54 protein-coding genes, 6 tRNA genes and 3 rRNA genes (2 of these 63 running past the window's edge) are annotated in these 57,021 nt (G+C 44.6%); 30 read left to right on the top strand and 33 right to left on the bottom strand.

Features of this window, described 5'->3' with window-relative positions:
- The 4 genes from ACRRSY_RS07385 to rrf form a co-directional block, all read left to right on the top strand.
- Window positions 1–1,160: ribosomal RNA gene (locus ACRRSY_RS07385) — 16S ribosomal RNA — on the top strand (it extends 383 nt beyond the left edge of the window).
- Between the two features lie 105 nt (window positions 1,161–1,265).
- Window positions 1,266–1,341: transfer RNA gene (locus ACRRSY_RS07390), tRNA-Glu, on the top strand.
- Window positions 1,342–1,583: 242 nt separating this feature from the next.
- Window positions 1,584–4,471 (top strand): 23S ribosomal RNA (locus ACRRSY_RS07395).
- Window positions 4,472–4,581: 110 nt separating this feature from the next.
- Window positions 4,582–4,697: ribosomal RNA gene (gene rrf, locus ACRRSY_RS07400) — 5S ribosomal RNA — on the top strand.
- The 16S, 23S and 5S rRNA genes sit together here with 1 tRNA gene alongside, the layout of an rRNA operon.
- 696 nt (window positions 4,698–5,393) lie before the next feature.
- On the opposite strand, the gene ACRRSY_RS07405 is transcribed toward rrf, so the two are convergent.
- From ACRRSY_RS07405 to ACRRSY_RS07455, 11 genes are all read right to left on the bottom strand, one after another.
- Window positions 5,394–5,636: a hypothetical protein gene (locus ACRRSY_RS07405; RefSeq protein ID WP_432453827.1), complete on the bottom strand. Its 243-nt coding sequence runs from the start codon at window positions 5,634–5,636 to the stop codon at window positions 5,394–5,396.
- 115 nt (window positions 5,637–5,751) lie between these two features.
- A complete protein-coding gene (gene galU / locus ACRRSY_RS07410) occupies window positions 5,752–6,648 on the bottom strand; it encodes a UTP--glucose-1-phosphate uridylyltransferase GalU (protein ID WP_432453826.1) in 897 nt (298 codons plus the stop codon).
- 211 nt (window positions 6,649–6,859) lie between these two features.
- Window positions 6,860–7,129, bottom strand: coding sequence for a ComEA family DNA-binding protein (locus ACRRSY_RS07415; RefSeq protein WP_432462869.1), 270 nt, complete (start codon window positions 7,127–7,129; stop codon window positions 6,860–6,862).
- A gap of 131 nt (window positions 7,130–7,260) precedes the next feature.
- Window positions 7,261–7,560 carry a YciI family protein gene (locus ACRRSY_RS07420; RefSeq protein ID WP_432453824.1) on the bottom strand — a complete coding sequence of 100 codons (300 nt, stop codon included), beginning with the start codon at window positions 7,558–7,560 and terminating at the stop codon, window positions 7,261–7,263.
- A 2-nt stretch (window positions 7,561–7,562) separates the two neighbouring features.
- Window positions 7,563–8,126, bottom strand: coding sequence for a septation protein A (locus ACRRSY_RS07425; protein ID WP_432453823.1), 564 nt, complete (start codon window positions 8,124–8,126; stop codon window positions 7,563–7,565).
- Between the two features lie 71 nt (window positions 8,127–8,197).
- Window positions 8,198–9,004: a tryptophan synthase subunit alpha gene (trpA, locus tag ACRRSY_RS07430; protein ID WP_432459018.1), complete on the bottom strand. Its 807-nt coding sequence runs from the start codon at window positions 9,002–9,004 to the stop codon at window positions 8,198–8,200.
- The gene (gene trpB / locus ACRRSY_RS07435) at window positions 9,004–10,194 is read right to left on the bottom strand and encodes a tryptophan synthase subunit beta (protein WP_432453821.1); all 1,191 of its coding nucleotides are present in this window, start codon (window positions 10,192–10,194) and stop codon (window positions 9,004–9,006) included. The genes trpA and trpB overlap by 1 nt, the downstream gene beginning before the upstream one ends.
- A gap of 52 nt (window positions 10,195–10,246) precedes the next feature.
- Window positions 10,247–11,626 carry a bifunctional indole-3-glycerol-phosphate synthase TrpC/phosphoribosylanthranilate isomerase TrpF gene (gene trpCF / locus ACRRSY_RS07440; RefSeq protein ID WP_432453820.1) on the bottom strand — a complete coding sequence of 460 codons (1,380 nt, stop codon included), beginning with the start codon at window positions 11,624–11,626 and terminating at the stop codon, window positions 10,247–10,249.
- A complete protein-coding gene (trpD, locus tag ACRRSY_RS07445) occupies window positions 11,623–12,627 on the bottom strand; it encodes an anthranilate phosphoribosyltransferase (protein ID WP_432453819.1) in 1,005 nt (334 codons plus the stop codon). The genes trpCF and trpD overlap by 4 nt, the downstream gene beginning before the upstream one ends.
- Window positions 12,627–13,226, bottom strand: a complete 600-nt coding sequence (locus ACRRSY_RS07450; RefSeq protein WP_432453818.1) for an aminodeoxychorismate/anthranilate synthase component II — start codon at window positions 13,224–13,226, stop codon at window positions 12,627–12,629. The genes trpD and ACRRSY_RS07450 overlap by 1 nt, the downstream gene beginning before the upstream one ends.
- Window positions 13,216–14,799: an anthranilate synthase component 1 gene (locus ACRRSY_RS07455; protein ID WP_432462870.1), complete on the bottom strand. Its 1,584-nt coding sequence runs from the start codon at window positions 14,797–14,799 to the stop codon at window positions 13,216–13,218. Before ACRRSY_RS07455 ends, ACRRSY_RS07450 begins: the two co-directional genes overlap by 11 nt.
- A gap of 239 nt (window positions 14,800–15,038) precedes the next feature.
- Between ACRRSY_RS07455 and rnm the strand changes: the two genes are divergently transcribed.
- The 5 genes from rnm to rluB all read left to right on the top strand — a co-directional run bounded on the left by rnm (window position 15,039) and on the right by rluB (window position 18,924).
- Window positions 15,039–15,863, top strand: a complete 825-nt coding sequence (gene rnm, locus ACRRSY_RS07460) for an RNase RNM (protein ID WP_432462871.1) — start codon at window positions 15,039–15,041, stop codon at window positions 15,861–15,863.
- 187 nt (window positions 15,864–16,050) lie between these two features.
- Window positions 16,051–16,671, top strand: a complete 621-nt coding sequence (locus tag ACRRSY_RS07465) for an L-threonylcarbamoyladenylate synthase (RefSeq protein ID WP_432453815.1) — start codon at window positions 16,051–16,053, stop codon at window positions 16,669–16,671.
- Window positions 16,671–17,480 carry a segregation and condensation protein A gene (locus ACRRSY_RS07470; RefSeq protein ID WP_432453814.1) on the top strand — a complete coding sequence of 270 codons (810 nt, stop codon included), beginning with the start codon at window positions 16,671–16,673 and terminating at the stop codon, window positions 17,478–17,480. The genes ACRRSY_RS07465 and ACRRSY_RS07470 overlap by 1 nt, the downstream gene beginning before the upstream one ends.
- Before the next feature lie 2 nt (window positions 17,481–17,482).
- Window positions 17,483–18,037, top strand: a complete 555-nt coding sequence (gene scpB, locus ACRRSY_RS07475) for an SMC-Scp complex subunit ScpB (protein ID WP_432453813.1) — start codon at window positions 17,483–17,485, stop codon at window positions 18,035–18,037.
- 26 nt (window positions 18,038–18,063) lie between these two features.
- Window positions 18,064–18,924, top strand: a complete 861-nt coding sequence (gene rluB, locus ACRRSY_RS07480; RefSeq protein ID WP_432453812.1) for a 23S rRNA pseudouridine(2605) synthase RluB — start codon at window positions 18,064–18,066, stop codon at window positions 18,922–18,924.
- A gap of 60 nt (window positions 18,925–18,984) precedes the next feature.
- Here the strand turns inward: rluB and ACRRSY_RS07485 are convergent, their stop codons facing one another.
- The 3 genes from ACRRSY_RS07485 to ACRRSY_RS07495 form a co-directional block, all read right to left on the bottom strand.
- Window positions 18,985–19,581, bottom strand: a complete 597-nt coding sequence (locus ACRRSY_RS07485) for a Yip1 family protein (RefSeq protein WP_432453811.1) — start codon at window positions 19,579–19,581, stop codon at window positions 18,985–18,987.
- 414 nt (window positions 19,582–19,995) lie between these two features.
- Window positions 19,996–20,742 (bottom strand): UDP-2,3-diacylglucosamine diphosphatase, encoded by a 747-nt coding sequence (gene lpxH / locus ACRRSY_RS07490; protein WP_432453810.1) that lies wholly within the window; start codon window positions 20,740–20,742, stop codon window positions 19,996–19,998.
- 7 nt (window positions 20,743–20,749) lie between these two features.
- A complete protein-coding gene (locus ACRRSY_RS07495; RefSeq protein ID WP_432453809.1) occupies window positions 20,750–21,247 on the bottom strand; it encodes a peptidylprolyl isomerase in 498 nt (165 codons plus the stop codon).
- Between the two features lie 152 nt (window positions 21,248–21,399).
- Here ACRRSY_RS07495 and cysS point away from each other — a divergent pair, with 152 nt between their 5' ends.
- Window positions 21,400–22,779, top strand: a complete 1,380-nt coding sequence (cysS, locus tag ACRRSY_RS07500) for a cysteine--tRNA ligase (protein ID WP_432453808.1) — start codon at window positions 21,400–21,402, stop codon at window positions 22,777–22,779.
- 51 nt (window positions 22,780–22,830) lie between these two features.
- Here cysS and ACRRSY_RS07505 read toward each other — a convergent pair whose 3' ends face one another.
- The 3 genes from ACRRSY_RS07505 to ACRRSY_RS07515 form a co-directional block, all read right to left on the bottom strand.
- On the bottom strand, window positions 22,831–23,559 hold the full coding sequence (locus ACRRSY_RS07505) for a substrate-binding periplasmic protein (protein ID WP_432453807.1): 729 nt from the start codon (window positions 23,557–23,559) through the stop codon (window positions 22,831–22,833).
- A gap of 98 nt (window positions 23,560–23,657) precedes the next feature.
- On the bottom strand, window positions 23,658–24,515 hold the full coding sequence (folD, locus tag ACRRSY_RS07510; protein WP_432453806.1) for a bifunctional methylenetetrahydrofolate dehydrogenase/methenyltetrahydrofolate cyclohydrolase FolD: 858 nt from the start codon (window positions 24,513–24,515) through the stop codon (window positions 23,658–23,660).
- A gap of 177 nt (window positions 24,516–24,692) precedes the next feature.
- The gene (locus ACRRSY_RS07515; RefSeq protein ID WP_432453805.1) at window positions 24,693–26,357 is read right to left on the bottom strand and encodes a putative transporter; all 1,665 of its coding nucleotides are present in this window, start codon (window positions 26,355–26,357) and stop codon (window positions 24,693–24,695) included.
- A gap of 430 nt (window positions 26,358–26,787) precedes the next feature.
- On the opposite strand from ACRRSY_RS07515, the gene ACRRSY_RS07520 reads away from it, so the two are divergent.
- From ACRRSY_RS07520 to clpX, 10 genes are all read left to right on the top strand, one after another.
- Window positions 26,788–26,864: transfer RNA gene (locus ACRRSY_RS07520), tRNA-Pro, on the top strand.
- A 46-nt stretch (window positions 26,865–26,910) separates the two neighbouring features.
- A tRNA-Arg gene (locus ACRRSY_RS07525) sits at window positions 26,911–26,987 on the top strand.
- 33 nt (window positions 26,988–27,020) lie between these two features.
- Window positions 27,021–27,096, top strand: a tRNA-His gene (locus tag ACRRSY_RS07530).
- Window positions 27,097–27,139: 43 nt separating this feature from the next.
- Window positions 27,140–27,224 (top strand) — tRNA-Leu (locus tag ACRRSY_RS07535).
- A gap of 44 nt (window positions 27,225–27,268) precedes the next feature.
- A tRNA-Pro gene (locus ACRRSY_RS07540) sits at window positions 27,269–27,345 on the top strand.
- Window positions 27,346–27,752: 407 nt separating this feature from the next.
- Window positions 27,753–28,112, top strand: coding sequence for a hypothetical protein (locus ACRRSY_RS07545; protein ID WP_439033355.1), 360 nt, complete (start codon window positions 27,753–27,755; stop codon window positions 28,110–28,112).
- A gap of 42 nt (window positions 28,113–28,154) precedes the next feature.
- The gene (locus ACRRSY_RS07550; protein WP_432462873.1) at window positions 28,155–28,394 is read left to right on the top strand and encodes a hypothetical protein; all 240 of its coding nucleotides are present in this window, start codon (window positions 28,155–28,157) and stop codon (window positions 28,392–28,394) included.
- Window positions 28,395–28,780: 386 nt separating this feature from the next.
- A complete protein-coding gene (gene tig / locus ACRRSY_RS07555) occupies window positions 28,781–30,082 on the top strand; it encodes a trigger factor (RefSeq protein ID WP_432453803.1) in 1,302 nt (433 codons plus the stop codon).
- Between the two features lie 89 nt (window positions 30,083–30,171).
- Window positions 30,172–30,795, top strand: a complete 624-nt coding sequence (clpP, locus tag ACRRSY_RS07560; RefSeq protein WP_432453802.1) for an ATP-dependent Clp endopeptidase proteolytic subunit ClpP — start codon at window positions 30,172–30,174, stop codon at window positions 30,793–30,795.
- A 114-nt stretch (window positions 30,796–30,909) separates the two neighbouring features.
- Window positions 30,910–32,187 (top strand): ATP-dependent protease ATP-binding subunit ClpX, encoded by a 1,278-nt coding sequence (gene clpX, locus ACRRSY_RS07565; protein WP_432453801.1) that lies wholly within the window; start codon window positions 30,910–30,912, stop codon window positions 32,185–32,187.
- Between the two features lie 56 nt (window positions 32,188–32,243).
- On the opposite strand, the gene ACRRSY_RS07570 is transcribed toward clpX, so the two are convergent.
- From ACRRSY_RS07570 to ACRRSY_RS07600, 7 genes are read right to left on the bottom strand one after another with little or no spacing between them, the layout of a single operon-like run.
- Window positions 32,244–32,867: a DUF938 domain-containing protein gene (locus tag ACRRSY_RS07570; RefSeq protein WP_432462874.1), complete on the bottom strand. Its 624-nt coding sequence runs from the start codon at window positions 32,865–32,867 to the stop codon at window positions 32,244–32,246.
- Window positions 32,857–33,222: a Na+/H+ antiporter subunit G gene (locus ACRRSY_RS07575; protein ID WP_432462875.1), complete on the bottom strand. Its 366-nt coding sequence runs from the start codon at window positions 33,220–33,222 to the stop codon at window positions 32,857–32,859. The genes ACRRSY_RS07570 and ACRRSY_RS07575 overlap by 11 nt, the downstream gene beginning before the upstream one ends.
- Before the next feature lie 9 nt (window positions 33,223–33,231).
- Complete coding sequence (locus ACRRSY_RS07580; RefSeq protein ID WP_432453798.1) at window positions 33,232–33,501, bottom strand: K+/H+ antiporter subunit F; 270 nt, start codon at window positions 33,499–33,501, stop codon at window positions 33,232–33,234.
- Complete coding sequence (locus ACRRSY_RS07585; protein ID WP_432462876.1) at window positions 33,495–33,995, bottom strand: Na+/H+ antiporter subunit E; 501 nt, start codon at window positions 33,993–33,995, stop codon at window positions 33,495–33,497. Before ACRRSY_RS07585 ends, ACRRSY_RS07580 begins: the two co-directional genes overlap by 7 nt.
- Window positions 33,995–35,506, bottom strand: a complete 1,512-nt coding sequence (locus ACRRSY_RS07590; protein ID WP_432453796.1) for a monovalent cation/H+ antiporter subunit D — start codon at window positions 35,504–35,506, stop codon at window positions 33,995–33,997. The genes ACRRSY_RS07585 and ACRRSY_RS07590 overlap by 1 nt, the downstream gene beginning before the upstream one ends.
- Window positions 35,506–35,859 carry a Na+/H+ antiporter subunit C gene (locus tag ACRRSY_RS07595; protein WP_432453795.1) on the bottom strand — a complete coding sequence of 118 codons (354 nt, stop codon included), beginning with the start codon at window positions 35,857–35,859 and terminating at the stop codon, window positions 35,506–35,508. Before ACRRSY_RS07595 ends, ACRRSY_RS07590 begins: the two co-directional genes overlap by 1 nt.
- Entirely contained in the window at window positions 35,859–38,654 is a 2,796-nt protein-coding gene (locus tag ACRRSY_RS07600; RefSeq protein WP_432453794.1) for a monovalent cation/H+ antiporter subunit A, read from the bottom strand. The genes ACRRSY_RS07595 and ACRRSY_RS07600 overlap by 1 nt, the downstream gene beginning before the upstream one ends.
- A 200-nt stretch (window positions 38,655–38,854) precedes the next feature.
- Here ACRRSY_RS07600 and ACRRSY_RS07605 point away from each other — a divergent pair, with 200 nt between their 5' ends.
- A complete protein-coding gene (locus ACRRSY_RS07605) occupies window positions 38,855–39,268 on the top strand; it encodes a DUF5329 family protein (protein WP_432459022.1) in 414 nt (137 codons plus the stop codon).
- A 503-nt stretch (window positions 39,269–39,771) separates the two neighbouring features.
- On the top strand, window positions 39,772–40,602 hold the full coding sequence (locus tag ACRRSY_RS07610) for a substrate-binding periplasmic protein (protein WP_432453791.1): 831 nt from the start codon (window positions 39,772–39,774) through the stop codon (window positions 40,600–40,602).
- Window positions 40,603–40,663: 61 nt separating this feature from the next.
- On the opposite strand, the gene ACRRSY_RS07615 is transcribed toward ACRRSY_RS07610, so the two are convergent.
- On the bottom strand, window positions 40,664–41,014 hold the full coding sequence (locus ACRRSY_RS07615; protein ID WP_432453790.1) for a HopJ type III effector protein: 351 nt from the start codon (window positions 41,012–41,014) through the stop codon (window positions 40,664–40,666).
- A gap of 719 nt (window positions 41,015–41,733) precedes the next feature.
- Here ACRRSY_RS07615 and ACRRSY_RS07620 point away from each other — a divergent pair.
- The 8 genes from ACRRSY_RS07620 to ACRRSY_RS07655 all read left to right on the top strand — a co-directional run bounded on the left by ACRRSY_RS07620 (window position 41,734) and on the right by ACRRSY_RS07655 (window position 50,598).
- On the top strand, window positions 41,734–42,810 hold the full coding sequence (locus ACRRSY_RS07620; protein WP_432453789.1) for a zinc-binding dehydrogenase: 1,077 nt from the start codon (window positions 41,734–41,736) through the stop codon (window positions 42,808–42,810).
- Window positions 42,811–42,849: 39 nt separating this feature from the next.
- Entirely contained in the window at window positions 42,850–44,235 is a 1,386-nt protein-coding gene (locus tag ACRRSY_RS07625; RefSeq protein WP_432462877.1) for an MFS transporter, read from the top strand.
- Between the two features lie 18 nt (window positions 44,236–44,253).
- The gene (locus ACRRSY_RS07630) at window positions 44,254–45,297 is read left to right on the top strand and encodes an NAD(P)-dependent alcohol dehydrogenase (RefSeq protein WP_432462878.1); all 1,044 of its coding nucleotides are present in this window, start codon (window positions 44,254–44,256) and stop codon (window positions 45,295–45,297) included.
- A 54-nt stretch (window positions 45,298–45,351) separates the two neighbouring features.
- Window positions 45,352–46,197 carry a ketose-bisphosphate aldolase gene (locus ACRRSY_RS07635; protein WP_432453786.1) on the top strand — a complete coding sequence of 282 codons (846 nt, stop codon included), beginning with the start codon at window positions 45,352–45,354 and terminating at the stop codon, window positions 46,195–46,197.
- The gene (locus ACRRSY_RS07640; RefSeq protein WP_432453784.1) at window positions 46,194–47,147 is read left to right on the top strand and encodes a carbohydrate kinase family protein; all 954 of its coding nucleotides are present in this window, start codon (window positions 46,194–46,196) and stop codon (window positions 47,145–47,147) included. Before ACRRSY_RS07635 ends, ACRRSY_RS07640 begins: the two co-directional genes overlap by 4 nt.
- Complete coding sequence (ydjG, locus tag ACRRSY_RS07645; RefSeq protein WP_432453783.1) at window positions 47,147–48,136, top strand: NADH-dependent methylglyoxal reductase; 990 nt, start codon at window positions 47,147–47,149, stop codon at window positions 48,134–48,136. The genes ACRRSY_RS07640 and ydjG overlap by 1 nt, the downstream gene beginning before the upstream one ends.
- 138 nt (window positions 48,137–48,274) lie before the next feature.
- Complete coding sequence (locus ACRRSY_RS07650; RefSeq protein ID WP_432453782.1) at window positions 48,275–49,033, top strand: DeoR/GlpR family DNA-binding transcription regulator; 759 nt, start codon at window positions 48,275–48,277, stop codon at window positions 49,031–49,033.
- A gap of 209 nt (window positions 49,034–49,242) precedes the next feature.
- A complete protein-coding gene (locus ACRRSY_RS07655) occupies window positions 49,243–50,598 on the top strand; it encodes an MFS transporter (RefSeq protein WP_432462879.1) in 1,356 nt (451 codons plus the stop codon).
- Window positions 50,599–50,850: 252 nt separating this feature from the next.
- Here the strand turns inward: ACRRSY_RS07655 and ACRRSY_RS07660 are convergent, their stop codons facing one another.
- The 8 genes from ACRRSY_RS07660 to xdhB all read right to left on the bottom strand — a co-directional run.
- A complete protein-coding gene (locus tag ACRRSY_RS07660) occupies window positions 50,851–51,243 on the bottom strand; it encodes a ribosome recycling factor family protein (RefSeq protein ID WP_432453780.1) in 393 nt (130 codons plus the stop codon).
- Between the two features lie 154 nt (window positions 51,244–51,397).
- Window positions 51,398–52,294: a hypothetical protein gene (locus ACRRSY_RS07665; protein WP_432453779.1), complete on the bottom strand. Its 897-nt coding sequence runs from the start codon at window positions 52,292–52,294 to the stop codon at window positions 51,398–51,400.
- A gap of 239 nt (window positions 52,295–52,533) precedes the next feature.
- On the bottom strand, window positions 52,534–53,751 hold the full coding sequence (locus ACRRSY_RS07670; RefSeq protein WP_432462880.1) for a urate hydroxylase PuuD: 1,218 nt from the start codon (window positions 53,749–53,751) through the stop codon (window positions 52,534–52,536).
- 3 nt (window positions 53,752–53,754) lie between these two features.
- The gene (gene guaD / locus ACRRSY_RS07675) at window positions 53,755–55,047 is read right to left on the bottom strand and encodes a guanine deaminase (RefSeq protein ID WP_432453777.1); all 1,293 of its coding nucleotides are present in this window, start codon (window positions 55,045–55,047) and stop codon (window positions 53,755–53,757) included.
- A 1-nt stretch (window position 55,048) separates the two neighbouring features.
- Window positions 55,049–55,375 carry a hydroxyisourate hydrolase gene (uraH, locus tag ACRRSY_RS07680; protein WP_432462881.1) on the bottom strand — a complete coding sequence of 109 codons (327 nt, stop codon included), beginning with the start codon at window positions 55,373–55,375 and terminating at the stop codon, window positions 55,049–55,051.
- A complete protein-coding gene (uraD, locus tag ACRRSY_RS07685) occupies window positions 55,372–55,902 on the bottom strand; it encodes a 2-oxo-4-hydroxy-4-carboxy-5-ureidoimidazoline decarboxylase (protein ID WP_432453775.1) in 531 nt (176 codons plus the stop codon). Before uraD ends, uraH begins: the two co-directional genes overlap by 4 nt.
- Window positions 55,895–56,791, bottom strand: a complete 897-nt coding sequence (gene xdhC, locus ACRRSY_RS07690; RefSeq protein ID WP_432462882.1) for a xanthine dehydrogenase accessory protein XdhC — start codon at window positions 56,789–56,791, stop codon at window positions 55,895–55,897. Before xdhC ends, uraD begins: the two co-directional genes overlap by 8 nt.
- Window positions 56,772–57,021: the final stretch of a xanthine dehydrogenase molybdopterin binding subunit gene (xdhB, locus tag ACRRSY_RS07695; protein WP_432462883.1), read on the bottom strand. Its footprint extends 2,132 nt past the window's final position; the window shows 250 of its 2,382 coding nt (coding positions 2,133–2,382); its start codon lies off the right edge, out of view; its stop codon occupies window positions 56,772–56,774. The genes xdhC and xdhB overlap by 20 nt, the downstream gene beginning before the upstream one ends.

Here is a 57,021-nt window from a genome sequence, read left to right on the forward strand (position 1 = left end):
GCCTGATGCAGCCATGCCGCGTGTGTGAAGAAGGCCTTCGGGTTGTAAAGCACTTTCAGTTGTGAGGAAGGCAATATGCTTAATACGTATATTGTTTGACGTTAGCGACAGAAGAAGGACCGGCTAACTCCGTGCCAGCAGCCGCGGTAATACGGAGGGTCCGAGCGTTAATCGGAATTACTGGGCGTAAAGCGTACGCAGGCGGCTTTTTAAGCCAGATGTGAAATCCCCGGGCTCAACCTGGGAATGGCATTTGGAACTGGGAAGCTAGAGTTTTGTAGAGGGTGGTAGAATTTCAGGTGTAGCGGTGAAATGCGTAGAGATCTGAAGGAATACCAGTGGCGAAGGCGGCCACCTGGACAAAAACTGACGCTCATGTACGAAAGCGTGGGGAGCAAACAGGATTAGATACCCTGGTAGTCCACGCCGTAAACGATGTCTACTAGTTGTCTGTGGGTTTAACCCGTGGGTAACGCAGCTAACGCATTAAGTAGACCGCCTGGGGAGTACGGCCGCAAGGTTAAAACTCAAATGAATTGACGGGGGCCCGCACAAGCGGTGGAGCATGTGGTTTAATTCGATGCAACGCGAAGAACCTTACCTGCCCTTGACATACTAAGAACTTTCCAGAGATGGATTGGTGCCTTCGGGAACTTAGATACAGGTGCTGCATGGCTGTCGTCAGCTCGTGTCGTGAGATGTTGGGTTAAGTCCCGCAACGAGCGCAACCCTTATCCTTATTTGCCAGCACGTGATGGTGGGAACTCTAGGGAGACTGCCGGTGATAAACCGGAGGAAGGTGGGGACGACGTCAAGTCATCATGGCCCTTACGGGCAGGGCTACACACGTGCTACAATGGCATGTACAGAGGGATGCGAACTCGCGAGAGCAAGCGGACCCCAGAAAGCATGTCGTAGTCCGGATCGGAGTCTGCAACTCGACTCCGTGAAGTCGGAATCGCTAGTAATCGTGGATCAGAATGCCACGGTGAATACGTTCCCGGGCCTTGTACACACCGCCCGTCACACCATGGGAGTGGGCTGCAAAAGAAGTGGGTAGTTTAACCTTCGGGAGGACGCTCACCACTTTGTGGTTCATGACTGGGGTGAAGTCGTAACAAGGTAGCCCTAGGGGAACCTGGGGCTGGATCACCTCCTTATTATGAACGTTTATGTTTTGTGACGTGTTCACACAGATTGCTTGATAGAAGATAAAGAGAGAAGTTCTAGTGTGGTTTAGAACCAACGAGAACAGCTAACGCAGTGTCCCGTTCGTCTAGAGGCCTAGGACACCGCCCTTTCACGGCGGTAACACGAGTTCAAATCTCGTACGGGATACCATTTCTCTCTTGGTTTAAGAAAATAAAGCTAAGCATTATGTTGATACAGTGCTTAGCTTTGGTTTCTAAGAAGCCGAATGCTCTTTAACAATTTGGAAAAGCTGATAAAAAATATCTCAAAAATACGAGTTAAATAACAAGTGTTTTTGGTATTCAAAAAAATAAGGTGATCGTACTCGAGTGGCAGGATTTATACAGCCTGACCATTCAAGTGATTTAAGCGACAACATTTAGGTGTTGTATGGTTAAGTGACTAAGCGTATACGGTGGATGCCTTGGCAGTCAGAGGCGATGAAGGACGTGTTAATCTGCGATAAGCCATGTTGAGTCGATAAAAGACGTAATAGACATGGATTTCCGAATGGGGAAACCCACTGCATTTTATGCAGTATCGTAACGTGAATACATAGCGTTGCGAGGCGAACCCGGGGAACTGAAACATCTAAGTACCCGGAGGAAAAGAAATCAACCGAGATTCTGGTAGTAGCGGCGAGCGAACCCGGATTAGCCCTTAAGCTTCTTATAATTTAGTGGAACAAGCTGGAAAGTTTGGCCGTAGCGGGTGATAGCCCCGTACACGAAAGGTGATTTGAAGTGAAAACGAGTAGGACGGCACACGTGATATGTTGTCTGAATATGGGGGGACCATCCTCCAAGGCTAAATACTCCTGACTGACCGATAGTGAACCAGTACCGTGAGGGAAAGGCGAAAAGAACCCCTGTGAGGGGAGTGAAATAGAACCTGAAACCGTATACGTACAAGCAGTGGGAGCCTCTTTATGGGGTGACTGCGTACCTTTTGTATAATGGGTCAACGACTTAATTTCAGTAGCAAGGTTAAGCGAATAGCGGAGCCGTAGGGAAACCGAGTGTTAACTGCGCGCATAGTTGCTGGGATTAGACCCGAAACCCGGTGATCTAGCCATGGGCAGGTTGAAGATTGGGTAACACCAATTGGAGGACCGAACCGACTAATGTTGAAAAATTAGCGGATGACTTGTGGCTGGGGGTGAAAGGCCAATCAAACCGGGAGATAGCTGGTTCTCCTCGAAAGCTATTTAGGTAGCGCCTCGGACGAATACTAGTGGGGGTAGAGCACTGTTAAGGCTAGGGGGTCATCCCGACTTACCAACCCTTTGCAAACTCCGAATACCACTAAGTACTATCCGGGAGACACACGGCGGGTGCTAACGTCCGTCGTGAAAAGGGAAACAACCCAGACCGTCAGCTAAGGTCCCAAAGTCATAGCTAAGTGGGAAACGATGTGGGAAGGCTTAGACAGCCAGGATGTTGGCTTAGAAGCAGCCATCATTTAAAGAAAGCGTAATAGCTCACTGGTCGAGTCGGCCTGCGCGGAAGATGTAACGGGGCTAAGCTATGCACCGAAGCTACGGGTACTTGCTTTGCAAGTGCGGTAGAGGAGCGTTCTGTAAGCCGTTGAAGGTGATTCGTAAGGATTGCTGGAGGTATCAGAAGTGCGAATGTTGACATGAGTAACGATAAAGGGGGTGAAAAGCCCCCTCGCCGAAAGACCAAGGTTTCCTGTTCAATGTTAATCAGAGCAGGGTGAGTCGGCCCCTAAGGCGAGACTGAAAAGTGTAGTCGATGGGAAACAGGTTAATATTCCTGTACTTCGTATAATTGCGATGGGAGGACGGAGAAGGCTAGGCCAGCGCGGCGTTTGGTTGTCCGCGTTTAAGGTTGTAGGCTGGACACTTAGGAAAATCCGGGTGTCTAAGGCTGAGGATTGATGACGAGTCACTAAGGTGATGAAGTGGTTGATGCCCTGCTTCCAGGAAAAGTCTCTAAGCTTCAGATTATACGAAACCGTACCCCAAACCGACACAGGTGGTTGGGTAGAGAATACCAAGGCGCTTGAGAGAACTCGGGTGAAGGAACTAGGCAAAATGGTACCGTAACTTCGGGAGAAGGTACGCTGCTGTTGGTGATGGGACTTGCTCCCTGAGCTGACGGCAGTCGCAGATACCAGTTGGCTGCAACTGTTTATTAAAAACACAGCACTGTGCTAAATCGAAAGATGACGTATACGGTGTGACGCCTGCCCGGTGCCGGAAGGTTAATTGATGTGGTTAGCGCAAGCGAAGCTATTGATCGAAGCCCCGGTAAACGGCGGCCGTAACTATAACGGTCCTAAGGTAGCGAAATTCCTTGTCGGGTAAGTTCCGACCTGCACGAATGGCGTAATGATGGCCAAGCTGTCTCCACCCGAGACTCAGTGAAATTGAAATTGCCGTGAAGATGCGGTGTACCCGCGGCTAGACGGAAAGACCCCGTGAACCTTTACTACAGCTTGACACTGAACATTGACCCTACATGTGTAGGATAGGTGGGAGGCTTTGAAGCGTTGTCGCTAGATGATGTGGAGCCGACCTTGAAATACCACCCTTGTAGTGTTGATGTTCTAACGTTGTCCCGTTATCCGGGATGCGGACAGTGTCTGGTGGGTAGTTTGACTGGGGCGGTCTCCTCCCAAAGAGTAACGGAGGAGCACGAAGGTTGGCTAAGTACGGTCGGACATCGTACGGTTAGTGCAATGGCATAAGCCAGCTTAACTGCGAGACAGACACGTCGAGCAGGTACGAAAGTAGGTCATAGTGATCCGGTGGTTCTGTATGGAAGGGCCATCGCTCAACGGATAAAAGGTACTCCGGGGATAACAGGCTGATACCGCCCAAGAGTTCATATCGACGGCGGTGTTTGGCACCTCGATGTCGGCTCATCACATCCTGGGGCTGAAGTCGGTCCCAAGGGTATGGCTGTTCGCCATTTAAAGTGGTACGCGAGCTGGGTTTAGAACGTCGTGAGACAGTTCGGTCCCTATCTGCCGTGGGCGTTTGAGAATTGAAGGGAGCTGCTCCTAGTACGAGAGGACCGGAGTGGACGAACCGCTGGTGTTTGGGTTGTTATGCCAATAGCATTGCCCAGTAGCTACGTTCGGAACTGATAACCGCTGAAAGCATCTAAGCGGGAAGCAGGCCTTGAGATTAATTCTCACTAGGACTTTAAGTCCTCTGAAGGGCCGTTGGAGACTACAACGTTGATAGGCAAGGTGTGTAAGTGCTGTGAGGCATTGAGCTAACTTGTACTAATTACCCGTGAGGCTTAACCATACAACACCTAAAGGGTGTTGCTTATAGATACTTTATTTTAGAACCAAGAGTGCTTGTTATACTCGTGGGATATATCAGTTTTTTCGAATGTTAAAGACAACAAGTTTTTGCCTGGTGGCAATAGCGTTGTGGAACCACCTGAACCCATGCCGAACTCAGAAGTGAAACGCAACTGCGCCGATGATAGTGTGGGGTCTCCCCATGTGAAAGTAGGTCACTGCCAGGCACCTATTTTAAAAACCCAGCTATGTGCTGGGTTTTTTTATGTCTGAAATTGCCATGTGAAAGTAGGCTGGATATTGCCAGGCGCCTATTGAGAGAAAGCCTATCCTCACGGGATAGGCTTTTTTTATGTTTGAGATTTAGCAAGGGCTGTCAATTAGCAAGGGCAGCCAAGGCGAAGCAGTGTTCATGATGATGCGGGCTGCGAAAATTGAAGTCTGATCCTGCGATAAATCAGATAAATGCAGTTTTCACTATATGAAAAAGCCTTTCAGGATATGAAAGGCTTTTTTGCTTTCTAGACTTCGACTCTTGCGTAGGGAAGTTCGGGAAGAATTTGGACGCTCACATCATCTTTCCCAAGCACCTGTGTGCGCTTGTAGCCACGCTTAAAGGGGTAGATAGCCATGAAGCGAATTTTTAATCTAGGATCTGAGGTTTTTTAAAGAGTCGTTTCAGTTCATCAGGTGTATGCATGCGGATAAGTACTTGAATGAGCGATAAGCTATTAGATCAGATAGTTAGTGCAATTGTTATTAAATCAGCAGCCTCGAGTTCTTACATATGAGGGTGAATATCTAGAGTTTAGAATTTACATTAAAACCCTTAGAGATTATTCGGGTAATTGTTAACTGCTTATTGAGGCAACAGACATAAAAAAACGAGCTTAAAGCTCGTTCTTTATTTCACTGCTTAATAATTACTGAGCAGTTGAAGTGCTAGTAGAGGTAGAAGTACCACCAGTTACACTATCATTGCTTTGGTTTGATGCGATACCAACTACAGCGGTAGTAGCTACAACACCACCAACAACTGCGCCAGTTACACCAGCAGCACCGCCAGCAGCGCCACCGGCACCAGCTGCACCAGCTGCTGCTTCAGCAGCAAATACATTACCAGACATTGCCAAAGCGGCAGCTGCGACTAAAACTAATTTTTTCATGAAATTTCCCTGTATAAATTGTATAACTATCTCATTGTATGACTTAGTTAAGATGCTTTCCACATCTACTTACATATTTATCACTGATTACGATTATTTTCCAGTGAATCTGCGTTTATAATTTTAGTTCCTTTAGGTAGTTTTGAAAGCGATCTTTGAGTTCGGGGTGACGTAGCGCAAACTCTACGATGGCTTTTAAGTAACCAAACTTGCTACCGCAGTCGTGGCTTTTGCCCAGCATATAATAAGCTTGGGTTGTTTCTTTTTCCATCAAGCTTGCAATTGCATCGGTGAGTTGGATTTCATCTCCGGCGCCTGGTGGCGTTTTGGCCAACTCTTTCCATATCTGCGCAGATAAAACATAACGTCCAACGACAGCAAGGTTTGATGGCGCATCAGCGATGTTTGGTTTTTCAATGGTGGCTACCATATCAGCCGATTCACCGGGTTTGATATTATTGCCATTAATATCGACGATCCCAAATTTGCTGACATCTTCGTTAGCAACCGCTTCAACCATGATTTGACTAGAGCCCGTTTGGTTGTATTTGTTCACCATGTCAGCGAGGTTTTCAGTTTTTAAGTTCGATGTTGAGTCATCTAGAATTACGTCAGGTAACAATACCGCAAAAGGATTATCTCCAATCAGCGGATGTGCACACAGTATCGCGTGCCCGAGGCCCTTAGCAACACCTTGGCGGACATGCATGATGGTGACATCTTTTGGACAAATAGAGCGAACTTCTTCTAATAATTGTCGTTTCACCCTTTTTTCTAAGGTAGCTTCTAATTCAAAACTGGTATCAAAATGATTCTCAATAGAGTTTTTACTAGAATGAGTGACTAAAATTATTTCTTTAATGCCTGCCGCTATTGCTTCTTGGACTACATATTGGATCAATGGCTTATCGACGATGGGCAGCATTTCTTTGGGGATGGCTTTAGTGGCGGGCAACATTCTGGTGCCTAAACCGGCTACCGGTAGTACCGCTTTTTTGACTGATGTAGTCATACTCAGTTCCTTGAATAGGGAGGAATAATGCAGCGCACTTTAGCACGGAGAAATGACAATTAAAATTGAGTTTGTTAAGAAATGGGGAGGCTTTACACGAATTAATAAAATTTCTTTGAGAACATTAACTTAAAGATGAAGTTCGCCCTTGAATAGCTGTTTGATAGCGGGGTCAAGGGCGAGTGTTGTATCGAAAGGCTAAATCATTAATTTACTCGACATATAGCTTATCTTTATTATCCAAGTAAATTTTTTCTCCGATCCCTGGTACTAAGACAATTTGTTCAATGTTCTTAAAGTTGCCATGGGTTTGACGATATTCAATGATAGCTAATGATTTACTTTTACCTACGCCTTTGAGTGTCACTAGTTGTTCGGAGTTGGCGGTATTTAGGTTTAATACTTGGTTTGTTTCTTGGGCATAAACGTAGTTCATACTAGCAAGACAGAATATTAGAATTAGTCTTTGGATCAATCTCATGGTTTGCTCCTTTTGTGCTTAAACCATGGTTAACCTTAGAATAAATAGTTAAATAACAAATCACTCAATTGGGCTATTTAGATATGTACTACTAGTAGAAAGCTAGGCAGTAGACTTTGCCTAGGGATCTTTTAAGGAAGTGCTTTCTTGAAGGGTTTCACGATGACCTTAGCGTATACGCCGGCTTCGACATATGGGTCGGCATTTGCCCAAGCGACGGCTTGCTCCAAGTTTTGAAATTCGGCGATAACTGTTGAACCGGTGAATCCAGCTTCAGCAGGATCCTCTGCATCAATCGCTGGGTTTGGGCCTGCGACCAGCAGTCGTCCTTCATTTACCAGTGCTTGCAGTCGTGCTAAGTGGGCGGGTCTGGCTTGTTTGCGTTGTTCTAGGCTATTTTCTACGTCTTCAGCAAAAATTACATACCACATGCTTAATTATCCTCTTTTTCCGATAGCGATTGCTGCTGTTCTTTAGGGAGATGTTTATACAGATAAGCAACAGTTGCAACGGTGAATACCAAGGTTAGCCCAAGTAATCCAAATACTTTAAAGTTCACCCAGAAGTCTTCTGAAAAGTTAAAAGCGATGTAGAGGTTAAGCGTGCCACAGCTCATAAAAAAAAGAGCCCAAGCAACATTCACTTTACCCCATATGGATTCAGGAAGCGTCATCTCCTTACCAAGCATTTTTTTGATTAAGGGACTTTTGAAAACAAACTGACTGACTAATAAGACTAAACCGAATAGCCAATTGATCACTGTGGGTTTCCACTTAATAAAGTCATCATCGCGTAGAATTAGCGTGAGACCACCAAAAACCAAGATCAAGACAAAGGAGATTAAATGCATCTTCTCAATTTTTTTATTTTTTATGTAAGAGGCTGCTAAGAGAAGCGCTGTGGAAATGATTAACGCGAAGGTTGCTGCATAAATATCTTGCATTTTGTATACAGCGAAAAAAATGATCAATGGAATGAATTCGAAAAATTGTTTCATAATTCCTCAGGGCTAGCGGTAAATAAAAAGCCGCTAATTATAGCGGCTTTTGATAGTAGCAAGTTCTTCGCCTAAACGGTAGCGGCTTTCATTTGCGAGGCAAAGTCTTTGAGCGCGGTTAGCATTTGAGTCGGTTGCTCTAGATGATTCTCGATAAGTTTCACTACTGCCGATCCAGAAATTGCTCCAGCAGCGCCAGCTGCAATTGTTTCGGTTACTTGTTGAGGCGTTGAAATACCAAAACCAAGCAGTGCCGGTGGTGCCTGGTACTGTTTTAATTTGTCGAGTAGTTTACCCACAGGCGTACCGGCTTTGGTTTCGGTGCCAGTCACGCCTGCTCGACTAACCAGATAGGTGTAGCCTTGGCTATATTCGGCAACTTTTTTCAAGATCGTATCATCTGCGTTGGGCGGTGCGATAAAAATGCTTTGTAAGCCATGTTTATTGGCGGCTGCTCTAAAAGGCGCCGACTCGCGGATCGGTACATCGGCAACCAGTACCGAATCTACGCCTGCTTGGGCCAACTTTTGATAGAAATTATCAATCCCAGTTGAATAGACGAGGTTTGCATAGAGCAGTAAACCGATTGGTACCTCGGGATGTTTGGCCCTAATTCGGCAGAGCATAGCTAGGCAATCGGGGGGGGTTATGCCCGCTTGTAAAGCTCTTACGTTGGCACCTTGAATGGTTGGGCCATCGGCGACGGGATCGGAAAACGGGATCCCGAGTTCTAAGGCATCAGCACCTCCTTCGATTAAGGCGTCGATGATGGCGAGTGATTGCTCCATGGCAGGGTCACCTAAAGTTACAAATGGGACAAAGGCACCTTGCTTATCGGCTGCTAGGCGTTGAAATAGGTTTTGGTAACGTTGTGTCATTATAAGCCTCCTCTTTTAGCGAAGATATCTGCGACAGTATAGATATCTTTGTCACCACGACCCGACAGATTGACCACCAAGATTTGTTGTTTACTCTTATCTTGCTGCGCTAGCTTGAGAGCATATGCTAAAGCATGAGCCGACTCTAAGGCTGGGATGATGCCCTCGCTTTCAGCCAAGGTTTGGAAGGCTGCTAGGGCCTCTTCATCGGTGGCTGACTCATAGCTGGCTCGGCCGATTGAATTAAGGTGGGCATGCTGTGGCCCTACTGATGGGAAATCTAACCCCGCTGAAATGGAGTAAGACTCTTCAATCTGACCGTTAGGATCTTGCATTAGCAAAGAGTGCATGCCAAAGAACATACCTTTACGACCGTGCTTCAGTGGTGCGCCGTGTTGGTCGGTATCAATCCCTTTACCCGCAGGCTCTACGCCGATCAGCTGTACACCTTTTTCTTCGATGAAATCAGCAAAAATGCCAATGGCATTCGAGCCGCCTCCGACACAGGCGATGACTGCATCTGGCAAACGGCCTTCGGCTTTTAGAATTTGCTGTTTGGCTTCTTCGCCGATCATTTTCTGGAATTCCCGTACAATGGTAGGGAAAGGATGTGGGCCAGCAGCCGTGCCAAGTAAGTAGTGTGCGGTGTCATAGCTTGCTGCCCAGTCTCGTAATGCTTCATTGCAAGCATCTTTGAGGGTGGATGAGCCGCTATGTACCGGAATGACTTCTGCGCCCATTAATTTCATTCTGAATACATTGGGTTCTTGACGCTCACAGTCTTTTGCGCCCATATATACTCGACACTTGAGTCCCAGTAGGGCACAGGCTAGCGCAGTGGCGACACCATGCTGGCCAGCGCCCGTTTCGGCGATAATTTCATGTTTCCCCATACGTTTGGCAAGCAGTGCTTGGCCCAGTACCTGATTGGTCTTGTGGGCACCACCGTGCAATAAATCTTCACGTTTGAGGTAGATCTTGGTGTTGGTTCCCTTGGTCAGGTTACGACATAGGGTGAGTGGGGTCGGTCTACCCGCATATTCACTCAACAGGTGGTTAAACTCAGCGATAAACTCAGGATCTTGCTGAGCATCGATAAAGGCTTGCTCGAGTTGATCGAGCGCCGGTACTAGAATTTGTGGGACAAATTGCCCGCCAAATTCTCCAAAATAGGCATCTAATTTACTCATTGTTAGCTCTTATTCGTCATTAAAGGGTTGAATGATTACCTAAGGGGTTCCCTTAGTAGTCTCTAATTAGTTGAAACGCTCTGGCGATTTTGTGGGCATCTTTTATGCCAGGGCTTTGTTCTACCCCAGAATTTAGATCTAAGCCCGCAGCACCGAGTGTGAGCGCTTGCTGTATGTTGTCTGGCGATATACCTCCAGCTAACATCGCACCTTGACTGTGCTCACCTAATAGTTGCCAATCGAAGGTTTGCCCTGTGCCGCCAAATTGGTCGGCGATTTTGCTATCAAACAGGATCTTATCGGCATTTTTAGGGGCTTCGGGAAGTTGTGTCGCAACGGCGAGGGCTTTCCATACTAAGCTGTGATTCAATAGGGATTTTAGCTGGTGAATGTACTGTTCGTCCTCGCTGCCATGGAGTTGTACAGCATGCAGTTGTAGTTGGTTGGCAATGGCCGCAACGTCCTCGAGGGGATGATTGACAAACACACCCACAAAATTGAGTGGGGCGGCTTGAATTAATTGCCGAGCTTGGGCTAGGCTGATATGCCGCGGTGATTTTTCGGCGAAAATTAAACCACCGTAAACAGCACCAGCTTGATGTGCGGCGATCACGTCTTGTTCACGGCTTAAACCGCAAATCTTGTTTTCACCGAGGATCAGTTTACGGCAAGCCATATCGACATCGTCTTGGCTCATAAGTGAACTACCGACTAAAAAGCCGTTGGCGTATTTGGCTAGTTCTCTTACTTGCTGGTGTTTATAGATCCCTGATTCTGAAATGATGATCCGGTCTTCTGGAATTTGTTTGGCTAACTCAGGAGTCCGTTCTAAAGTGATCGATAGATCGCGCAAGTTACGGTTATTAATGCCGATGACTTTAGCATTTAAAGCAATTGCTCGTTCTAGTTCTTGTTGATTACTCACCTCGGTCAATACACCCAATTTAAGCTTATGCGCGACGTCTGCCAGTAAGCTGTATTCATTATCGTCAAGCACCGACAGCATCAGTAAAATGGCATCGGCTTGGTGATAGCGGGCTAAGTAAATTTGGTATTCATCTATAAAGAAGTCTTTGCATAATACTGGCTGTGAAACCTGTTCGCGCACTTGAGTGACGTATTCAAACTCACCTTGAAAGTACTTGCTATCGGTTAATACCGAGATAGCTGCCGCATAGTTTTTGTAAACACCAGCAATAAAATCTAAATCAAACTCAGGTCGGATCAATCCCTTCGAAGGGGATGCTTTTTTGCATTCCAGAATAAACTTGGCAGGCGTTCCTGATAGCGCCTGATAAAAGCTCCGGTCACTGGGCTCCACTTGGTTGATAAAGCTGTTTAAGGGTTGACGTTGCATACGCTCGGCTAACCAGATTTCTTTATCTGCCACAATTTCATCTAAGATGGTCGCTTGATTTTGATTATGACTCACTGACTCATCTCCGCTAATTTGTGGGCTAACGCTAAGGGGCGGCCTGAAGCCATTTCTTCAATGGCCATATTTACGCCCTGACCGACATTGTCGGCTTTGCCGGCGAGCTTTAATAACAGAGCTACATTTACGGCAACCGCTGCTTGCTGCGCCTCTGTGGCCTTACCTTGTAATAAAGCTAAGGTGATGGTTTTGTTTTGTTCTGGGGTTCCGCCTTCAAGGGCTTCTATCGCAGCTTGTTTTACTCCGAAGTCGCTGGGGTCGAGGGTATATTCTCGGATGCTTTCACCATTTACTTCGGCAATTTGAGTGGGACCATGAATGGCCACTTCATCTAGACCTGCGCCGTGTACTACCATGGCTTTTTTCATACCCAGTTGTTGTAAGGTATGAGCAATTGGCGAAATTAAGGCTGGATCATAAACCCCCATCACTTCCATGGTTGGGTGAGCCGGATTAATTAGGGGGCCGAGTACATTAAAAATGGTTCGGGTCTTCAGGGTTTGTCGTACTGGCATCGCATGGCGGACACCAGCATGGTATTGCGGTGCAAATAAGAAACACAGACCTAATTCGTCTAAGCAGCGTCGAGCGGTTGCTGGTGTCATTTGAATATTAATGCCTAAAGCAGCCAGTAAATCGGATGAGCCCGATTTACTGGAGACGCTGCGGTTGCCGTGTTTGGCAACTTTAACTCCAAGACTTGCCGCCACAAATGCCGAAGTAGTCGAGATATTAATGGTGTTGTAGCCATCGCCACCAGTACCAACAATGTCAGCAAAGGGGTAGTCGGGCGTTGGGAACGGCGCTGCGTTTGCCAATAGCGCGCGCGCCGCACCAGCAATTTCCTCTGGGGTCTCGCCTTTAATTTTTAAGGCCGTTAGCAGTGAAGACAACACAATCGGCTCGACTTCACCTTGAATCACTTGGCTAAATACCTGTTGCGCTTGCTCGCTGCTGAGGCTTTGCCCTTGATAAAGTTGCTCTAAGATTGCCTGCATTATGCTTGCTCCTTTGCTTGTGTGGCCCAATCAAGGCTACGAGCTAATAAACTTGCGCCTTCGCTGGTTAATATGGACTCTGGGTGAAATTGAAAACCAATGACTTTATCTTGTTGATTGATAATGGCCATCGGCATTTGTTGGTAGTGGGCGTTTACTGTCAAGCCTGTCGGCATTTTGGTGGCAACTAAGGAGTGATAACGCGCCACCGGAAGCGGATTGGTTAAACCTTCAAACATTAGCTGATTATCATGTTCAATCAATGATGATTTTCCATGCACAATTTCTTCTGCTTTACCGACCTCGCCGCCGTAACTTTCAACCAGCGCTTGATGACCTAAGCAGATCCCTATAATTGGCACTTGCCCTTTGCATAAGTCAATGAGCTCTAACATGCAGCCGGCTTGCTGTGGATTGCCCGGTCCCGGTGATAGTACTAACACAGGAAGATCTGGACAGGCATCAATGTGCTGTTTGATCTCGGAAGCGCTTAAATGATTACGATATATATGAACATCTAAGCCTTGACTGCGAAACTGGTCAACTAGGTTGTAAGTAAAAGAGTCAAAATTATCGAGTAAAAATACACTATGAGTCATGGCTGACATCCTTTAAGGTTGAGCCGTGGGCGCGGGCGATGGCGTTTAATACGGCAGCGGCTTTATTACGGGTTTCGTCAGCTTCCGCTTGAGGATCTGAATCATAGACAATACCAGCTCCCGCCTGCACATGAGCGACTTGGTTTTTGACAAAGGCCGATCGGATCACAATACAAGTATCCATATCGCCCTTCCCCGTGAGGTAGCCAACTGCACCGCCATAACTACCACGGCGCTGTTGCTCGATTTGTCTAATTAGCTCTGATGCGCGAATTTTAGGCGCTCCAACCAGAGTTCCCATATTCATGCACGCTTGGTAAGCATGTAGTGCGTCCAAATCTTTGCGCAAGGTGCCGATCACTCGCGAAACCAAGTGCATCACATGGCTATAGCGATCGACTTTGAGCAGGTCTGCAACGTGACGAGTACCCGGCTCACTAATGCGGGCGACATCATTGCGGGCTAAATCTACCAGCATGATATGTTCGGCGGTCTCTTTCTTATCTAAACGGAGTTCTAACTCCAAGCGTCCATCTAAATCTCGATTGATAGAACCGTCGGGGTTAAAGCCACGTTTGCGGGTCCCTGCTATCGGATAAATCTCGACATCCCGGCTATTGGAACAATACTTAATCGCGCTCTCTGGAGAAGCACCAAACAATACAAATTCACTATCTTGTAGATAGAACATATAAGGGCTGGGGTTGGTTAATTTTAATTCTCGGTAAGCGGCGAGACTATCGGGACAGGCCAGTTGAAAGCTGCGCGAGGGAACGACCTGAAAAATATCACCCTGACGAATATAGTCTTTTAAGGTTTCAACATGTTCGCAATAATGGGCGTCGCTAATGTCGGTGCTTATTTTAGCTTGATAATTAGTTGGTACCGCTGACTCTTGCTGGTGGTTCTCCGTTTCACATAATTCAGCCAAGTGGCTTAAACGCTGAGTGATTCGTGAGCTCTCGTGGTCATTGAATAGTGAACCGATGATATGGGTCACTTGCTGTTGATGGTCGATTAATAGCAAGCTTTCGGCGAGATAGAATTGAAAGTCAGGGCAGGCATTGGTGCTATCGGCAACTGTTGGCAGTTGTTCAAAGCTGGCAATGAAGTCGTAAGCAAATACTCCACCGATAAATAAGCCTTCATTGAAGTCTGTTTGCGAGCCATAAAGTGTGACTAATAAACGTAACGCATCAACTGGAGAGCTGGCTTTTAAGCGAGAGTCTTCGTCTAAATTGGCTGTCGGAAGGGGATAGTCTACGACGAGTTGTTTTGAGGTTTGCTGGGTAATTAGCGATGGTTCTAAATTTGCGGTAACGTCGGCTAAGACCGACTCGCCATTGGGTGATATAGCAACAAATGTCACTTCTCGTCCATGGCAGCTAATTTTAACTGCTGCATCGGCCAATATGAGACTTTTGAGGTTTTCCTTACTGTCTATTTCCGCCGATTCAAGCAATACATTTTGTTGGCTTTCTTTACACAATTCTTGATAAAGACTAAGTGGATCATGCACATAGCTGGCATCGATCTGGATATTCTTTAGTTGTACCCTAGGTGGGGTAGCCATAGTTCGTTACTCCTAGTGAAGCCGTAGCGCAAATATAAAAAAAGCCCGCTTTAAGCGGGCTTTGTTGTTCTGTTCAATGTATTGGAAATACAACAACTCACACCCGTCTAATTCGGAGTGCGCCACCACCAAGATTTGTTGGTTAGAAGAAAAGTTGTCATGTTTATCCTTAGTCATTCTGATAAGATTAGTTAACTTTAAATGACCTTACTAAGTCAAGAAAAAATTTAGGAAATTAAATGAGATTTGATTTGCATAGTCACACAACAGCTTCTGATGGCGGTTTAACGCCAGAGGAGTTGGTGATGCGCGCCGAGAACATGCAAGTCGAAATGCTAGCGATCACCGATCACGATACGACTGATGGCATTGCTGCTGCCCAAGCTCAGGCCAAACATTTAGAGCTGATCGCTGGAACCGAAATTTCCACTGCTTGGCATGCTTTCGATATTCATATTGTTGGCTTGAATATCGATATTACGAATCCTGTTCTACAACAGCAGTTGCTGGTGCAGCGGGAAAAGCGTGAAATTAGAGCAATTGAAATGGGGAAACGCCTCGCAAAGGCGGGGATTGAGCAAGTATATGAGCAAGCTAAAGTGCTGTCTGGTAAGGCACCAATTACTCGATCTCATTTTGCTCGAGTGTTAGTGGAGCGGGGACTGGCGAGTAATTTTAATAAGGTCTTCGACAAATATCTACGTCGTGGAAATACCGGTTATGTACCGAATAATTGGATGAGTATTGCAGAGGCGGTCCAACTTATCCATCAAGCCGGTGGCGTCGCGGTATTGGCGCATCCAACCCATTATGATTTGTCGAATAAGTGGATCCGAAAACTGATCGCTGAGTTTGCCGATGTGGAGGGGGACGGTATAGAAGTGGCGATGCCACAGATGTCGAAAGATCAAATGGCATGGTTGGCTGACTTAGCTGAACAACATCACTTAAGTTCTTCTCAAGGCTCTGATTTTCATCATCCTTCTACTTGGCGTGAGTTGGCTCGGGGGTTACACTTACCAGAGAAGTGTCAACCGATTTGGTTACGTTGGCAAACAAAGTAATTCCCACTCCGGCCATTCAGTAAAAGTAAAATGTGCGAAAACAATGACGTGAACGAAGTACTCACTGTAATCACTCGTTACTTAAAGCGTTTATTTTTAGTTGTTTACAGCTTTAGCCTGCACTCTGTGGCTGGAAGGAATATAATAGCGATGATTCTTCAAGACGCTCGAGAGCGCAGGAATAGTTATGAGTCAATTTTTCTATGTTCACCCGGATAACCCACAACAGCGTTTAATGAACCAAGCTGCAGGGTTGATCAAAAGTGGGGGGGTTGTGATTTACCCCACCGATTCAGGATATGCCATTGGTTGCCATATTGGTGATAAAGCGGCATTAGAACGAATATGTAGGATCCGTCAACTGGATAAAAATCATCATTTTACCTTGATGTGTCGTGACCTATCTGAATTATCTGAATATGCTCGTGTCGGGAATCTTGCCTATCGTTTATTACGCAATAATACACCGGGAGCCTACACCTTTATTTTTAAAGGAACCAAGGAGGTACCAAGGCGTTTGCTTAATCCTAAGCGCAAAACCATCGGTATTCGGGTTCCTAACGATAAGATCGCACTTGCAATGCTAGAAGCCTTAGGCGAACCCTTGATGTCCTGTAGTCTTATTTTACCTGGGAACGATTACACCGAATCCGATCCTGAACAAATTCGCGATACGCTTGAACACCATGTCGATCTTATTATTAATGGTGGATATTTGGGTGAGCAGCCGACCACAGTGATTGATTTGTCGGAAGATAGTATGGAAATCATCCGCAGAGGTTCGGGCGATACCGCCCCTTTTGAGTAATGTTAGATAAGGCCTCTCCAACTCAGCAATTAACTTTAGCAAGCGTGAACGGTGAGCCTTGGTTAAATATTCCCAATGATTTATTTATACCTCCAGATGCAATGGAGGTTATTTTAGAGAATTTCGAAGGACCCCTCGACTTACTATTATACCTGATCCGTAAGCAGAAATTAGATATCGAACGTCTTCCTGTGCTCGCGATTACGCAGCAATACATGGAATATATGGAAGCAATGCGACAGCTAAAACTTGAGCTTGCAGCGGAATACTTGGTGATGGCGGCCTTACTGACGGAAATTAAGTCTCGCTGCTTATTGCCAGTGCAAGAACATGAACAAGCTGAAGATGATCCGAGAGCTGAATTGATCCGGCGTTTACAAGAATATGAGTTGTATAAAAATGCGAGTGACAGGCTGGATGAGTTACCACGTGAGCAGCGCGATATTTTTTTAGCCTCGGTTGCTAAGCCCGCAGAGTTGCCTGTTAAGTTAATTTATCCTGAAGTGGCTATGGATGAGCTCATTGAAGCGATGCGTCGCATTGTACAGCGAGTTAGTAATTTTGAGCATCATGAAATTAAAAGAGAAAAACTATCTACTCGGCAGCGAATGAGTGATATTTTGGCGCGCTTGCAACAGCATCAATTTGTTGAATTTACCCAGCTATTTAGCCAGAGTGAAGGTCGTAGCGGCTTGGTCGTTAGCTTCTTAGCGATTTTAGAACTCATTAAGGAAGGCTACATCAAGTGTGTGCAGAGTCAGCCCTTAATGCCGATTCAAGTTATTTTGGTGAATGAGATGCGTGATTAACTATGTCTGCAAAACCAAATCTCGTCAAACTGGTGGAAGCGGCATTATTTGTTGCCGCTCGACCATTGAGTGTTAAAGAACTACAAGCCAGTGTGTTAGCTGATGTGGGACTTGCTCGTGCTCAAGTGAATATGATTTTGGAAGAATTGAGCTTGCGTTATCAAGATTCGGGAATTGAGCTGATAGAAACTGCTAGTGGTTACCAGTTTCGTGCGCGCCAAGAATTTGCTCCTCAATTAGCTAATTTATGGGCGGAGAAAGCGCCTAAATTTAGCCGAGCACTGTTAGAAACCTTGACGTTGATTGCTTATCGGCAGCCCTTGACTCGTGGTGAGATTGAGGCCATACGCGGGGTTGCGGTGAGTAGCCATATTATTAGCGTGCTCAAAGATAGAGGCTGGATCCGAGTGGTTGGTCACAAAGAAGTTCCGGGCAGACCTAGTCTACTGGCCACTACAACCGCCTTTCTTGATTATTTTGGTTTGAAAGATTTGACTGATTTGCCAGAATTAGATCAATCTTTACTTGAAAAACTGCCGCAAGACTTTCAGACTTAGCGCACTTTACCATCCGGATAAGAAATATGAGTGAAAAACTTCAAAAAGTCCTGGCTCGCAGCGGTCTGGGCTCACGTCGTGAGATGGAAGCTGTTATTGATGCAGGCAGAGTGAGTGTTAACGGGGTTAAGGCGAAGTTAGGCGATCGCATTGAAGAAGGCGCAGAGGTTCGAGTTGATGGCCACTCAGTGCAGATTCAAAAGGTTGAAGATACCATTTGTCGTGTGCTTGCCTACCACAAGTCGGAAGGCGAAATTTGTTCCAGAAATGATCCCGAGGGGCGTGAAACGGTGTTTGAACGTTTGCCGCGGCTACAAAATGGCCGTTGGATTGCGGTGGGACGTTTGGATATTAATACCTCTGGTTTGTTGTTGTTTACGACCGATGGAGAGTTGGCGAATCGTTTAATGCATCCGAGTTTCGAAGTTGAGCGAGAATATGCGGTACGGGTATTTGGCGATGTTGATGATGCGATGATCCATCGCTTGCGCAGTGGCGTTGAGCTGGAAGATGGTAAGGCGACTTTTACCACGGTAAGGCGCCAAGGCGGTGAGGGGATTAACCAATGGTACTCGGTCACCCTAAGCGAAGGTCGTAACCGTGAAGTGCGACGGATGTGGGAGTCTCAAGGTGTACAAGTGAGTCGCCTGATCCGAGTTCGCTATGGTTTATTGCCGTTACCGAAAGGACTACCACGCAGTGGCTGGCAAGAAATGCCATTAGAACAAGTGAACTATTTACGTCAATTGGTTCAACTAAATAAAGAAGATAATACCGTGATTAAAGTTGCTGATCGCGTCCGCAGTACTCAACGTATCAGAAAGTCGGTTCGTAAACATCGCACCAGAACCCAAGGTCAAGCGGCTAAACGTAGACGTTTGAAGTAGTAAAAAGCCCGCTCACTGAGCGGGCTTTTTTGTTCTGTAGTTTATCAATGAGTTGTGATTCTAATTTGCAAAAACGGGCCCTGCGCCAGTGGACCACAGAATGACCGTTGCGATGAGAACCGATACTAGAACGACTAAGCCAACCGTGACCAAGCTACTCGCATAGATAAATCCGCGCTCTTCTGGGATATGCATAATAATCGGAACCCCAGTGTAAAGCAGGTAGATCGAATAAGTGAGGCCAACTAAGCCTGCCACCATCACAAACCATGGCTCAGGGTACAGGCCGGCGAAACCCACCATGAAAATAGGAGTAGCGACATAGGCCGATAACTCTAAGGTTTGCTGGTAAGTGGTGTCGGCATTAAAAGTCTTTGCCATCCATTGTGCAGCTAAAGCTAAGCACAGGACACTCGTCACGAGGGCTGCATACATCGCCAGGGACATAAAGATGGCACTTTCGCTGGTTAGAGAAAAACTATTTGTGCCAACTTTCCAACCAATATGCACCGTGGAAAAGTAGCCACAGATTGCTGGAATGAGGGCCATCAATAGCAAATGAGATAAACTGGCTCCAATTCCTTCATGGTGTTTGTCGATGTCTCGCCATTCTTCTTTGGTATGTGAAGCCAAGCCCCATACATGACTAAATAACATATGTTCACCCTCGGTAGTTAACAAGTTTGCAACATTTACTATTAAGTTATGCGCGAAGTCTGTGAAGTCGTCAAGTCATATTATCTCTTTCTGTATAAATATTGTTCTTTAGTTTTTTTGTGCGCTAGGCTTCAAATCACTTAATGCAGGGGGGATGACATCATCAATCAGACAGACGTTTGTTATTCGATTTGTCTAACCGCATTTGAATTCACGAGAATGACCTAACAATTTATACAGACGAGTGAAAGATTAGATTTGAAGCGTTGCTTGAGAAAGACGCTGTTTATGCGTGGTTCACGCACTGCATCGTAGTGATAACAAGGGTTTAGCTTAAACTAAAATTGACCGTGAAAGATTAAGTTTCGCGCGATACTTAATCTTTGTGGGTAGGCGTGGCATTGCGGCAAGATATTAGTCTAGTTTCAGTTGCTGATGCTGTTGCGCTGAACTCAGATCCAAGCCATGTGAGTCGATTCGTAATACACTCATCTGCTGGTACCAATCGCCTAATACAACGCGATACATAGTTGAGGTGGTGCCCAACTTGATTTGATGGATGTCTGGGCGGTGGGTATGCCCATGGATCATATAATCAATCTGACGCTGTTTAAAACGTTGCTCCACTTCTCCTTGGTTTACATCCATGATACCGAGTGATTTACTTTTGTTGGCTTGTTTACTTTTGCTACGAATTTTATTGGCAAGAATTTGCCGAATAAATAGCGGAAGTAACAAAAATAGACGTCTTAGCCAGCGCTTTTGGGTGATCGCTCGATATTCTTGGTAGCCCTGATCGTCGGTACACAAAGTATCACCATGCAGGATCAGCACCTTTTTACCATATAAGTCGATGACTTCTTCTTCTTCAAGTAGGATCATTCGACAACGTCGCGCATAATCCTTGCCAACCATAAAATCTCGGTTGCCATGAATAAAGTAAGTCGGAACGCCTTGTTCTGCCAAAGCAAGCAGTGCTTGCTCTACTTGCAGAGCAACCGGTGTTTGATCGTCGTCGCCAATCCAAAACTCGAATAAATCGCCAAGAATATATAAGGCGTCTGCTTGAGGGGCTTGTTGTTCAATAAACTCAATAAAGGCCCGAATAATATCGGGCCGCTGTTCACTGAGATGTAAATCAGAGATGAAATAGGTGAGCACTTAGCGCTTATTCCGCAACGCTGACCGAAGTGATGAGCACTTCTTCTAAGGGGACATCGGCATGCACATAACCAAAGTTGCCAGTGTCTACGCCTTTGATTTTATTTACAACATCCATTCCTTCTATCACTTCAGCAAATACGCAGTAACCCCAACCTTCGCTGGTTTCGCTTTTAAAGTCGAGGAAGGCATTGTCATTTACGTTGATAAAAAACTGTGCTGATGCCGAATGAGGCTCCATGGTTCGAGCCATCGCGAGGGTGCCAGTTTTGTTGGATAAACCATTGTTCGCTTCATTTTTAATCGGCGCTTTAGTGGTTTTTTCTTCCATACCTGAAGCGAAGCCACCGCCTTGCACCATAAAGCCATCGATGACGCGGTGAAAAATAGTGTCGTTATAAAAACCTTCTTTAGCATAGGCCAAAAAGTTTGCCGTGGTTTTAGGGGCTTCACTTTCGAATAGCTTAATGACTATGTCGCCAAAATTAGTGTGTAAAGTAACCATTATTTTACCTTTTTATCGTTAGTGCCCCGATTCTAAACCTTCGTTGGCTTAGTGACTAGTCGTCGCGCTTAATTCGGCTGTTTTTCCTAGGCGGCAATGATAGAATGTGACTCTTTATCGACAGTTAGTAAATGGAACAGGAAATAATATAGATGTTACAGATATACAATACCTTGACGCGTAAAAAACAGGCCTTCAAACCTTTGATTGAAGGGAAGGTTGGTATGTATGTTTGTGGCGTTACCATTTACGATTATTGTCACATTGGACACGCGCGTACTTTTGTGGCTTTCGATACAGTGGCTCGTTATTTACGCTGGTCTGGTTTCGAGCTTAATTTCGTTCGTAATATTACTGACGTTGATGACAAAATCATTAATCGCGCAGCGGAAAATGGCGAAAGTTGTGAAGCCCTAACGGAACGTTTTACGACCGCCATGCATGCCGATTTTGACGCACTAAATATGCTGCGTCCCGATGTAGAACCTCGGGTAACTACGCATATGCCTGAGATTATCGATGTTATTGAAAAGTTAATTGCCAATGGTCATGCCTATGTGGCAGAGAGTGGCGATGTACTGTTTGAAGTGAATAGCTTTGCAGATTATGGCAAGTTGAGCCTACAAAATTTGGATATGTTACAAGCCGGCGCACGGGTGGAAGTGGGAGAAGATAAGCGTAACCCGCTTGATTTTGTGTTATGGAAGAGCGCTAAGCCTGGTGAGCCGATGTGGGATTCTCCGTGGGGGAAAGGCCGCCCCGGTTGGCATATCGAGTGTTCGGCGATGAACATGAAGCATCTCGGCGAAGTCTTTGATATTCATGGCGGCGGCTCCGATTTGGCCTTTCCTCATCATGAAAATGAAATCGCTCAGTCCTGCTGTGCTCACGGTACCCACTATGTGAATTACTGGATGCATTCAGGGATGGTGCAGGTCAACAAAGAGAAAATGTCTAAATCTTTGGGGAATTTCTTTACTATTAAAGATGTACTTGAAGTTTACGACCCAGAAACCGTGCGTTATTTCTTATTGTCTGGACACTATCGAAGTCAGCTCAATTATTCGGAAGATAACTTAAAGCAGTCGCGTTCCGCATTAGAGCGTTTATATACGGCGCTACGTCATGTAGAGCTAAAGCCAATTGATGATGCACTTGCAGAGGCTTACCGTAGTCAGTTTAAAGCGGCTATGGATGATGACTTTAATACGCCAGAAGCGCTTCCGGTATTATTTGAATTGGCTAAAGATGTGAACCGTTTAAAAGACAGCGATAGTGAGTTGGCTGGACAGTATGCGAGTTTGCTACTCGAGTTAAGTGGCGTGTTGGGTATTCTAGGCCAGGACGTAGAGAGTTTTTTACAGGGTGAGCATGATAGCGAAGTTGCTGAAATCGAGGCATTAATTGTTGCGCGTAATCAGGCTCGTAATCATAAGGACTGGGCGGCTGCAGATGTCGCTCGCGCTCGTCTCACAGAGATGGGAATTGTACTTGAAGATGGTGCTTCTGGGACGACGTGGCGAAGAGCTTAGTTGTAGAACAGTTTATTGATTATCATTAAAAAGGCGGCTTGACCGCCTTTTTTATAACTTATATTTTTTCAATAACTGTTGGTATTGGGGGCTTGCTGTCACTCGAGTTAAAGCGTGCTGAAAGCGTTCTAAGTAGCTCGGATCTGTGCCGAGACTGAAGGCATAACAGCCTTCGAGCGTACCGAGTTGAAAGATCGATTCAAATAACTCCTCATCATAACCCAATGCTTTGGCTGTTTGTGCGATGACTTCTGGCTCCGAGGCGATTACATCCACGCGCCGACGAATGAGCAGACGTAGCGATTTCTCAAAGTCGGCAGTAAATATAATTTGTTCTGGCGTGATCCCCTGACTGAGTAATAGTTGCTCGCCTACGCTGGCTTTCATCGCGCCAAATAATAAGGGTGGGGGCGGCGCTAGGTGAGTGATTTTAATTGACCGAGATCTTAAGGCGACCAGTTCGATTTTTGAGCGGGTAATTGGACATGCCCAATGAAACAGAGTTTCACGTCTAGGACTACGCATGGTTAAGAATAAAGCCATATTGGGTCGATGCTGAAGCAAATAATAGGCTTTTTCCCAAGTTTGTAGCTTGATAGCTTGAGGCGCTTGTCCCATTTCTTGCCATACGAGTTTTATTAGCTCAACTGAAAGCCCGGTTAAATGGGCATTCTCTACATAATTGTATGGGCGCAGATTTTCCGTTACGAAGGAGATGGGCTCTGCGCGGCAGTGAAGAGAGAGAGCCAAGCTAAGTGCAACTAAATAACGGGCTAACATAAACTATCTCAAAGATTACTCTTTATAAAACTAGCTTAAGTATGTCGTTACCGTCTAAAAAAAGGCGAATACTGAGAGTTAGTACTCGCCTTTAACGACTACAGATCGTGAAATTGTTCACAAGCCTCAAGAGTATTCTCAATTAAAGTTGCAACGGTCATTGGCCCAACACCTCCAGGTACAGGAGTAATGAATGCTGCGTGTTGGCGAGCCACTTCGTATTCTACGTCACCAGCAAGTTTGCCGTTGTTTAAGCGATTAATGCCTACATCGATCACCATTGCACCGGGTTTAATCCATTCTCCAGGAATAAACTGTGGCTTACCTACCGCCACGATGACTAAGTCAGCCCGACGAACATGGGCTTCTAAGTCTTTGGTAAAGCGGTGGCAAGTGGTGGTGGTACAGCCTGCTAATAGTAGCTCAAGAGTCATTGGCCGTCCGACGATATTAGAAGCCCCAACAACAACCGCTTCTAAGCCATAGGGACTAACGCCTGTGGACTCAATCAACGTTATAATGCCTTTCGGAGTACAAGGGCGTAGTGCTGGAATTCGTTGCGCCAATCGACCAATGTTGTATGGGTGGAAGCCATCAACATCTTTATCGGGGCGGATCCGCTCAATTACTTTTGTTTCCTCGATACCTTCTGGTAATGGTAACTGAACTAAAATGCCATCAATGAGAGGGTCTTCGTTGAGCGCGTCGATTTCAGCGAGCAAGGTTTGCTCGTCCGTATTATCGTCGAGGTCGATCGATTTTGATATAAAGCCAACCGCTTCACATACCCGACGTTTACTGCCGACGTAAACTTGCGAAGCAGGATTGTCGCCCACCAAAATAACCGCTAAACCTGGCGGGCGTTTTCCTTCACTGATCCGTTGCTTTACTCGCTCCGCAACTCGATCTTGAACTTGTAAGGCAATTTTTTTTCCATCAATTATTTGTGCAGACATCGATTCTTCTTTAACTAGTGATTGACGATTCTAGATGGCGCTATTTTGGCATGTTAGATAGATAAATGTCAGTGTTTTTTAAGCTAAACGTGGGGCGAGGCTCAATGCCGGAGGCTTTTGTAATTGAATTGGCAACTTAGCCAGTGTGAAAGCTGGCCAAGTTACGCTATGGAAAGCTTAGGCTGCAACCCAGAGTAATACAGCGATGATTTGGGGCGATAAGATCCGTAAACACATCACTAAGGGGTAGACGGTGGCATAGGCTAAGGCTGAGGCGCCCGAAGTACTATGAATTGAGTTCGCAAAAGCGAGTGCTGGTGGATCGGTCATAGAGCCAGCCATTAAGCCACATAAGCTTAAATAATTGAGCTTTACCAGATAGCGCCCAATCAGGCCAATGGTTAGTAGCGGAATTAAAGTGATAAAGGCACCATAAAACATCCAAGTGAGGCCGTCACCATCGAGTAGGGTTTCAATGAAGTTAGCGCCAGAGTTAATACCAACTACGGCTAAAAATAATACAATGCCAATTTCTCTTAGAGCTAAATTTGCACTGGGAGGCATAAACCAATATAGGCGCCCAATACTGCCGATCCGCGCTAGAATTATTGCCACAATGAGCGGACCACCAGCTAGACCTAGTTTTAATGGTGCGGGGAGGCTAGGGATTGCTAATGGCAATGATCCTAGCAACACCCCTAAGCCGATGCCAATGAAAATGGGTAACATTTGTACTTGCTGTAGTTTACTGCGCAGATTTCCTAAACTCGTGGCGACCTTATCGACATCTTCTGAAGGGCCGACAATATTAAGAATATCGCCAAATTGTAAGATAGAATCTTTGTTGGCCACCAGTTCGACACCTGCGCGATGCAGGCGCGAAACCACCACATTAAAATTATTCTTAAAGTCGAGTTCACTAAGCTTTTTACCCAGAAGGCGTTCTTCTGTCACCACGACTCGTTCACTGCGTAACAATGTGCCCTTGGTCGATAATGACTCGTTAATTTCTTCACCGATAATGATTGTTGCTTGTTCTAATTGTGTTCGATTTGGTCCGACGAGATGTAAGTAGTCACCTTTATGCATCAACATATCAGGGCTAGGGACTTTCAATTCGCCATTACTTTTTACCCGGGAACAGATGAGTTCGTCGCCGATTAATTTATTGAGTTGGGAGAAAGCCAAACCATCAAGGTTTGGATTTTGGATGATGACGTTGATGTCTTGTAAGCTTTTCTTCTTCTTGCCTTTGGCGTTATCAAAACGTTCCGCTTCGTTATCTACATTAATTCGAAATACCAAGCGGATGATCGACATCGATAACAGGATCCCCAAAATGCCAAAGGGATAAGCCATTGCATAACCTAAACCGAGCTGAGTGGTTTGCTGGTCGTTCATCCCCAATTCTTGCAAAATTTGCTGACCAGCCGCTAGCGATGGCGTATTGGTGACGGCACCACTATAAATGCCTAGAAAAACATTGAGTGGTAAGTTGAAAATAAAGTGCAGGGATACCGCGGTTATCCCTCCAATGAGCACAATTCCTGCTGCGAGCAAATTGAGTTTTAAGCCGCTTGCTTTTAATGAAGCAAAGAAGCCGGGGCCAACTTGGATACCAATAGTGTAAACAAAAAGAATTAGACCAAATTCTTTAATAAAGTGCAGCGCATGGGGGTCTAAGTGCCAACCAAACTGATTGACGAAATGGCCGACAAATAGCCCACCGAATAAAACACCGCCGATGCCCAAGCCTATACCGCGTATTTTTAGGCCTCCAAACCAGAGACCAATCACGGCAACTGCTGATAAAAGCAAGATGGATAATGCTACTTCGCTCATGTGATTCCTTTCATGCAGTCGTGATAAAATTGTTAACATAACGATAAAAGGCTACAACTTTAATTTGTCACTTCTTTTGACTTGGATTAATAAATCACTATGACATGAAACACTTAGCTTAAAAGTGTCTTTCGCTTCACAGTTTGTACAGGCGGAGAAGTAATCTTTGTGCCTACCTGTGAAGAAATAGCCTATTTAAGCAGCGGTATATTGCCGAATAGCAACCATTTTGGTTATGCTATAACCAAACGGTAAATATCTCCAAAAAACTGTTTGACGCTGACCATTCAAGTGGGTAGTATTCGCCTCCGTTGAAGGCACAAACAGTGTTGGAATCGAATCGATGATTAGCGCAGCTTGGTAGCGTATCGTCGCGAAGCTCGTTAAGAGTGGGGCCAGAGGATTAGATTCTCTATAATATCAAGGTAATCGGTGATTAGCGCAGCTTGGTAGCGCATCTGGTTTGGGACCAGAGGGTCGGGAGTTCGAATCTCTCATCACCGACCAAATTTTAAAACCTAGTTAGATGACTCGGTTTATTGACGCTAAAGATGCGCCCTTAGCTCATCTGGATAGAGCAACGGCCTTCTAAGCCGTAGGTAGTAGGTTCGAGTCCTACAGGGTGCGCCAATATAGATGCTTTAATTAGCATAAAAGTTTGTGGTGGGTATAGCTCAGTTGGTAGAGCCCCGGATTGTGATTCCGGTTGTCGTGGGTTCAAACCCCATTACTCACCCCATTTATTCGACAACATTACCACAGTGGTGTTGCGAAATAGTTTTGCGGAAGTGGCGGAATTGGTAGACGCGCTAGATTTAGGTTCTAGTATCGCAAGGTGTGAGAGTTCAAGTCTCTCCTTCCGCACCATTATTGGTGTCAGCGTGGGTAACGCTTAAAATTTACCAGAAATTCGGTGATTAGCGCAGCTTGGTAGCGCATCTGGTTTGGGACCAGAGGGTCGGGAGTTCGAATCTCTCATCACCGACCACTACATAAAGCCTCGTCGTAATGACGAGGCTTTTTTGTTTTTGAATTCAGGACCTCCAATTTAATCGCTATTTCATAGCAATCATCAGTGTTTAAAAAGTGTTGTATTGAACGACTGGTTACCGAGCCTACTGGTAAATTGAAGATGATGCTGTTGTTTTAAGTATATATTGGTGAAGGACTTGGAATAGCAGAAAGTGTAATGACATAATTAAAGCTTGCTAGTTGGATGACATTAGCCCAACCTGATTCAGAGTCTCGTCTGTCAAAATCAGTATTAGCATGTGAGCTCTTTGCAGTTAAACCAATAATATATAAGGGCTTACATGACTCGTTTCTTTTATTCTATGTTATGCGTGCGAGTGGGAACTGAGACCACACTTGTTTAGTTCAGACAACCATTTATGGTTGAAACTCTGGAAAAGCAAAAACATTCAATTCCATCAATGGCAGGTCAATTCTTTCTTGACTAGGTTTTGGCCCGATTATCCTGAACCTGAGTTGTTGCGAGTCTTTGTACCTTGTTGCGGAAAAAGTTTAGACATGTTGTGGCTAGCTCAGCGAGGTCATCAGGTGGTGGGGGTTGAATTGAGTCCTATCGCGGTTAAAGCTTTCTTCAAACAACATCAATTGCGCCCCGAGATTAAAAATATCGGCGACTTTAGCCTTTGGCAGTGTAACAATATTAGTATTTTTTGCGGCGACTTCTTTAAGCTGACAAAAGCCTTGTTAGGGGAAGTCCATATGGTATTTGATAAGGCTGCGTAAACCGCTTTATCTTCGCCTATACGAAAGCGCTATGCATCGTATATGACAACACTAATCCCTCATCAAGCGGATATATTTTTGCTCACTATTGAAGATTTTTCCAGTCGGCTTGAGCGAGAACAGGCTGCTGATATCGACCAAGAGCTGCCACTTATTTTTAAAGACTATTCGATTCGTTTGCAACATGTAGAAGATGAAACTGGAAAAGATGTACCTGCCAATGGTCTTGCTCAGGCTAAGCTTTATCGATTAAAACATCCGCTCTTTAGTATCGACCCCTGATATCGTTCTTTTTAAGTCATTATAATGGGTGAATTTTGCTACGGCCAGCTTGTGAGCATGAAACCTTATGCGTTTACTTTGGGAATATCCGCCCGATTTTTTAGTATCTTTGGGTTTGTTTTCAGCATCACTCGTCGAAATTAGATGGATGCTTTTAATTGCATAAATTGGCTTAAGAGGTGCGCGGCTGCAAATATTTAGTGGATATCAAGGATAATATAGCGATCAGTCTCGACCTAAGCCTAAACCACCGCTATAATGCGGCGTTTTGAAATTATGGGTCCTTATTATTGAGGACAACGGCCTCGCCACTGCGGGCCGCTATCAACCCATTGTTTACGTAAGTAAATTGTCAGCAGGGTGCTGACTATAGCCGAGGTAATAAAATGCAGGTTTCAGTAGAAACAACTCAGGGCTTGGAGCGTCGTGTTACGATTTCGATTGACGCTGCACAAATCGAACAACAAATTGAGCAAGCGCTTCAAGAAGAATCACGTCGCGCACGTATCGATGGTTTCCGCCCTGGTAAAGTGCCAGTGAGTGTCATCAAAAAACGCTACGGTGCAGCCGTACGTCAAGATGTAACTGGTCAAGCAATGCAGCGTTCATTCTACGAAGCTATCATTCAAGAGAAACTAAACCCAGCTGGAGCGCCAGCTCTTCAACCTGGTGAGACGACTGATGGTGAGTTTAGCTTCACTGCTACTTTTGAAATTTTCCCAGAAGTTGAAGTTAAAGGCTTAGACGCAATCGAAGTTGAGAAGAAAGTTGCACAAGTTAACGATAAAGACGTTGATGCAATGATCGATACTTTGCGTAAGCAACAAGCTGCTTGGAAAGAAACCAAGGGCATGATTAAAAATGAGTTTCGTGTAAACCTAGACTTTTTAGGTAAGATCGACGGTGAAGAGTTCGAAGGCGGCAAAGCAGAAGCTTTTGATCTTGAAATGGGCGCAGGCCGTATGATTCCTGGTTTTGAAGATGGTGTTTTAGGTAAGAAAGTTGGTGACGAGTTTGTTATCGAAGTTAACTTCCCTGAAGATTATCATGCAGAACAACTGAAAGGAAAAGCTGCAACTTTCGATATTAAAGTAAATAAAGTTGAAAAACCTGAACTTGCGGAAGTCAACGAAGAATTTGTTAAGTTGTTCGGGATCGAGTCTGGTGAACTGGATGCGTTAAAAGCTGAGATCCGTAAGAACATGGAGCGCGAGCTAGAGCAAACGCTTAAAACGGGTGTGAAAGAGCAAGTTATTTCTGGTTTGTTAGAGCAAAACCCAATTGAAGTGCCTGCTGCACTGGTTTCTCAAGAAGTAGAGCAATTACGTAAGCAAGCCATGCAACGTTTTGGTGAAAATGCACAAAATGCGCCAGAGCTTCCGGATGAGTTGTTCACAGAGCAAGCACAACGCCGAGTGAGTACTGGTCTGTTATTAGGTGAGTTAATTAAGGTTAACGAACTGAAAGCTGATGATGAAAAAGTGAAAGCACATATCGCTTCTTTTGCCTCTGCGTACGAAGATCCAACAGAGGTTTTAGAGTACTATGCTAAGAACGAAGAGTTAATGAACAACATTCGTAATGTAGTATTAGAAGAGCAAGCGATTGAATTTGTACTTGAACAAGCTAAAGTAACTGAAAATGAAGTCGCTTTTGATGAAATCATGAACAAACAAGGTGCAAACTAAGTTCTAATTTGACTTAAGCACCTTTATCTCGCATATAATGGCTCGTATGTACTACATACGAGCCATTTTTTTAAAGGAAGAGCGCATCAATGTCTAAAGAAGTTAATCAGTCTGCATTCGACCCCATGGCAGCTTTGGTGCCAATGGTTATTGAGCAAACCTCTAAAGGGGAGCGTTCTTATGATATCTATTCTCGCTTATTAAAAGATCGCGTGATCTTTTTAACTGGCCAAGTAGAAGATCACATGGCCAATTTAGTGGTTGCACAGTTGTTGTTCCTCGAGTCAGAAAGTCCAGAAAAAGATATTTTCATTTATATTAATTCACCTGGTGGTTCTATTAGTGCAGGTATGGCCATCTACGATACCATGCAGTTTATTAAGCCTAACATTAGTACCGTGTGTATGGGGATGGCAGCCAGCATGGGAGCATTTTTGTTGGCTGGAGGGGCCAAAGGTAAGCGTTATTGTTTGCCGAATGCTAAGGTGATGATCCACCAACCTCTTGGTGGTTATCAAGGTCAGGCCTCGGATATTGAAATTCATGCAAATGAGATCATCAAAACAAAACGTCGTATGAATGAGTTGTTGGCCGAGCATACTGGGCAAAGTTTTGATACTATCGCTGCAGACACCGATCGCGATAACTATATGACAGCAGAACAAGCCAAAGAATATGGTATCGTCGACGATATCTTTGCGCGTCGTGAATAGGCTATAGTCAATTCTCGGTCTGTTTAGATAAGAACATAGTGAAAATAGCATTCTCAGCAGTTTGATTTACACTGTAATTAAGGGCTGAACTGCTAAATAGTTTGAGGTTAGCGAATGACAGATAAGCGCAAAGGTGATGGAGATAGTAGTAAACTACTGTATTGCTCCTTCTGCGGTAAAAGCCAGCATGAAGTGAGAAAGCTGATTGCCGGGCCTTCCGTTTATATTTGTGACGAATGTGTTGAATTATGTAATGACATTATTCGAGAAGAAATAAAAGAGATATCGCCGAAGAAAGAGGGTGATTCACTACCGGTTCCTAAGGAAATTAGAGCTCATCTTGACGACTATGTAATTGGTCAAGACCATGCGAAAAAAGTACTGGCGGTGGCGGTATATAATCACTACAAACGTTTACGTAATGGTGATGTCGCAGACGGTATTGAGCTTGGTAAAAGCAACATCTTGCTGATTGGTCCAACTGGTAGTGGTAAAACATTATTAGCGGAAACTTTGGCTCGTTTGTTGGATGTACCATTTACGATGGCTGACGCAACCACCTTAACCGAAGCCGGTTATGTTGGGGAAGATGTTGAAAATATTATCCAAAAATTGCTGCAAAAATGTGATTACGACGTTGAAAAAGCGCAACGTGGGATAGTGTACATTGATGAAATTGATAAGATTTCACGTAAGTCGGATAACCCATCAATTACTCGTGATGTATCTGGTGAAGGTGTACAACAAGCCTTGCTTAAGTTGATCGAAGGCACTGTTGCTTCGGTTCCTCCGCAAGGTGGCCGAAAACATCCACAACAAGAGTTTTTGCAGGTAGACACCTCTAAGATTTTGTTTATTTGTGGTGGTGCGTTTGCTGGCTTAGATAAGGTGATTGAACAACGTGCTTCAACGGGTACCGGAATTGGTTTTGGAGCTGAAGTTAAAGGCGAAGCCGATAAACGCTCATTAAGTGAAACCTTCTCTAAAGTTGAGCCTGAAGATTTAGTCAAGTATGGTCTTATCCCCGAGTTTATTGGTCGTTTACCTGTGGTAGCTACCTTGACAGAGCTCGATCAAGAGGCTTTGATTCAGATCTTAAGCGAACCGAAGAATGCACTGACTAAACAGTATGGTGCTTTGTTTAAGTTGGAAGATGTTGAGCTGGAGTTTCGCGAAGACGCGTTACGAGCTATCGCTAATAAAGCGATGGAACGTAAAACAGGGGCTCGTGGCCTGCGCTCCATTGTTGAAGCCGTATTGCTGAATACTATGTATGATTTACCTTCGATTGATAATATCTCTAAGGTAGTGATTGATCAAACGGTGATCCAAGGTGAAAGCGATCCGATTTTGATCTACAGTAATGAAGATAAAGCAGCTAGCGCCGATTAATTCTGTGAGTCAACTTAAAATCTAAAAGCCAATCTTATGATTGGCTTTTTTTATGCCTAAATTGGTTGGTGATTAGTTTTTTTTTGCCAAATGAGTAGTAGGTTATGGCTAGGCATTTCAATTTTTTGTCGCAAAGTCATCGCAACGGTACTTGCCCACTGTTGCAGTTGCTCTAAGTCTCTCAAGCCTCCATAGCCCGCTTGTAGTAATTGGCGATCAAATGCTCGGTTGCTTTCGCTAGAATACTCTGCTGCTTGTTTAAAAGGACCATAATGAAAAAAGTGGCCCTGTTCGGGGAGGTATTGCCCGATGGCCAGATACATAGTTTTAACTACACGTTCTGTCATAATATGCGCAGTATTGGCTGTGTATACCGCATCCACGTCGCAGGGCCAAGAGTCTTCGCCAACTTGATAGCTTAGTGGCTTGGGTTGTTGAGTGAGTTGCATATGTTGCCGCCAGTAGTTAATGGCAGCAAGGTTAGGTTGTAGATCCGAGCACTGCCATATCAGGTGAGGACAGGCCGCAGCAAAGTGGGCTGCATGTTGGCCAGTACCAGACCCAATCTCTAGTATTGAATGATGGTGCTTTAGCCGTGGTAATAGTTGCGCCAATATGGCTTGTTTGTTGTTCTCTGCCGCTTGGCTAAAAAACGTCGCTGGATGTTGTTTACGGTTCATTGGGATGCTTATGTAAATAGGCTTGTTTGGCTAAGTTCTGCTTTTGTGTATTGTTTTTCATCGCAACTTTGTAATGCAAACCTGTTTTCGCGAGCATATGCGCGGCTACGGGGGCTGTGATTAATAAGAACATAGAAATTAACAGTTCTTTAAAACTCGGGTAGCCCTGCTCAATCCAAAAGAATAATAACGAAGCGAGTAGAATACAGCCGACACCTAGTGTACTTGCTTTGGTGGGGGCATGTAAGCGAGTAAAAAAATCAGGAAATTTGGCTAAACCAATTGAGCCGATTAACATAACGATCGCGCCCAATAGCACCAGTAAACTAATAATCATTTCTAGAAATATAGTCATATCTATGTCCTATTCGATAATATCGCCGCGCAGCAGATATTTGCAAAATGCTGAAGTACTCACGAAACCGAGGAGTGCGATGAGTAATGCTCCCTCATAATAGCTGGCAGAGCCTTGATATAGGCCGAGTAACACAATCAGCGCAATACTATTGATATACATGGTATCCACAGCGATGATCCGATCAGGCGTGGATGGGCCAATAATCAGGCGCCACGCATTGAGTGCTAAGGCACAGCAAATTAAGCCACTAGCAATTAAGATGGCGTAAGCTAACATTCAAAAATCTCCTTCAACGGGGCTTCATAACGTTGTTTAATTAATTTAATTAGTTGCTGCTCGTCTTCCAGATGCAATACGTGTACGTAGAGCCACTGCCTATCCTCGGATAACTCTAGACTCACTGTGCCAGGGGTTAGCGAAACACTGTTTGCTAAAATAGTGAGTGGTAAAGGTTCACGTAGTGAGAGAGGGATTGCGACAAAAGCAGGCTGCAATTGACGGTTACTTTGAACAATACGTTTTGCAACATCATAATTTGAGACGATGATGTCACCAATCAAACGTAGTATATAAAGTAATACTTTAAATGGTTTTTTGGAGACGGGCTCCTTTTCACCTAAAGGCGTAACGACCCAAGGAATCACAATCGCGAATACTGCTCCGAGTACCATGTGCCCACGACTAAAATCATGTAAAATTTGCCACACCAGCCATAGCAAAACACTGTGATAGGGGGTGGGGAACCAAAGGAATTGATGCTTGTTATTCATTATTTGGCGACCTCATTGAGTTGTTCAAGGCTTAAACCTGCATTGAGTTGCTCGGCAGCAAGTTTGGTATAATCCGTCACCGCGCTCCCAAAAATGACCATCAAGGGAAGTAGTCCGACTAACAAGGCAATGGCGAGGTATTGTAAAGGCTGGCCTGGTAAAGCGGTCGAGTTCTCGCCATTGGTTCGCCAAAATAGCGAGGTGCCGGCTCGTGATAAGGCGATTAGCGTAACTAGTCCGGCGATCAACATCAGCGGCCATACCCACAGCATTTGGTTTGTGCTACTTGCTGCTTGTAATATCAATGCTTTTCCGACAAACCCAGAGAGCGGCGGCATGCCAATCAGGGCTATGGCTAACAGGACAAAGATAAGGCCTAGCTTAGCAGATTGAGGCATTGCGCGAGCGCTCACAAAGCGATCTTCGGCTTTGCCTCGTTGTTGTTGAATCAGTCCTGCTAGTAGAAACATTGCGGCCCCTGCGAGGGTACTATGAAGTAAGTAGTAAATTCCTGCGGTGCTCGCTTGTACACTGTTTAAGGCGATAGTGACTAATAAAGTTCCGACAGATAGGATCACCAGGTTACTGCTTAGCACACGTAAGCTTTGGCTGGCTAATACGGCTATCGCTCCAATCGCAATGGTGCTTAAGGCGATCGGCCATAACCAAGGTAAGGCAATGTTGGCCAATTCGCCGGCTTGATTGCCAAACATCACACCGTGGATACGCCAAATACTGTAGATCCCCACTTTAGTCATAATGGCAAATAGTGCTGCCACTGGCGCGCTGGTGTTGGCATAAGCCTTCGGCAACCAAAAGTGCAGCGGTAGCATCGCCGCTTTTAGGCCAAATACAGCTAATAGTAACAGTGCGCCTGCTTTAGTTATGAGTAGTTGATTGGCGGATAATTGGGATAGTTTGTCTGCCATATCTGCAAGATTAAGCGTACCTAAGGTGCCATATAGGGTGCCTAAAGCAAATAAAAATAAAGACGAGCCAATTAAGTTTAAAAATACATAGTGAATGTTTGCCTGAGTACGCTGTTTGCCACCACCGTGAATCATTAGCGAATAGGATGCGATCAATAATATTTCAAAAAACACGAATAAGTTGAAGGCATCTCCGGTGAGAAAAGCACCGTTGATCCCCATCAGCTGAAACATGATTAGTGCATGAAAAAAAGCGCCGTTTCTATCTTCACCGGCACTGGCATAAAGTACCACCGCAAGGCCTAACACGGCACTTAGGCTGACTAACAATACCGAGAAGGCATCGGCGACTAATACAATCCCAAAGGGGGCAGACCAATCACCCAAGGCATAAACCTGAATGCCTTGGGTTTGTATTTTGCTTAACAAACAAATTGCGACTACGACCAGTAACAGGTTTGCAGCGATGGAAATCAAACGTTGTTTAGCTAAGGAGTTATTTAGGCCCGGAAATAGCAATATCACGCCAATCGTGAAGGGCAGTAATACCGGGAAAATAACGAGGTGATCAAATAGGCTCATTACGCTTTTTCCTCTGGGGCGAGTGGATCTACAGGTTCGGTTCCATCGACATGGTCATTGCCTAAATCGGCGCGTCCCCGCATGGCTAAAATGACCGCAAATGCGGTCATCGCAAAACCGATCACAATTGCGGTTAAGACCAAGGCTTGTGGCAGTGGGTCAGCATAGTGAGTGCTCCCATTTAATACTGCTGGTGCGCCAATGGTTAAGCCGCCGCTGGCGAAGAGGAATAGGTTGACGGCGTAAGAGAGCAGGGTTAAGCCAATTACCAGAGTGAATGTGTGGCCGCGTAACATTAAGAAGATACCACAAGCGCTAATAAAGCCGACACAAACGGCATAGATAGTTTCCATTATCGTTCTCCTACCGTAAGTCGTTCTTTGGTGGTGTGTTTGCCAAGGTTAGCCAAAATCATCAGTGTGGCACCAATCACGGTGAGATAAACACCGAGGTCAAAAATCATCGCGCTGGTGAGTTCAAATTTGCCTATCCAAGGTAATGATACATAGTCAAACCAAGAGGTTAAGAAAGGGCGACCAAATAACCAGCTACCAAAGCCAGTGAGAGCGGCGATACTTAAACCGGCAGCAATCAGGAGATGGTAGTTTAAACTGACCCGTTTACTGATCCAATTTACACCGTGTGCAAGATATTGCTGAATGAGGGCTATTGAAGTAATTAAACCTGCGATGAACCCACCACCGGGTAGGTTGTGTCCACGCATAAAAATATAAGCGGAAATCAGTAAAAACAGCGGTAGCAAACTTTGTGATACCACCGAGAGCAGCAGCGGGTAGCGGTCACTGGCCCAAGCACGACCTTGGTAGTCTTTGCTACGCATCGAGAGTCGCATTCGCGCGATGAGTTTATAGATCCCTAAGGCCGCAATGCCTAATACGGTAATTTCACCGAAGGTATCAAAGCCGCGGAAATCGACCAAAATAACGTTCACCACGTTGGTTCCGCCTCCTCCTATTTTTGCATTATCAAGGAAGAATTGAGAGATGCTATCCAGAGGGTGGGTCATTAGAGCAAAGCAAATACTACCAATCACACAACCGAGTAATGAGGCCAGTATTAGGTCGCGAACAAAGTGACTCGGACGGTTTTTGCTGGTAGGGGTTTGTTGTGGGAAAAAATATAAACCTAGCAGAAGTAAAATAACGGTGACGATCTCTACCGACAATTGAGTGAGGGCTAAGTCGGGAGCGGAGAAATAAGCGAAGGTAATTGACACCACCAAACCGACCAAAGACAACATTAATAGGGCAATTAAGCGTAAGTGACTCCATATCACCGTGGCCAAAGAGCCAGCTATTAGTAGCACGGCGGCAATAATGAATGAGCCATTTAGCGGGTATTCAGCTTGTCCACCGCGAGTGGTCTCTAATTCAAGCAGCGGTGGGCCGATGAGTAACAGGGCAAAAAAGCATAAACAAAAAGCATACCGTTGTAACGAGCCGGACTCCAATACTCGGTTAAGCCGTTGTGCCCAATGAACGCAAGACTGAATCATGCCTTCAAATACGGCTTTAGCATCGATTTCTGGAAATAGTCCGTCAAAGCGAAACAAAGGCTTGCGGTTCAGATAAATCGATACGCCGCCAACAATTGCTAAGCCACTCATCAATAATGGCAGATTGAAGCCATGCCAAATCGCTAAGCTAAACGTAGGCAGCGGATGCTGCAAGACTGCAAACGAGGCACTGTTGAGTAGTTTTTCGATGGTGTAACCGGGGAAAATCCCAACTAATAGGCATAGCGCCACTAATACTTCTACTGGCACTCGCATATAGCGTGGCGGTTCGTGAGGTGTTTTACTTAACCCTTTCGGCTCACCATTAAAAAATACGTCATGAATGAAGCGTAATGAATAGGCGACAGCGAAGGCTCCGCCAATTGTCGCAAGCACCGGAATTAACCAAGAAAGCGAGCCCAAAATACTTTGATCGAGGGTCTCGGTAAAAAACATTTCTTTGGATAAAAAACCGTTGAGTAAAGGTACTCCAGCCATTGAAGCTGATGCAACCATCGCTAGGGTGGCGGTAATCGGCATATATTTCCATAAGCCATTGAGTTTTCGCATGTCTCGGGAGCCGGATTCATGGTCAATAATGCCGGCGGCCATAAACAACGACGCTTTAAAAATAGCATGGTTGATAATATGAAATACAGCTGCAATTGCCGCCAGTTCAGTGTTGAGTCCCAGCAATAATACAATCAAACCGAGGTGGCTAATGGTCGAGTAGGCGAGTAAACCTTTTAAATCGTGTTTAAATAATGCGGTATATGCCCCCAGTAACAGGGTGAATAGCCCCGTTAGTGATACCACTGCAAACCATACTTCGGTGCCAGCTAACACCGGATAAAAACGTGCTAATAAGAAGATACCAGCTTTAACCATGGTTGCTGAATGCAAATAAGCACTCACAGGTGTTGGCGCGGCCATGGCGTGAGGTAACCAAAAATGAAAGGGGAATTGTGCCGACTTGGTAAATGCACCGAGTAAAAATAACAGTAAAATGGTTAGGTAATAAGGGTGTTGTTGTACTAGTTCGGCGCTGTTTAAAACCACTTCTAGCTCGTAGCTACCTACGACTTGGCCAAGTAAGATAATGCCTGCTAATAGGGCTAATCCGCCCGCGCCAGTCACGGTCAACGCCATACGAGCGCCTTTTCGAGCATCACTATTATGCGACCAAAAACCAATCAGTAGGAATGAACTAATGCTGGTTAGCTCCCAAAAAAACCATAGCTGCAGCATATTATTGGACATCACAATACCGAGCATGGCGCTCATGAACATGATCAAATAGCTATAAAAGCGGCCAATGCTATCTTTTTCTGACAAGTAATAACGTGCGTATAGGATGACCAATAAGCCAATCCCCAGAATCAATAGGCTAAATAACACCGCGAGGCCGTCTAGACGAAAGGACAGTGACAAACCAAGCTGAGGGATCCAAGCAATGCTCTGGGTGAATAAATGTTCCGCGTATACTGCGGGTAAATCGAGTAAAATCAGGGTTAAGGCTAAAGCGGGTAATAGCGCGGTGGCAAGTGCACAAGCACTTCGGTTAAGTCTTGCGCTGAGTAGGGGAACAAAAATTCCCAAGATGGGCAAAAACGGTACCCAGAAATAGTGCATTAGCTGGTGGCTCCATTGGCTAGGTGTTAGATATTTATGACAAAATCATAGACACTATTGATTAGAATATCCACGCTTAGTTGTGTAGGGGGCAGATATACTCAAGGGTTTTAGTGAAAGTTGATGTTTTAATCATCACTCGGTCATGAGTCATATGAAAAAAGACGAAACCAGTGACAGGCATAGCGTAGGGAGGGGGAGTGAAGCAACATTTCCATCGCATATGGTACATCAGTATTGTTATTGTCAGCGGTTTGATTTTGTCTGTCAGAGCATCTGAATTGAAAGCTTGGGACTATCAACGTGCGCGTATCGAAGGCTTATTTGAGGCAATGGATCGAACCCATTTAGTGTTCATTCGTAATGGTACGGTGCATGACTCGCAACAAGCTGTCGCTCATTTAAGAATGAAACTAGATCGTGCTCAAAACAGTTGGTTTGCTCCAAATAAAGAGCAATGGACCGCGGAAATGTTTATCGACAAATTGGCTAGCAGGTCTTCATTCAGTGGTCAGCCCTATTTGATTCGATTTGTCGACGGGCAACAAGTGGAAGCTGGCATTTGGCTGTATCAACAACTTGCGATTTATGACGATCACAACAAAAGTAATTAAATTCAAGTTCTTACATGTAGTCGCTCAGACCAGGTCTGAGCGACTACATGTTATCTCTCCTTTGACGCAGCGAATTCAAAATGGCTACTGCATCGCTACATATTTGTTGTAGCACTGCTGCACTCTCATACACAATATCGACTGTGGTTATACCAATCTAACTCATTAACTGTTCATTCTTGTTGGCCTAAATCATCGCTAACTGCGTGTTGTATCTTGTCACTAGAACCTCTCGCTATTGCAGGTTATCGGCAGATTTATTCTGCGCCATAAGTTGATCGTATAATTAATTAGATTGGTATTCGTTCGCATTCACCTGGGATGCTTTAATGAGTCGGTACGATTTGCGAACGTTCAATGTCATCAGTCTTTCATTTGAAAGTTTTCTATTCTTTTCATCTGGTTATATTATGTTGAGTTCATTAATAACTATTTGCTCAGTGCTTAACTTAGATCCAAACTTTGTTTAAATCTCAAAATATTTTCTTAAAGCAAGGCGTGCCATGCAGATTGCTCATTTATTAAAACTTTATCTGTTTTTCGGTTTGATGTTTGGCACCCTTGTCTCTCCCACATCGGCGAGTCAGGATTTCTCTTCTTGCTCTCAGTTGGTGGTCACTGGAAATGCCGAATATCCCCCGATCTTATGGCGATCTCATGATCGAAAATTGCATGGCATCGCTATCGAGCTATTAGAGTTGGCGCTAATTGATACCGGGATCAAAGTTGTCGCTCGTGATCGAGGTGTATGGGGGCGAGCATTGAAAGAAGCTGAACATGGTAGTGTCGATATGATTGCGGGAGCTTTTAAAACCAATGCGCGTGTAAAATATTTGGATTACATTGAACCCCAATTTACCGATGTATTAAGTATGGTGTGGGTGAAGAAAGGTCACGATTTTCCTTTTCATCGTTGGCAAGATTTATTGGGTAAGCGTGGTGGTACCTTAGCTAATAATAGCTTTGGTCAAGCTTTCGACCAATATGCAAAATCTCATCTAAGCCTTTATGCTAGCGGCAGCGCAGAGCGTTCCTTTGAGATGTTAATGGCTGAACGGTTTGATTATTTCTTGTACGAGTTATACCAAGGTTTAGCCCTGTTGGAGTTGGCTGGGTTAAAGCAACAGGTGAGCGCGTTGCCAAGCCCGATCTCGGTAGAACCTCTGTATTTTGCTTTTTCTAAAAAATCCGCATGCAATACTCCGCGTTTAAAGCTACATTTGCAGCAGCATCTGAGTCAGCTGAGTGAGTTTAAGATCTTCGAACGTTTGTTTGATAAACATCTGCAATTGTGGCTCTCAGAACAATCGCAAAACAAACTGGCACTTTATTGAGCTTAAGCTCTGTTACCTTATGCTTACAGAGGGCTGTATGCATAAGGCTATTCTTGCGCCGTTATTTCTCACTCAGCGCAGCTTGCGAAAACACGATCCCAGACCAACCATTGGTCATAAATTGACGAATGTTTTGGTGATCGTTGCCATCGGGTGTATTCAGTACATCTTGATAGTACTCACCAAAAAGTGCCAAGCTTTGTTGCTCATCTAAACCTTGCTGTTTGGCAAAGGCAAAAATCTTACATGAACCAGAGTTTTCCCCGGCCGCATTATGTTGTTGACCATTGCTAAAAGCGCTTGGCGTAAAATCGTAAAGCGTGTCTATCAGCGTCATGCTGTCTGCAAAACGAATACTGTGTGGTGCTTGCGTGAGTTTGCTTATAAATTGGCCGAGTACTGGCTTCGTCATCTGTTATAACTTCCTATGATTGCTTGATTTAGGCTTTAGAGGGTCAAATGGTATTCACCTTAGAGGCTATCGTCACTAGGGTCAATGGGAAGACGTATTATGGATTACTGTCCTCTAAAATGTTTTTTTTGCGCCCTGTTTAAAGGGGCGACAGTGTAATGTAGTTTTTTACTTAAGAGCGCGATGACAGCTTTGAAAGTTGTCACCAAAGATTGATTTAAGCTAAAAGTAACAGCGAAAATGCACGTCTTCGCGCGTCGCTAACGCCTTCGTTACCACTTCAAGCTATTTTCCTTTGTTTCCAAGAATTTGCTATGCAACGAGTATCCAACACAAGCTCCATTGAGCCCGGGCTGACTCGATAACGAGTGAATGGTTCGCCGTGTTAGGACATTTTATGAAACTTCACTAACAAATAAACAATACACCGTTTAGTTGTTAGTGAAGTTGAAAGTGGCAGTGAACAGCTGATTTTCCTTTGTATAACCGCATCTTATGTCCGTTTCTTCGGTTCGCGGGTGTGTTGTCACTTCATTATTTTATCTCTAGAAAGTTGAAACACTGGTTCAATTCTTTTGTTCGGACATTATTTTGTGATCAAATCTGTGTTTTTGACACAAAATCTTTGTTTCAAAGGTGTTTGTGTTGACACAAAACGCGCCATATAGAAAGATTGCGCAAACAAAATAAAGATAAATCAACTAGAGAGAGGGTATTAAATGAAAGCATTAGCTCGTTTTGGTAAAAAATTCGGTGGTTATAAGATGATTGACGCACCAGTTCCAGTGTGTGGTCCTGATGATTTAATTGTTGAAATCAAAGCTGCAGCAATTTGCGGTGCTGATATGAAACATTACAAAGTTGATAGCGGTTCTGATGAGTTTAACTCAGTTCGTGGCCATGAATTTGCCGGTAAAATTGTTGAAGTTGGCAATAATGTTCAAGGTTGGGCGGTCGGTCAGCGAGTGGTATCCGATAACAGCGGACATGTATGTGGTGTTTGTCCTGCTTGTGAACAAGGTGATTTTCTGTGTTGTACAGAAAAAGTGAACTTGGGATTGGATAATAATAAATGGGGAGGAGGATTCTCAAAGTATTGTCTCGTCCCCGGAGAGATCCTCAACATTCATCGTCATGCGTTGTGGGAAATTCCTGAAGGGGTTGAATACGAAGAAGCATGTGTTCTTGACCCCATCTGTAATGCTTACAAGTCGATTGCTCAGCAGTCTAAGTTTTTGCCTGGGCAGGACATTGTGGTCATTGGAACTGGGCCATTAGGTTTATTTTCGGTTCAGATGGCTCGCATTATGGGGGCCGTTAATATCGTTGTTGTGGGACTTGAAGAAGACGCCGCCGTTCGCTTTGGGGTCGCGAAACAACTGGGTGCCACCGCTGTAGTAAATGCGTCGAGAGAGAATGTTGTCGAGCGCTGCCAGACCATATGTGGAAAAGATAATCTTGGTTTAGTGATTGAGTGCTCAGGTGCCAATATCGCCTTAAAACAATCCATTGAGATGCTACGGCCAAATGGTGAAGTGGTACGAGTCGGGATGGGTTTTGCGCCTTTAGATTTTTCCATTAATGACATTACGGCCTGGAACAAAAGCATCATTGGTCATATGGCTTATGACTCCACATCCTGGAGAAATGCTATCCGTTTGCTGGCTTCGGGGGCTATCCAAGTTAAACCAATGATTACTCATCGTATTGGCCTATCTGAGTGGGAAAAAGGGTTTGATGCGATGGTCGATAAAACCGCGATTAAAGTCATTATGACCTACGACTTTGATGAGTGACATAAGGCTAGTTTCTTTTAAATAGGAAGGAATAAACAAATGGAAAAAACGCTACCTCCCCATTGTGGGGCGAGATTAGACCGTCTACCGGATAGTCAATGGCATTTTAATATGTTTGCTATGGTCTCATTTGGATTACTTGTTTGTTGGAGCAATGCTGTTGGTGGGCTGATATTAGCGCATTTAAGGGAACTGGGTTGGACCGATAATAATTCTAGCGCAGTATTTTCTTCTATTACGACGGCAGGCATGTTCGCTGGCGCATTAATCGGCGGAATTATTGGTGACAGAATAGGAAGAAAGAAAAGCTTTTTGCTTTTTGAGGCGATTCATATTGTTTCTATGATCGTCGGTGCATGTGCATATAGCATGGATTTTCTTATCGCCTGTCGTTTTGTAATGGGTTTTGGCCTTGGTTCATTATTGGTCATGTTGTTTGCCGGATATACAGAGTATATGCCTGGTCGTAATCGAGGAACTTGGTCAAGCAGGGCCTCTTTTATAGGTAATTGGTCTTATCCGATTTGTTCGCTGATCGCCATGGGATTAACCCCATTACTGTCTGCTGAACTGAACTGGCGAGTACAATTATTAATCCCCGCTCTACTATCTATCGTTGCAACTTGGATTGCCTATAAAAAATTTCCAGAGTCTCCTCGTTGGCTAGAGTCCAAAGGTCGTTACGCTGAAGCAGAAGCAATCATGACGGATATTGAAGAAAAAGTGACGCTTCAAACTGGAAAACCTTTAGCTGAGCCAGAGATAAATACAGCGGTACAAAGCAAATCAAAAGAGTTGCCTTATTCAGCTTTATTAAAAGGTGCTTTATTGAAAAGGGTGATCTTAGGTTCCTTTGTACTTATCGCAATGAATGTTGTTCAGTATACGCTTATTAATTGGTTACCAACCATTTTCATGGAGCAAGGTATTAATTTAAAAGACTCTATTGTTTTAAATACCATGAGTATGTTTGGCGCTCCATTCGGAATTTTTATTGCGATGCTAGTCATGGATAAAATTTCAAGAAAAACGATGGGCGTTGGTTTGTTATTAATCATCGCAGCTCTTGGATACGCATATTCTCTGCAAACAAGTATGTTCATGATTACATTGTTTGGATTCTTTTTAATCACCTTTGTATATATGTACGTTTGTTACGCGTCAGCGGTATATGTTCCCGAGATTTGGCCTACGGAAGCAAAATTACGGGGCTCAGGACTAACAAATTCAGTTGGTCGTATTAGCGGAATTATTGCGCCCTATGCAGTTGCAACGTTACTCACAAATTATGGTGTCTCGAGTGTATTTATTTTACTAGGGTCCGTATCTGTGCTGGTTGCCATCGTCATTTCTATTATGGGCGTCGAAACTAAAGGGGAATCTGTCGAAAATATAGGTATGGATGCTGTTACCAGCGAATCATAAATTTTGTGAGAGTTAAATATGAAAAATAAAAAAGCAGTATTAAAAACCCCAGGCGTTATGGAATTTATTCAAGCGGAAATTCCGGTGCCTAGAGATGATGAAGTTTTAATTAAGGTCGAATACGTTGGAATTTGTGGTTCTGATGTACATGGTTTTGAATCAGGCCCATTTATCCCACCCAAAGATCCGAATCAGGAGATAGGTCTCGGTCATGAATGTGCAGGAACAGTGGCCGCAGTTGGTCATAAAGTGACTAAATTTAAAATTGGCGACCGAGTAAATATTGAGCCTGGTGTGCCATGTGGTAAGTGTCGTTTTTGTCTAGAAGGCAAATATAACATTTGCCCTGATGTTGACTTTATGGCGACGCAGCCCAACTACCGTGGCGCGCTTGCAAACTATCTTTGTCATCCAGAAAGCTTCACTTACAAGTTACCAGATAATATGGACACCATGGAAGGCGCATTAGTTGAACCTGCGGCGGTAGGCATTCATGCCGCTATGTTGGCTGATGTTAAGCCGGGTAAAAAAATTGTTATTTTGGGCGCAGGTTGTATTGGTTTGATGACATTGCAAGCTTGTTTATGTATGGGCGCATCTGAAATTGTCGTGGTCGATGTTTTAGAAAAGCGTTTAGTCATGGCGCATGAACTAGGTGCTGCCGCAATCATTAATGGTGCAACAGAAGATACTGTCGAACGTGCTCAAGCTTTATTGGGTGAACTTGGCGCCGATATTGTTTTTGAAACTGCGGGGTCGCAAATCACAGTTAAACAAGCACCTCAACTGGTTATGCGTGGTGGCAAAATCATGATCGTCGGTACTGTTCCGGGTGACTCTGCGATTAACTTTTTAAAAATTAATCGGGAAGTCAGTATTCAAACGGTATTCCGCTATGCCAATCGCTATCCCGTCACGATTGAAGCCATCTCATCTGGAAAATTTAATGTTAAATCAATGGTGACACATATCTATGAATATGCAGATGTTCAAAGAGCTTTTGAAGAGTCGGTGAATAATAAAAAAGAAATCATTAAGGGGGTTATTAAGCTAATTGCTTGAGTCGGTGTGTCAATAAATAAAATCAATGGTGTAAATAAGAAGGGTTAATTAATTATGTTGTCAAGTGTTAAGTATTGGGAAGAAAAGGCACAGCGTGAGCATTACGCAATTCCTCATTTCAATGTTTGGAATGCTGAAATGTTGATGGGGGTCATGGATGCTGCTGAAGAGGCCAAATCGCCGGTAATTATCTCTTTTGGTACCGGATTTGTGGGGAATACTTCATTCGAGGATTTTGCTCATACGATGGTCTCTATGGCTGAGAAGGCCACCGTTCCGGTGATTACTCATTGGGACCACGGGCGCAGTATGGAGATTATTCATAATGCTTGGACGCATGGCATGAACTCACTGATGCGAGATGCGTCAGCATATGATTTCGAGGAAAACATTCGTCTAACTAAAGAGGCGGTCGACTTTTTCCACCCACTAGGTGTCCCGATTGAAGCGGAGCTAGGGCATGTCGGCAGTGAGACGGTATACGAGGAGGCGCTTGCTAACTATCACTATACCGATCCATCACAGGCTGCTGAATTTGTTGAGCGTACTGCATGCGACTCGTTGGCCGTTGCCATTGGTAATCAGCATGGCGTATATACTTCCGAGCCAAAATTAAACTTTGATGTTATACAAAAAGTTCGTGATGCAGTGTCGGTTCCAATTATTCTGCATGGTGCCTCCGGAATTAGTGATGACGATATTAGCACTGCGATTTCTCTAGGGATCTCAAAAATTAATATTCATACAGAATTGTGTGAGGCGGCAATGGTTGCGGTGAAGAAAAATTGCAATCAACCATTTTTACATTTAGAGCGTGAAGTTCGTAAAGCGATTATGGGGCGTGCCTTAGAAAAAATTACATTGTTTGGTTCAGATGGAAAAGCGGAAGCCCTTGTATGAGTAATATTGATGTTATCTGTGTTGGTGCAGCTATTGTTGATATTCCTCTGCAGCCAGTGGATAAGAATATGTTCGATATTGATTCGTATCCTTTAGAACGAATTTCAATGACTATTGGTGGCGATGCAATCAATGAAGCAACGATTATTTCTCGTCTTGGGCATAAAACTGCATTAATAAGTCGAGTAGGCAATGATGCACCAGGAAATTTTATTCTTGAAGCATGTAATCGGGAAAGAATAGATATTGAAGATCTTGTCGTGGATGGGGATATTGATACTTCAATTAATGTCGGTTTGGTGACAAAGGATGGGGAGCGTACTTTTGTTACCAATCGAAATGGTAGTTTGTGGAAGCTTAATCTTAAGGATATAGATTTTTCACGTTTTAAACAGGCCAAATTATTATCTCTTGCAAGTATTTTTAATAGCCCATTACTAAATGGACACGCTTTGGTACAGATTTTCTCTGCAGCAAAAGCGGAAGGGTTAACTATTTGCGCCGATATGATTAAACCAAGGCTTAATGAGACGTTGGCGGATATCCGTGAGGCTCTGGCTTATGTTGATTACCTTTTCCCAAACTTTGAAGAAGCAAAATTACTAACTGGAGAAAGTGAGTTAGAGGGAATCGCGGATACATTTTTAGCGTGTGGTGTAAAAACGGTTGTGATTAAGACCGGAAAGCAAGGATGTTATATAAAAAATGCTGCTCAGACATTGCTTGTGCCTGCCGTTCAGGGGATTACAGCGATTGATACCATCGGCGCGGGAGACAACTTTGCATCAGGTTTTATATCTGGGATTTTGGAAGGTATGCCGCTAGCTGAGTGTGCTCGTTTCGCGAATGCAACCGCTGCGATATCGGTTCTGTACGTTGGCGCCACGACGGGTGTTACCCATAGAAAAATTGTTGAAGAATTGCTCAAAGAGTGCGAGGAGTATGCGTAATGATGAAAATGACCCCGTTGGGGAACAGCGGATTGAAGATCTCTAAAATGGGTCTTGGAACTTGGGCGATAGGCGGTGGCCCTGCATGGAATGGTGACCTCGATTATCAGGTATGTATTGATACCATTGTCGAAGCCCATAAATGCGGTATTAACCTTGTCGATACAGCACCTGGTTATAATTTTGGCAATAGCGAAGTGATTGTTGGTAAAGCATTGGCTCAGCTCAATCGAGAGGATGTTGTGATTGAGACTAAATGCGGCATCGTCTGGGAACGTAAGGGCAGTTTATTTAATAAAGTTGGTGAGCGTCAGCTTTATAAAAATCTATCGCCAGAGTCAATTCGCGAGGAAATTGAGACCAGTCTGAAGCGTCTGAATGTTGATTATGTTGATATTTATATGACGCATTGGCAGTCGGTTCCACCTTTCTTTACTCCTGTATCTGAAACAATGGAAGAGTTAAATAAACTTAAAAAAGAGGGGAAAATCAAAGCCATTGGTGCAGCCAATGTCGACATCGAGCATATTGAAACTTATCTCAAATATGGTGAGCTTGATATTGTTCAAGCCAAATATAGTCTGTTAGATAGAGAGGTTGAAGAAAAACTGCTTCCTTTATGTGAGCAACACGGAATTGTTTTACAGGTATATTCACCGCTGGAGCAAGGCCTGTTAACGGGGGATATTGAGCCCGACTATATTCCTACAGGCGCGCGAGCCAATAAGAAATGGTTTCAGAAAGAGAATATGGGCAAAGTGATCAATATGCTGAAGCAATGGCAGCCTTTATGCGAGAAATATCAGTGTTCTATTCCAACTCTCGCGTTAGCGTGGATATTGGCCCAAAGTAACAATATTTCGATTTTGACCGGTGCAACTTCACCAGAGCAGGTCAAAGAAAATGTGAAGGCAATGTCAATTCAACTGACTAAAGAAGATAGCTTATTGATTCGGAAAATGGCTGAAGCGCTGGATGACGGGCAGTAATCGTTGATAACACGAATACCTCTGTTTTTTTGGTAAACACGCATGTTTTTCTGTGATTCAAATACAATATTTTGCAAATAAATATAGTGAATGGCATACTTATTTGTATGTTTTATGGGAAGAAACAGAGGTAATCCAGTGTCAGCAAAAGATCGAATTCAGTCTATTAAACAAATGGTCACTAACGATAAAAAAGTTACCGTGGTTAATTTGAGTACTATTTTTAAGGTGACCGAAGAAACAATCCGTCGTGACCTTGAAAAGCTTGAAATGCAAGGTTTTATTACGCGTACTTATGGTGGTGCAGTTTTAAATGCGAACGGCATTATTGATAATGTTCATTTTTATAAAAGAACCAAGTCGCTCCATGAAGAAAAGCAGACTATTGCATTAAAGGCACAATCTTGCTTAGAAAATGTAACCACACTGGCGGCTGACTCAAGTACCACTGTGATGGAGTTTTTAAAACTTTTAAGAGATAGAAGTGACATCACAATCATGACTAATTCAGCGGAAGCTATTCATGAATTAGCGACCGCTGAGGTAAACCTTGTTTCCACTGGTGGTGAGTTAAATAAAACGTCGCTTTCTATGCAGGGTGTCATGACCAAAGAAGCTATTAGCAAACATCATGTCGATATTATGGTGATGAGTTGTAAAGGGCTTGATATGCAAAGTGGTGCGCTCGATTCTACGGCCGCGGAAGCAGATGTTAAAAAAGCAATGATCAAACAGGCATCTGAAGTTGTACTTTTGGTCGACCACTCTAAGTTTGAACGTAAGGCTTTTGTTAAATTAGTGAACTTTGACAATATAAATTATATTGTGACTGATAAATCTCCTGGGAATAAATGGATTGAGTTTTGCGACAAAAATAATATAAAGCTAATATTTTAAGGTGATTGTTTAGGCGCCCCATCCTTAATGACTACATTGTTATATGTCTTAGTGTGATTAGTTTATTAAAGCCGCGATTTGATTTCCATTTGTAAATAGAATAATGGCAATTTGGTTTGGTAATTTTATTGATGATAAAATTACCAGTAATCATGCTTGCTATTGACTGTAAATAATATATTTGTCAATAGTGTATAGGGGTATGTAATATGAATAATGTTGGCCATATAGGGGCGCGGCTAGACCGTATCCCTTTCTCAGTTTTTCATTACGAGATATTTGGTATTATTAGTATGAGCTTGTTATTTACCGGCTTTTTAAGTTATTCGGGAAATATCGTTTTGGCTGAGCTGGTGAGTAATGGCTGGTCGAATAATTACCTGAATGCCGCCTTCACTTCGGCCTTAATGGCGGGCTACTTTATCGGCTCTGTCGCCGGAGGGTTTATTGGCGATAAGCTTGGAAGGCGCAAAACTTTTCGTATAAACTTACTCATCGTTGGTATATCAGCAATGGCAGCATCATTTTCTCCAGATATGTACTGGTTGATTATTTTCCGCTGTTTGATGGGGATCGGTATGGGTGCCCTGATCATGGTTGGTTATGCGTCTTTTGTTGAGTTCATCCCCGCTAACGTAAGGGGAAAGTGGTCTGCTAGGCTTTCTTTCGTAGGGAATTGGTCACCTGTGATATCGGCGTTGATTGGCGCAGTTGTGATTTCATATTTTAGTTGGCGGTTGATGTTTTTGTTGGGTGGGGTATTGATGTTGATCGCTTGGTATTTCTCCGCGAAATATTTTATCGAATCGCCACGATGGTTGGAAGGAAAGGGCAGGGGAGAGCAAGCTGAAAATAACTTACGGAATATTGAGTTACGGACAGAGATTAAAGAGAATATAAAACTTAGCCATTGTGAACGGGATAACTATTATTTAGAAAATGTCAGAGGAAGTGATTCATTTTGGAGCCTGTTCAAAGGAAGTATGTTAAGGCGAACATTAGTTGCCATTACCGTTCTGGTTGCGATGAATATATCTTTATATACGATCACGGTTTGGATCCCAACTATTTTTGTTAATTCTGGAATTGAAGTGACAAAATCAATTGTGATGACTTCGATGATTATGTTGGGTGCTCCTGCAGGTGTGTTTTTCGCTACTTTAACAATTGATAAATACCCTCGAAAACTTTTTGGTTCTAGTCTGCTCATTATTATTGCGGTTATGGGATATTATTATTCGCTTCAAACGAGTGAATTAAAAATTATTGTATGCGGACTTGTGATGGTTTTTTTCCTTTATATGTATGTATGCTTTTCTTCGGCAGTTTATATTCCAGAGTTATGGCCAACGCATATGCGATTACGTGGATCTGGGCTTGTGAATGCTGTTGGCCGATTTGTTGCTGTTATTGCGCCTTATGGGGTGGCGATGCTGTTGACCGATTATGGCTCAAAAACGGTTTTTGTTGTATTAGGTGCTATTTTAATTTTATGCGCTTTTTTGTTGCTTGTTTTTGGTATCGAAACCAGAACGGTTTCGTTAGAAAAAATTTCTCAGTTATAGCTTGATTGGATAGACTTTCATCGTCCTCGTTGAGCGTGAAGTAAAATGACTGGTGACAACTAGCAGGGTCGTAAAGAGTCACTGAGTTTTATTTTTCAGTTCATTGACTATGAATCTGAAAGTAAAAACACTAAAGGTTGCCGGAGGCAGCCTTTTTTGGATACCGTTGTTTGATTTATTCAAACCTAGAATATATGTGTTTGTTAAAGATTTAATGGCAATGCGCAAGTTGGCATGTTGCGCTGACCCATTTTATAGTTCGTCGCCGGAAAATCTGGCGCTCCTCGCTTCGGCGATGCTGCAGTCGGTGAGATGCATGAGCTCGGCTAGTGTGATGTTGTGGTTTTCTTGCACTAATCGTTGTAGTTTCACAGCAACGGGCTCTAATTGCGCGCCATATTTCTGAAGCCCTTGTTCGATTTTGTGAATCAGATACGCACTGGCTGATGGTTGCTGTTGTTTAAGGGCTTGCGAGAGTTGTTGTAATTGCGGTGCTTCGCCAGTCACTAGCCAGTTTCTTGAGCGGCGAATACGTTTAATTTGACAGCTATAAATTAAGGCGACTTGTTTGGCGAGTTTGACTTCGTTGCCACCGATTTGGCGGATTAAGGAAGGCAGTTGGATATCAATTGTGGTATCGGTCATCGATAGAATTCTGCATGCAATTCAATTTAAATTCAAATTTCTGTCCTTTGGCTTGGCGTGAATAGTTACTGCGCTGGTCGGTTTGGATGATTCGATAATATGCTCACCGATAAAAATCACTGAGTTTAGTGTTTTTGTCGGTGAGTGATACTTTTTAGGCGAGTGTTAGGTTTTGCATTTTTTGCTGGAAGTCCAGTAGCGGATCGAGAGAAAAGTCTGCTTCTACCGAAAAAGTAAAGTCTCTAAATTGAGTTTGTACTTGTAATGTTTTTAGGTAGCTGAAACGAGGGTGCTCACCGAGAGACATGCCTTTGATGAGTCGCCAAGGGATGAACAAATGCTCAACATGATAATCGGTACGTTTTTCTCGAATGATATCGGTCCCCCAATTTGAGATCATTAGATCATGGCCATCACTCATAAATAATACGTCTTGCATTTTGTATCTAAACAGCCGAGCTAATAAGTGCTGGAAGCCTTTGGTCAGTTCTTCGTCGAGGGAACGTGAGGCTTGAAAGGCTAATATACTCACGGGTTCGGTGATTGCTTCACGTTGTAAAAAATATTGATAGACCTGGAGTTTAGCCCCCTCAACGGGTTCGTGCTGAGTCAGCGCTAACGGCTGGCTATGTTGATGCATCGCCTCTCTGATGATGTGAAGTGCTTTGGCGGCAATGTTTACCGACACGAGGCTGTAGTCAATATGGATGCTGTGGTGCCTTGAAAACAGCTGCAAATGACAGGACAGTAAGTCACCGCTGTGAACTATATAGTTGATGTCGGCATAGTCCAGAGCCTGTTCTTGTAATTCTGCAGCCTTGTTGAAACTAAGTACGCGGATCCTGTTAGCCTCTAGAATCACCACACTTTGATACATCAGCATGCCTGGCTCTAGATCCCGCCGAGCTTGGTCTACCGGAACTTTGAAGCAATATTTTGCGGCTAAGATCGCTTGTTGGTAGTGCTCAAATTGCGGTGGAATGTCGATGAGCGCCTTTACCTCCATCATCCAAGGGCCATATCTTCGGTATTCAAGGGTTAATTTATCCATTGCCATTCTCCAAAACCATCAGTGGTGCTTTAAATGAACCTAGCAAGTTGCTTTAAGTTTAGTTCAAGCGTATTAAGATTGACGGGCTGAGTGTTTTGTCTGCAATTAGTCGACACAAGTTTGATCTAAATCGTCTACAGCGAGGCCATGAGTTTTAATTTGGCAGGGGCGGAGGCGAGCCGAAAACGAGAGCAGGCTGAATACCAGGCTACTTTGGTATTCAGCGCTGATTGTTCGATTTATTCCGCGCTGAGCAATTGTTGTAGTTGCTGGCGTTGCTGCTCAGTCATTTGTGTTTTATTTAAAAATGGCATGTCTTTGCTTACGGTGGCTCGAGCAATAATACGTTCTTTCCAGCGCTCAATGTCTTGCCAATGGTCCAGCATCACTCCTCCGGGGGCTGTGGTAAACATGTCATCACTTGGGGTGCGGCTATGACAAGAGCTGCAGCGTTGCTGAATAATTGCACTCGCCTGTTGTTGAGCACTGGTTAAGGCATTTTGCTTAACCGTCGAGCTGGCGGTGCTTGCTGTGTTCAACTGCGATCTGCTGCCAGTCCAGCTGACGAATATAGCTAACAGTAGTAAACCGATAGCACCACTCACGATGATGCTGGGTTTATCAATGCCTTGATGTTTCAGATTGAAGAAGTGACGGATCCAGGCACTTAAACCGATCAGGGCACAGAGGATTAACCAACTATAGTGATGTTGGTAAATCATCGGATAGTGATTACTGATCATCAAAAAAATCACCGGCAAGGTGAGGTAGTTATTATGTACCGAACGGCGTTTCGCCTCTAAACCGGGGGCAGGATCAACCGCCTCTCCGGCACTAACTTGGGCCACCATCTTGCGTTGTCCGGGAATTATTTTTACCCACACGTTGGCAACCATGATTGTGCCGATAAGGGCGCCCATGTGAATGAAGGCGCCGCGGCCACTAAACACCTGGCTAAAGCCATAACAAAACAGAGCCCCCAAGACCACTAAAATGACGCTCAGTAATAGCGGTTTTTCGGCAATTGGCGAGCGCAGCAAGCCTTCATACAGTAACCAAGCACCAGCGATCCCACCAATACCAATGCTCACTGCTTGGCCAGCACTTAACATCATCACTTGAGGGTCGATTAAATACGCCTCGGCTCGCAAGTAGTAAATCCAAAATAACAGTAGGGTGCCGCTCAGCCACGTACTGTAGGCTTCCCATTTAAACCAGTGTAAATGCTCGGGCATTTTCTCTGGCCCCACCTGGTATTTGGCAACCTCATAAAAGCCACCACCATGCACCGCCCACAAATCCCCTTTAATGCCTTTTTTTAATTTCCATTCCGGTGGCGTTCTGAGATTATTATCTAACCAGACAAAGTAAAAACTCGCGCCAATCCAGGCGATGCCTGCGATCACATGAAACCATTTAATAAACAGAGCTAACCATTCGTAAAGCTGTGGCCACATAGACTAATTCCTTTTGTTATAAACTTCTTTTCCCGCAATATAGCTTGCCGCAATCAGTCGATCGTCGCCTAAAATATTGATGGCAAATAATTGTTCGCTCAAGTGATTACAGCGGGCGATCCGCTGACTCAGGATGGGCGTTGCGTGCAAATCGATTTCGATAAAGTCGGCTTCGCTGCCGGGGTTTAAATTGCCGACCCACTGCTCAATGCCCATGCTCTGGGCGGCGCCTTGAGTACATAAATACAAGGACTCGAAGGCGCTTAAGCTGGTCTGTTGCATCTGGCAAACCTTGTAGGCATCGGCCTGATTAGCAAACATACTAAGGCTGGTTCCACCACCGACATCACTAGCGAGCGCGACCGACACACCATTCTCCTGGGCGCGGTGATAGTTAAACAGACCGCTGCCTAAGAACAGGTTGGAGGAAGGACAAAAGCTGATGGTTGCTCCGGTGTCGCTTAAGGCCCGATACTCGCGGTCGGTGAGGTGGATACCATGGCCAAATAACGCTCTTTCTCTCACCAGTCCGTGCGCCTGATAAACCGATAAATAGTCTGAATGTTCGGGAAACAGCTCATTAATCCATTGCACCTCTGCGGTATTTTCCGATAAATGGGTTTGAATAAAACTGTCGGGATGTTCCTTGGCTAACTGACCCGCCTTCGCCAATTGTTGTTCGCTGCTGGTGGGGGCAAAACGCGGAGTAATGGCATAGAGTTGGCGGCCATTATGATGCCAGCGCTCCAATAATTTTTTACTATCGCGATAGCCCGACTCAGGCGTATCGCTGAGCGCCTCGGGGCAGTGTCTGTCCATCAATACCTTGCCACAGATCATGCGCGCGTTATAGGACTCGGCGGCTTCAAAAAAGCTATTTACCGATTGAGGGTGCACGGTTGCATAGACGCTAGCGGTCGTGGTGCCGTTGGCAAAGAGTTGCTGTAAGAAAAAGTCGGCCTGACCACGAGCGTAGACGGCATTGGAAAACTGCTGCTCGGCAGGAAAGGTATAAGTATTTAGCCAATCCAATAGCTGCTTGCCGTAGCTCGCAATGACTTCAATTTGTGGGTAGTGCACGTGGCTGTCGATAAGGCCGGGCAGGAGTAACCCTGTATGTTGTTGTACTTCGAGCTCTGGCTGATTTTTTAAATAATCTTTGGCATCACCGAGGTAGAGGATCCGACCTTGCTCGATCACTAATACACCGTCTTCGAGATAGCAGTAATTATCGTTAGGGTTGCTGGTTGACTTGGGGAAATGCAAAATTTTTCCGCGGTGAATGCTTGGTTGCATCTTAACTCCCTCGATAGGTGGAGTAGCTAAAGCCGCTGAGCAGCAGGGGAATGTGGTAGTGCGGTTGCGACGATTCGCTAATAAAGACCACCTCAGCTTGCGGGAAGAAGCATTGGCCAAAGTGTTGTTGGCAATAATCTTCGGTCACAAAACGCAGGCAATAACGGCCAGCTTCTAATTCGAGTGAGGCAAAGCTGAAGCGCCCATCGGCATTAGTCAGTCCTTCGGCCAAGCAGTCGGCTTCGCCAAAGCGAAGTAATTGGACTGGAATGTGAGTCGCTGGTTGGCCGCGACTGGTATCTAAGACATGACAACTCAAGGTGCTCAAAATAAATTCTCCATTCTAATATGGCTGATTTGCTGTTGTTGTTCGGCGGCGGTGAGCAGTTCCTGTTCGCGACTGCGGCCGAAACGCTGTTGCAACAGTGCTAACATGGTTTCGGCGGATTTTCCGCTGGCACAAACGATGAAAATAAAGCCATAACGGGCTAAATATTGTTGATTTAGTTGCAGTAACGCTTGTAGCGTCTGCCGTTGAGCATCGCCGACTTGTGCTTGCTCGGCTTGACTTAAGTGTTTGCCGTGGCTGTACTTTTGTTGTAATGAGGCGAGATCGCCAATCATTGGGTGACCGGCAAAGGCCTCCAGCCAATCGCTCTCTGCTAGTTGAGCAAAGGCTTGTTGAGCGCTGTCAATAAAATGTGCTTTGCTTCGAAAGGGGCGAGCTTGTTCTAGCAAGTTTTGCCAGCGGCGGCTGGTACAAACATTGGCCATTTCATTTTTAAATTGATGACTATTTTGTTGATTGAGCAAGCTTAAACGCTCGGCGATTGAGGCTGAGCTTGGCTTAATCATGCTGAGTTTCTCCACGGAGTTGTTGGCGCAGACGATTACTCGATTGCCATTGCTGCTGACGCTGTTGTTTACGATTTGACATGGCTTGTTCTGAGGGCTGCAGATTGAGTCGCTGGATGAGCTGGGCACTGATCGATACCGCCACTTGCATCGGCAGTTTTCCACTGACTTCGCTTAGGCCGATCGGACAGCAAAGTTGCGCCAGGCTGCTGGGGTCGCTCAGTTGCTCTTGCAGTTTTAGGGCAAACCGCTGCGCCTTGGTTTGTGAACCGATCAGCCCGACAAAGGCAAAATCTTGGCGCTGTAGGGCGGCCAAACAGAGCTTGAAGTCCAAGCTGTGGTCTTGGCTTAAAATCACCAAATAACTATTGGCGGGTAATGAGTCGACATATTGTTCAGGTTGTGGGTGATAGTGGGTGCTTACACCAATGACCGCGATTGAGTCTAACCAATCTTGGCGATTGTCGACCACGGTGACTTGATAGGGCAGCTGGCTGAGTATTTGGCACAATGCATGGCTGACATGGCCAGCACCAAAGATGTAGACCCGAGCTTGCTCAACTAGAAAGTACTCAAATAAGACCTGCACCGCACCGCCGCAGCACTGCGCTAAGTCGGCAGCCAGTGAGAAGCGCTCAATTTGATTGTCTTGTTGGTCCAACTTGAGTTGTTGACGGGCATGCTTAATCACATTTAATTCTAAGTTTCCACCGCCGAGGGTATCAAATTGTTGTTGGCTCGAAATGACCATTTTACTACCCGTGGATCGTGGCACCGAGCCAGCCTCGGCCAAGATCGTCGCAATACAAAAAGGCTGCTGTTGCTGCTTTAATAATTGGCAGGCATCTAACCAATTGTTCGGCAATAAACTATTTGACCAGTTCTGCATCTTGCTGCGCCTCTTGATAAGCAAATTGCTGCTGACAAGCCATTAAAATACGTTCACCGGTGGCGGGGGCATCCAGTTGAGGCCTTAGTTGATGCTGACTAATTGCTGCAACCGCATCTCGAATGGCGCACCAGCTACTAATTGCCAGCATAAAAGGGGGCTCACCTACGGCTTTGGAGCGGAAGATACTATGTTCTGGGTTAGCTTGGTCGAACAGGGTAATATTCATT

The sequence above is a fragment of the Agarivorans sp. QJM3NY_33 genome, from assembly GCF_050870865.2.
In the GTDB taxonomy this organism is placed as follows: domain Bacteria; phylum Pseudomonadota; class Gammaproteobacteria; order Enterobacterales; family Celerinatantimonadaceae; genus Agarivorans.

Coding starts and splice junctions, on each gene's coding strand:
- ACRRSY_RS07405 (WP_432453827.1), bottom strand. CDS start 5,636: ATGAAAAAATTAGTTTTAGTCGCAGCTGCCGCTTTGGCAATGTCTGGT.
- galU (WP_432453826.1), bottom strand. CDS start 6,648: ATGACTACATCAGTCAAAAAAGCGGTACTACCGGTAGCCGGTTTAGGC.
- ACRRSY_RS07415 (WP_432462869.1), bottom strand. CDS start 7,129: ATGAGATTGATCCAAAGACTAATTCTAATATTCTGTCTTGCTAGTATG.
- ACRRSY_RS07420 (WP_432453824.1), bottom strand. CDS start 7,560: ATGTGGTATGTAATTTTTGCTGAAGACGTAGAAAATAGCCTAGAACAA.
- ACRRSY_RS07425 (WP_432453823.1), bottom strand. CDS start 8,126: ATGAAACAATTTTTCGAATTCATTCCATTGATCATTTTTTTCGCTGTA.
- trpA (WP_432459018.1), bottom strand. CDS start 9,004: ATGACACAACGTTACCAAAACCTATTTCAACGCCTAGCAGCCGATAAG.
- trpB (WP_432453821.1), bottom strand. CDS start 10,194: ATGAGTAAATTAGATGCCTATTTTGGAGAATTTGGCGGGCAATTTGTC.
- trpD (WP_432453819.1), bottom strand. CDS start 12,627: ATGCAGGCAATCTTAGAGCAACTTTATCAAGGGCAAAGCCTCAGCAGC.
- ACRRSY_RS07450 (WP_432453818.1), bottom strand. CDS start 13,226: ATGACTCATAGTGTATTTTTACTCGATAATTTTGACTCTTTTACTTAC.
- ACRRSY_RS07455 (WP_432462870.1), bottom strand. CDS start 14,799: ATGGCTACCCCACCTAGGGTACAACTAAAGAATATCCAGATCGATGCC.
- rnm (WP_432462871.1), top strand. CDS start 15,039: ATGAGATTTGATTTGCATAGTCACACAACAGCTTCTGATGGCGGTTTA.
- ACRRSY_RS07465 (WP_432453815.1), top strand. CDS start 16,051: ATGAGTCAATTTTTCTATGTTCACCCGGATAACCCACAACAGCGTTTA.
- ACRRSY_RS07470 (WP_432453814.1), top strand. CDS start 16,671: ATGTTAGATAAGGCCTCTCCAACTCAGCAATTAACTTTAGCAAGCGTG.
- scpB (WP_432453813.1), top strand. CDS start 17,483: ATGTCTGCAAAACCAAATCTCGTCAAACTGGTGGAAGCGGCATTATTT.
- rluB (WP_432453812.1), top strand. CDS start 18,064: ATGAGTGAAAAACTTCAAAAAGTCCTGGCTCGCAGCGGTCTGGGCTCA.
- ACRRSY_RS07485 (WP_432453811.1), bottom strand. CDS start 19,581: ATGTTATTTAGTCATGTATGGGGCTTGGCTTCACATACCAAAGAAGAA.
- ACRRSY_RS07495 (WP_432453809.1), bottom strand. CDS start 21,247: ATGGTTACTTTACACACTAATTTTGGCGACATAGTCATTAAGCTATTC.
- cysS (WP_432453808.1), top strand. CDS start 21,400: ATGTTACAGATATACAATACCTTGACGCGTAAAAAACAGGCCTTCAAA.
- ACRRSY_RS07505 (WP_432453807.1), bottom strand. CDS start 23,559: ATGTTAGCCCGTTATTTAGTTGCACTTAGCTTGGCTCTCTCTCTTCAC.
- folD (WP_432453806.1), bottom strand. CDS start 24,515: ATGTCTGCACAAATAATTGATGGAAAAAAAATTGCCTTACAAGTTCAA.
- ACRRSY_RS07515 (WP_432453805.1), bottom strand. CDS start 26,357: ATGAGCGAAGTAGCATTATCCATCTTGCTTTTATCAGCAGTTGCCGTG.
- ACRRSY_RS07550 (WP_432462873.1), top strand. CDS start 28,155: ATGACAACACTAATCCCTCATCAAGCGGATATATTTTTGCTCACTATT.
- tig (WP_432453803.1), top strand. CDS start 28,781: ATGCAGGTTTCAGTAGAAACAACTCAGGGCTTGGAGCGTCGTGTTACG.
- clpP (WP_432453802.1), top strand. CDS start 30,172: ATGTCTAAAGAAGTTAATCAGTCTGCATTCGACCCCATGGCAGCTTTG.
- clpX (WP_432453801.1), top strand. CDS start 30,910: ATGACAGATAAGCGCAAAGGTGATGGAGATAGTAGTAAACTACTGTAT.
- ACRRSY_RS07570 (WP_432462874.1), bottom strand. CDS start 32,867: ATGAACCGTAAACAACATCCAGCGACGTTTTTTAGCCAAGCGGCAGAG.
- ACRRSY_RS07575 (WP_432462875.1), bottom strand. CDS start 33,222: ATGACTATATTTCTAGAAATGATTATTAGTTTACTGGTGCTATTGGGC.
- ACRRSY_RS07580 (WP_432453798.1), bottom strand. CDS start 33,501: ATGTTAGCTTACGCCATCTTAATTGCTAGTGGCTTAATTTGCTGTGCC.
- ACRRSY_RS07585 (WP_432462876.1), bottom strand. CDS start 33,995: ATGAATAACAAGCATCAATTCCTTTGGTTCCCCACCCCCTATCACAGT.
- ACRRSY_RS07590 (WP_432453796.1), bottom strand. CDS start 35,506: ATGAGCCTATTTGATCACCTCGTTATTTTCCCGGTATTACTGCCCTTC.
- ACRRSY_RS07595 (WP_432453795.1), bottom strand. CDS start 35,859: ATGGAAACTATCTATGCCGTTTGTGTCGGCTTTATTAGCGCTTGTGGT.
- ACRRSY_RS07600 (WP_432453794.1), bottom strand. CDS start 38,654: ATGCACTATTTCTGGGTACCGTTTTTGCCCATCTTGGGAATTTTTGTT.
- ACRRSY_RS07610 (WP_432453791.1), top strand. CDS start 39,772: ATGCAGATTGCTCATTTATTAAAACTTTATCTGTTTTTCGGTTTGATG.
- ACRRSY_RS07615 (WP_432453790.1), bottom strand. CDS start 41,014: ATGACGAAGCCAGTACTCGGCCAATTTATAAGCAAACTCACGCAAGCA.
- ACRRSY_RS07620 (WP_432453789.1), top strand. CDS start 41,734: ATGAAAGCATTAGCTCGTTTTGGTAAAAAATTCGGTGGTTATAAGATG.
- ACRRSY_RS07625 (WP_432462877.1), top strand. CDS start 42,850: ATGGAAAAAACGCTACCTCCCCATTGTGGGGCGAGATTAGACCGTCTA.
- ACRRSY_RS07630 (WP_432462878.1), top strand. CDS start 44,254: ATGAAAAATAAAAAAGCAGTATTAAAAACCCCAGGCGTTATGGAATTT.
- ACRRSY_RS07635 (WP_432453786.1), top strand. CDS start 45,352: ATGTTGTCAAGTGTTAAGTATTGGGAAGAAAAGGCACAGCGTGAGCAT.
- ACRRSY_RS07640 (WP_432453784.1), top strand. CDS start 46,194: ATGAGTAATATTGATGTTATCTGTGTTGGTGCAGCTATTGTTGATATT.
- ydjG (WP_432453783.1), top strand. CDS start 47,147: ATGATGAAAATGACCCCGTTGGGGAACAGCGGATTGAAGATCTCTAAA.
- ACRRSY_RS07655 (WP_432462879.1), top strand. CDS start 49,243: ATGAATAATGTTGGCCATATAGGGGCGCGGCTAGACCGTATCCCTTTC.
- ACRRSY_RS07660 (WP_432453780.1), bottom strand. CDS start 51,243: ATGACCGATACCACAATTGATATCCAACTGCCTTCCTTAATCCGCCAA.
- ACRRSY_RS07665 (WP_432453779.1), bottom strand. CDS start 52,294: ATGGATAAATTAACCCTTGAATACCGAAGATATGGCCCTTGGATGATG.
- ACRRSY_RS07670 (WP_432462880.1), bottom strand. CDS start 53,751: ATGTGGCCACAGCTTTACGAATGGTTAGCTCTGTTTATTAAATGGTTT.
- guaD (WP_432453777.1), bottom strand. CDS start 55,047: ATGCAACCAAGCATTCACCGCGGAAAAATTTTGCATTTCCCCAAGTCA.
- uraD (WP_432453775.1), bottom strand. CDS start 55,902: ATGATTAAGCCAAGCTCAGCCTCAATCGCCGAGCGTTTAAGCTTGCTC.
- xdhC (WP_432462882.1), bottom strand. CDS start 56,791: ATGCAGAACTGGTCAAATAGTTTATTGCCGAACAATTGGTTAGATGCC.